Source organism: Amycolatopsis stemonae (genome assembly GCF_054781455.1).
The window spans coordinates 734,361-788,917 of the sequence record NZ_BAAGUJ010000003.1 but is presented as its reverse complement, the minus strand read 5'-3'; the positions used below and the strand labels follow the sequence as shown (position 1 = coordinate 788,917).

Sequence of the window (54,557 nt, the reverse complement as noted above, 5' to 3'; positions counted from 1 at the left end):
TCGACGCGGCCTGGCCCAGCGCGACCTGGCGGTTGGTGCTCGCGCCGGCGTCGACGACGACCAGCAGCGGCCCGTTCGAGCCCTCGCCGAAGCTGCGGCTGGCGATCTCGTACGCCTTGTGCTGCGTCGACTCCGGCGCGGCGGTGCTGTCGTTGGGCAGGCCGAGCTGCATGCCGAGCGCGGGCAGCGCGACGACGGCCATCCCGGCCAGCGCGACGAGCAGCACCGGGATGCGGTGGCGGCCGACGAACCGCGCCCAGCGCTCGCCGTGCGTCGTTTCGGCCGGCTTGCGGCGCAGCCGGACGCGGCCACCGGCGACCCGGCGGCCGGCGAAGCCGAGGATGGCGGGCAGCAGCGTCAGGGCGATGAGCACGGCGATCGCGACGGTCACCGCGGCGGCGACGCCCATCTGCCCGAGGAACGGGATGCCGACGACGGTCAGGCCGGCCAGCGCGATGATGACGGTGAGCCCGGCGAACACGACGGCCGAACCGGCGGTGCCCGCGGCGCGCCCGGCGGCTTCCTCGGGGTCGCGGCCGATGCTGAGCTCGTGCCGGTAGCGCGACACGATGAACAGCGCGTAGTCGATGCCGACGGCGAGCCCGATCATCAGCGCCAGGATCGGCGTGTTCGAGTTCAGCTCGAGGAAGCCGGAGGCGAGGAAGATGCCGCCCATCCCGGTGCCGACGCCGATCAACGCCGTGAGCAGCGGGATGCCGGCGGCGACGAGCGAACCGAACGTGATGATCAGCACGACGGCCGCGACCGCGACGCCCAGCCCCTCGGTGGCGCCGGTTTCCGGGACACCCTGGACGGCGTCGCCGCCGAACTCGACGGTGAACCCTTGCGCGCGGGCCGCGTCGGCGGCGTTCTGGAGGGCCTCGCGGTCACTGTCGGTGAGTTCGTAGGCCTTCGCGCCGTAGCTGACCTGGGCGAGTGCGACGCGCTTGTCGGGCGAGATCGACTGCGCCTGGAACGGGTCCACGACGGCGGCGACCTTCGGCGCGGTCTTCAGCTGCCCGACCGTCGCCTCGACCGCGGCCTTGCCCTTGGCGTCGGTGACCGTGGTCCCGGCCGGGGCCTCGATGACGACGCGGGCGGTCGCGCCACCCGCGTTGGCCTGCGGGAACTTCTCGGTGAGCTGGTCGATCGCCCGCTGGGACTCGGTGCCGGGGATGGTCACCGAGTTCGACAGCTGGCCGGACAGCGTCAGGGCGCCCAGCCCGAGCGCCACGAGGACGGCCGCCCAGACGGCGGCGACCAGCGCCCGCCGTCGGAAGGACAACCGGCCGAGCCGGTACAGGAAGGTCGCCACGAGTCAGCTCCGTTTCGCCCGAACGGGGTCGGTTCACTCAATCTGGTTCCTTCCCAAGCTAGCCGATCGGCAAGGGTGACTCCAAGCCGATCGGCAAGTATGTGACTTGCCGAACAGCAAGTAAGCGGTTTGCCGATCGACAGGGAGTGACGTACGCTCCGACGGCTCGCTGAGGAGGAAGAATGACCGCCGGCCCGGCCGAGGACACCCGGACCCGACTGCTGCAGACCGCGCTGCGCCTGTTCACCGAACACGGGGTCGAGGGCACGTCGCTGCAGATGATCGCCGACGCGCTCGGGGTCACGAAGGCGGCGGTCTACTACCACTTCAAGACGAAGGCGGAGATCACCGAGGCGGTGGCCGAGCCCGGCGTGCGGGACCTGGACGAACTGGTGCTGCGCGCGGCCGCGCAGAAGCGCCGCGGCACGCAGGTGGACCTGCTGCTGGAGGGGTTCGTCGACCTGGTGATCCGGCACCGCGCGCTGGTGGCGCTGTTTTCGAGCGATCCGGGCCTGGTCCGCGCGATCGAGAAGTCCGCGCACGGCGGCATGGAGGGCTTCGGCCGCGCGCTGCTGGGCATCCTGGCGGGCCCGGCCCCGGACCCGACGGCCCGGGTCAACGCGATGGTGACGTTGACGGGCATCGCCATGGCCGGCGGCTCCCCGGACCTGGCCGGCCTGGGCGACGACGAGCTCCGCACGGAACTGCTGGACGTGGGCCGCCGCCTGCTGGGCCGCCCCCGCCGCCGCACCCCAGCCGTGTCGACCCTCTAATCACGCGTGATGCCCCTTCAATCACGCGTGATGCCTCTCTGATCACGGGTGATGCTCCGCTGATCACGCGAGTTCTGGCTTTTGCGCGGGCCGGACTCGGCCCGATTGCGCATGATGCCCGGCCGAACACGCGTGATGCCTCTCCAGTCACGCGAGATGCCCCGCCGATCACGCGAGGTCCGAGTCCAAGCCGGGGCCGGGGCTGGGGCTTCCGCCTCGGTGCGCGTGTTGTCCGGTGCGGAAGCGAGCGTCGACGCCGTCACCCGGTGGTGATCGTGGCCGCGGGGTCGCCTTTCACTGATTTTTCATCGGCCGACGCGATCATGCCCCCATGCGGCGAACCGGGGCGTGGACAGGCGGGGCGACGGCGGTGGCGTGCGCGGTCATGGCGATCGACCTCTCGCGTTCCGACCTTCACGACCAGTCGTGGCTCGGCGGTGCGGGCTCGTTCGTCACCGGGGTCTCGGCGCTCACCGGCGCGCTCGTCCTCGCCGTGCCCGCGCGGCCGCGGCCGGTGCCCGTGGCGGCCGTCGGGGCCGAACGGGATCCCACCGTCGTTCCGCTGACCACGCCCTCGTCGCGGATCCGGCATCGGGCCGTCGGCGTGCTGACCGGGGTTGTCTGGCTGGGCGTCTTCCTCGCCGTCGCCTACCTCGGCGGTGCGTCGCTCGGTGCCGTGCTGCCGCTGGTTCTGCTGGCCGTCTTCGCCTTGGCCGGCTTCTGGGACGCCCACGCCGACGGCAAGGACGAGCTGATCCTCGACCCGGCGGGCATGACGATCGCCGATCGGCGGCGGATCGCCGTGCGGGACCGGTCTTTCCGGGTGCGGTGGGCGGATCTGGAAAGCGTTGCGCTCCAAGCGCGCCGTGGCCGGTGCTGCGTCGCCGTGCGATACGGCAAGCACGGCGGCTGGGACGTCGTCCTCGAGCTGCCGTCCGAGAGTCCCGAACTCCTTTACGTCGTCAGGAGAGCGCTCGAACGGTTCGCGGGCGGCAAGTTCCGGGACTGACGCGGTACAAGTACGCCGGGGGCAAGCGGTTCAGATGCCGCCTTCGACCGCCGGACGCAGTTTACTCGCCCCCGGGCCGAAACGCGCCAGCTCGTCGTCGTTGTTGTAGAGCGCGCAACTGCGCAGTGACAGGCACCCGCAGCCGACGCAGCCGGTGAGCCGGTCGCGAAGCCGTTGCAGGGCGTCGATCCGCGCGTCGAGCTCGTGCTGCCAGTCGCGGGACAGCCGGGCCCAGTCGGCCTTCGTCGGCGCGTGGTCGGCGGGTAGTGACGCCAGCGCCGAGCTGATGTCCTCCAGGGAGAGCCCGACGCGCTGCGCGGCGCGGATGAACGCGATCCGCCGCAGCACCGAGCGCGGGTACCGGCGCTGGTTGCCCGCCGAACGCTCCGAGCTGATGAGCCCTTTCTCCTCGTAGAACCGTAGTGCCGTGTGCGGCACCCCGCTGCGGTCCGCCACCTGTCCGATGCTGAGATGTTCAGCGAGCCTCGTCACCAGCTCAGGCTATCCTTGACTTCGAGTTTAGTCGAGGTTGCATGGTCGGTTCATGACCACTGCGACCGAACCGGGTTACGCCGAGCTGCCGCGTCTGATCTCGCTCATGACCGGCGACGACAAGCACCAAGCCGCCGCGGAGTCCACTGTGGACGTCTTGTGGGTGCTGTACGACCGCGTGCTCGACATCACGCCGTCGAACCACCGGGAGCCCGGCCGCGACCGGTTCCTGCTGTCCAAAGGGCACGGTCCGATGGCGTACTACGCCGTGCTCACCGCGAAAGGCTTCCTTGACGAAGCCGAGCTGCCGACGTGGTCGAACGCGCTTTCCCGGCTGGGACACCACCCCGACCGGCGCCGGATCCCGGGCGTCGAGATCTCGAGCGGCTCGCTCGGCCACGGCCTGCCGATCGCGTTGGGGACGGCGCTGGGCCTGCGTGCCCGGGGCATCGGGTCGAAGGTGGTGACGTTGATCGGCGACGCGGAGCTGGACGAGGGCTCGAACCACGAGGCGATCGTCGTCGCGGCGCGGTCGGGCCTGGAAAACCTCACGACGGTGGTGGTCGACAACCAGTCGTCGACGCGCGGCTGGCCGGGCGGGATCGCGCGGCGGTTCGACGTCGAAGGCTGGGAGACGCGCACGGTGTCCGGCCGCGACCATTCCGCGTTGTACGGCGCTTTCACCGCTGCGCATCCCGGCCGTCCGCTGGCCGTGATCGCCGTCGTCGAACCGAAGGGCTGATTTCGTCATGAGGGAAACGTTCCTGACCACGACGGAGAAAATCCTGGACGCCGACCCGGAGGTGGCGGTCGTCCTGGCGGACATCTCGGCGGCCCAGCTGGCCGGTGCCGCGCGGCGGCACCCGGACCGCGTGCTGAACGTCGGGATCCGCGAGCAGTTGCTGGTCAGCGCGGGCGCGGGGCTGGCACTGGCCGGACTGCGGCCGATCGTGCACACGTTCTCGTCGTTCCTGGTGGAGCGCGCGTTCGAGCAGATCAAGCTCGACTTCTCGCACCAGGACGTGGGCGGGGTGCTGGTGTCGTACGGCGCGTCGTACGACATGCCGACCGCGGGGCGCACGCACCAGTCACCGGGCGATGTGGCCCTGATCGATTCGCTGCCGGGCTGGACGGTGCACGTCCCGGGCCACGCCGCCGAAGCCCGGCGGTTGCTGCTGGATTCCGTGCCGGGGGACGGCCGGGTCTATCTGCGGTTGTCGGCCCAGACGAACGCTTCGCCGCACTTGGGGGTGGGGTTCACGCGGTTGCGGTTCGGTTCGTCGGGGGTCGTGGTGGCGGTGGGGCCGGTGCTGGACCGGGTGCTTCGGGCCACTTCCGGGCTGGATGTGACGGTTTTGTACGCGTCCACGGTTCGGCCTTTCGACGCTGCCGGGTTGCGGTCTGCTGCGCTGGCTGCTTCGGGGTCTGTTGTGCTTGTGGAGCCCTATTTGGCCGGGACTTCGGCTTACTGGGTTTCCGAGGCGCTGGGAGACGTGCCGCACCGGGTGAAGTCGCTGGGGGTGCGGCGGGATGTCGAGGTGCGGACTTACGGGGGGATCGCGGACCACGACCTGGCCCACGGGCTGGATGCCGGCTCGTTGAGGCTGTCGATCAGGGATTTCCTGGGGGAGCAGGCGGAGCTTCACCGCGGAAAGCCGATAGCGTGACTTCCATGGGGTCCAGCATTCGGCCGATCGCGCTCGGTCTGATCAGGCGGCGTGAGCAGATCCTCGTCTTCGAGGGGCGCGACGACGTCAAAGGCGAGACCTACTACCGGCCGCTCGGAGGCGGGGTCGAGTTCGGGGAGCGCAGTGAAGACGCCCTCGCAAGAGAGTTCCGCGAAGAGCTCGAAGCCGAGATCAGGGTCGGGGAACGGCTCGGTGTGCTCGAGAACGTCTTCACCTGGCGTGGACGGCCCGGCCACGAGATTGCCTTCGTCTACCACGCCGAGTTCGTCGATGCCGGCTTCTACGCCAGAGAGGAGATGAAGATCCTCGACGATCCCGCCACCGCGCGGTGGGTCGACGTCGAGGACTTCCGCGACGGCCGCAAGATCCTCTACCCCGACGGGCTCACGCGACTGCTCTCACCGGAGCAGTGACCGCGAAGTCGGCTGCAGTTCCAGGCCGGGCGGAACCCGGCTGAACGACACCGTGAACGGGCCGTCCGTGCGGACCGGCAGCTGCGGGAAGTTGTTCGGCGAAGGCTCCGTCTCGAACACCGCGAACGCCCCGGGCGACGCCGAGAAAGACAGGTGCACCCCCGAGCCCGGTGGGGGAGATGCCAGGCCGCGTTGCACCGGGCGCAGCAGCAGCACGTTGTCCGAGTCCACCATCGTCGCGTTGGCCTCGGCCCGGAAACGCCGCCACACCGGCCCGGTGTAGAACGCGGTAAGCGCGGCGAATCGAGCGGCCAGGGACGAGAACCCCCGCAGCCACAGGAACTCGTCCGGGGACGACGGCACGCGGAACAGGCCGAACAGGTGCGCGCCCGCCTCTTCCTGGGGCTCGACGAACTCGCGCTCGAACAACGCGATCAGCTCGTCACGACGCCCCGGGTGGAGCGTGTAGCGCCGGAGTTCGAGGACGCTCTCGAAGTCGGTGAAATCCACGACCGGAACGCTAGCGGGCACCACCGACAAAACCGGATCAGCGGAACGCCGCCAGCCCCGTCACGGCCTGGCCCAGGGACAGCGCGTGCATCTCCTCCGTGCCCTCGTACGTCAGCACCGTCTCCAGGTTCGCCATGTGCCGCATCACCGGGTACTCCAGGGAAATCCCGTTCGCGCCCAGCATCGTGCGGGCCTCGCGCGCCACGGAAATCGCCGAGCGGACGTTCGCCATCTTGCCGAAGCTCACGTGGTTGTGGTGCAGCGAACCCGCGTCCTTGAGCCGGCCGATCTGCAGGGCCACCAGGCCCGCGCGGTTGACCTCGACGACCAGGTCGGCCAGCTTGCGCTGCGTCAGCTGGAACCCGGCGAGGGGCTTGCCGAACTGCGAGCGCGACAGCGTGTACTCCAGCGCCGATTCGTAGCACGCGCGCGCGGCCCCGACGACGCCGAACAGGATCCCGTAGCGCGCCTCGTTCAGGCAGGACAGCGGCCCGCGCAGGCCCCGGACCTCGGGGAACGCGGCCGACGAAGGCAGCCGCACGCCGTCCAGGACCAGCTCCGCCGTCAGCGACGCCCGCAGGGACAGCTTGTGCTTGACCTCGTTGGCCGTGAACCCCGGCGTCGACGTCGGGACGACGAAGCCGCGGATGCCGTCCTCCGTCTGCGCCCAGACCACCGCGACGTCGGCGACCGTGCCGTTGGTGATCCACATCTTCGTGCCCGACAGCACCCAGTCGGACCCGTCGCGCACCGCGCGCGTCCGCATCGAGCCCGGGTCGCTGCCCGCGTCCGGCTCGGTCAGGCCGAAGCAGCCCAGCGCGTCGCCCGTCGCCATCCGCGGCAGCCACTCCTGCCGCTGCTCCTCGCTGCCCCACCGGTGGATCGCGTACATCGCCAGCGACCCCTGCACCGACACGAAGCTCCGCAACCCCGAGTCGACGGCCTCCAGTTCCCGGCACGCGATGCCGTACGCGACCGCGCTGGTGCCGGCGCAGCCGTAGCCCTCCAGGTGCATGCCCAGCAGCCCCATCGAGCCGAAGCCCTTGGCGAGCTCGGCGGCGGGCAGGACGCCCGTTTCGTACCAGTCCGCGACCCGGTCCAGCAGCTGGTCCTTCGCGTACGCGCGGACGGCGTCGCGGATCGCCCGCTCCTCTTCGGCGAGCCCGGCGTCGAGGTCGAGGAAGTCGTGCGGGTCAGGAGTGCGGGTCATGGGGGCTCCCTGGGGACGCGTCGGTGCGGCCCCAGCAGGAAACCACAGTCAGACGTCTGCTCCCCGCGTGGCGTTCGTCACGCGGGCGGCAGACGCGCGCGGCGTGCACCGCTGCCGGGCCTGCTGGCGCGGGATCAGCAGCTCGCTGAACTGCGGGAACGGCTCGCTCTCGATGTCTTCACGCCAGGCGTGCAGCATCTGGGACAGCAGATCGTCCTCGGCCATCTTCGCCTCCCTGGCGTCCGGTCGTGCGGTGCTCAGGCCACACGATCGGGTGACTTGATACCCAGCGAGCGGGACGGCGAAACGGCCTTCGCCAAGATTCTTCCGACCCGTCACCACCTCGTGGCAGAATCGCGTCGCCGCCGCCACCGCCTCTACTCCCGAGGAGCGCACATGCGTGCGGCCAGTCTGCTCGCCCTCACCACCGCCGCCCTGCTCGCCACGGCCGGCGTCGCCACGGCGCACGAATCCGGCTGGCGCCAGGCCGGCCACACGACCGCGGAAAACCGGATCAGCGGCGAGGGCCTCACCACGCTCCGCCTGCCCGGGCACGCCCCCGAGATCGTCTACCGCAACGGCGCCACCATCCCGCAGCCGCTCAAGGACGAGGGCTGGGGCCACGTCGGCGACCCGGACTCGCTGCGCGGCTACGTCTTCGACGTCTACCAGGACACCGTCACGCCGACCCCCGTGAAGAAGATGTACCTGGTCACGAAGCCCGACGGGTCGACGACGGAGTTCGTCCACCCGCTGCAGCCGGACGAGCCCGCGGCCAACGCGAACGCCCAGGTCGCGGTCACGCCCGACGGCCAGTGGCTGGTGTCGGGCCCGCTCGGCGAGATCGACCGCCTCTACGTCTCGGCGACGCCGTTCCTCAACCCCCGGGGCCCGAAGGCCGCCGGCGACCTGCCCGTCGCCGCCCGCATCCACCTCGACCACCACATCCGCAGCGCCCAGGGCTGCGACTTCGTCGGCCCGACGCGCCTGATCTGCGCGACGAGCGACCCGTACAACGACCTGTACCCGACGAACCTGCAGCTCCTGCAGATCGACCTGGCCCGGCCGCTCAACGGCAGCGACGTCACCGCGAAGGTGCACGAGATCGGCCAGGTTCCGCTGGTCAGCACCTGCACCGGCACGTTCACCCCGGAGGGCGTCGACTACGACGCGGGGACCCTGCGCGTCGAGGTCGTGCCGCCGGCACCGTGCAACACCGTGACGGACGTCTATTCGTTCGAGCGCCGCTGAGGGCGACGGCTACGCTGGGTGGCGTGTCTCGTGTGGTGATCCTCGACTACGGTTCCGGCAACCTCCGCTCCGCCGAACGCGCCGTGGCGCGCGCCGGGGCCGAAGTCGAGGTCACCGCCGACCCGCACGCCGCGATCGAGGCCGACGGCCTGGTCGTGCCGGGCGTCGGCGCCTACTCCGCCTGCATGGCGGGGCTGCTCGAGGTCAAGGGCCACCGGATCATCGGCAAGCGCCTGGCCGGCGGCCGTCCGGTGCTCGGCATCTGCGTCGGCATGCAGATCCTCTTCGCCCGCGGCGTCGAGCACGGCGAGGAGACCGAGGGCACGGCGGAGTGGCCGGGTGTCGTCGACCGGCTGAACGCCGAGGTCCTGCCGCACATGGGCTGGAACACCGTCCGCGCGCCCGCGGACTCGCAGCTGTTCGCCGGGCTCGACCCGGACGAGCGGTTCTACTTCGTGCACTCCTACGCCGCGCGCAAGTGGGAGCTGGAGTCGGGCATCGGCCAGGAGCCGAAGGTCACCTGGTCGAACCACGGCGAGGACTTCGTCGCCGCGGTGGAGAACGGACCGCTGTGGGCGACCCAGTTCCACCCGGAGAAGTCGGGCGACGCCGGCGCGCACCTGCTGCGCAACTGGCTCGCGACCCTCTGACCGGGTGACCGGCGTCTCCGCCTTAGAGTTACGGCGTGACTTTCACGCTGCTTCCCGCCGTTGATGTGGCCGATGGCCAGGCCGTGCGACTCGTCCAGGGCGAGGCCGGCACCGAAACCTCCTATGGCAGCCCGCTGGAAGCGGCGCTCGCCTGGCAGCGCGACGGCGCCGAGTGGATCCACCTGGTCGACCTCGACGCCGCGTTCGGCAAGGGCAGCAACCGCGAGCTGCTCGCCACGGTCGTCGGCAAGCTCGACGTCCAGGTCGAGATCTCCGGCGGCATCCGCGACGACGCGTCGCTCGAGGCCGCCCTGGCCACCGGCGCCCGCCGCGTCAACCTCGGCACCGCCGCGCTCGAGGACCCGGAGTGGACCGCGCGCGTGATCGGCGAGTACGGCGACCGCGTCGCGATCGGCCTCGACGTCCGCATCACCGACGCCGGCCACCGGCTCTCGGCCCGCGGCTGGACGTCCGACGGCGGCGACCTGTGGGAGGTCCTGGAGCGCCTGGACCGCAACGGCGCCGCCCGCTACGTCGTCACCGACGTGAGCAAGGACGGCACCCTGCGCGGCCCGAACCTCGAGCTGCTGCGCGACGTCGTGGCGCGCACCGACGCGCCGGTGATCGCCTCGGGCGGGGTGTCCAGTGTGGACGATCTCGTCGCGCTGGCCGGCCTGGCGTCCGACGGCGTGGAGGGCTCCATCGTCGGCAAGGCGCTCTACGCCGGGGCGTTCACGCTGCCCGAGGCGCTCGCCGCGGTCGCGAAGCTCTGAGGAGCATTACCTCCCGCGTAATCGACGCTGCACGGAAACCCGGTCAGGATTCCTTTCGACGACGAAAGGAATCCCATGACCGCCTACGGACTCGCCCACCTGCGCCCGCCCGCCGTGCTCCACGAAGAAGTCTTCCAGTACCTCGAACGCATCCAGGCGACGCTCGACCCCCACGGCGGCAAGTTCGTGGTGCACGGCTCGCCCGTCGAAGTCAGGGAAGGCGAGTGGCCCGGCACGCTCGTCGTCATCGAGTTCCCGAGCCTCGACGCCGCCCGCCGGTGGTACGACTCCGCCGCCTACCGGGAGATCCTGCGCCTGCGGGCCGACCACATCCCGGGTGACCTCGTGCTCGTGGAGGGGTGCGGCCCGGACCACGACTCGGCCGCCCTGGGGGCCGCGCTGCGGGCACTCGCCTGAAAAGGGGCTGACAGCGGCACCCGCGTCCCCTAGGTTGCCGCGGGTGGAGGAGATCGTCACCCAGCTCGAAATGACCGCCGCCGATCAGCTGAACCCGGCGCCGGTCGTCGACGGCGTCACGCTCGTCGCCACCGGGCCGGGGCCGCACGTCCGGGACCTGCACGTCCGGATCGGGACGCCCTACCGCTGGCCCAGCGCCACGAGGAGCGGCGAGGACTGGGACAGGTGGCTGGCGGAGCCGGGCCGCCGGTACCGGCTCGTCGAGTACCGCGGGGAGGTCGCGGGCGCCGCCGATTTCGAGCCGCAACCCGGGGACGCCGTCGAAATCACCACCTTCGGCCTGCTGCCCGAGTTCGTCGGGAAGGGCCTCGGCGGGTACGCGCTCACCCTCGTCGTCGCCGATGCCTGGACGGTCCCCGGGGCGAGCCGGGTCTGGCTGCACACCTCGACCCTCGACCACCCGAACGCGCTGCCGAACTACCTGCGGCGCGGCTTCCGCAGCTTCAGCCGTCCAGCTTGACCGCGATGCCGACCGTCCGGTCCGCCGGGCCGCGCAGCTTCGAGAAGAACATCGTGATCCGCCCGATGATGCCGTACTTGCGGGCGATCGCCTTCCGGACGCGCTCGGTGTCCGAAGCGTCCAGCAGCCGCGCCTGGCCGGTGGCGACGGCACCGTGCGTCTTCTGCCCGCGCAGATCGCACGCCTGGACCTCGACCCGGCCGCTGTTGCGGATGCGCTTGACCTTCCCGGCCTTGCGCTCCGACCAGAACACGAGCTCACCGGCGTCGCCGGCCACCCAGATCGGGGTCGGCACGGCGCGGCCGTCGCGGCGGAACGTGGTCAGGACGACGTAGCGCTCGGCGGCGAGCCGGTCCGTTTCGGATGCCATGCGCCCACGGTAGTCACGGCGTCCGGCGGCGCAGCGTCGCCGCGCCGAGCACCAGCGCCAGCAGCGCGCAGCACGCCACGACGACCAGGTTGCGCAGGATCACCGCGTCGATCGTCGACGACGCCGTCACGCGGGTCAGCGCCTCGACCGCGTACGAAAGGGGCATCACGTCCGACAACCACCGCAGCAGCCAGCCCATGTCGCCGCGCGGCACGAACAGCCCGCACAGCAGGATCTGCGGCAGCACGAACACCGGCATGAACTGGATCGCCTGGAACTCGGTGCGCGCGAACGCGCTGACGAACAGCCCGAGCGCCATCCCCAGCAGCGCGTCGAGCACGGCGATCAGCAGCAGCATCCCCACCGGCCCGGCCAGGTCGAGCCCGAGCCACCACAGGGAAACCCCGGCCGCGAGCGCGACCTGGACGACGGCGATCGCGCCGAACGCCAGCGCGTAGCCGAACAGCAGGTCGAGCCGTCCGATCGGCAGCGTCATCAGGCGTTCGAGGGTGGCCGTGGTGCGCTCCCGCAACGTCGTGATCGAGGCGATGAGGAACATGATCAGGAACGGGAAGACGCCGAGCAGCGCGGGCGCGACGTGGCTGAACACCAGCGTCGAGTTGAAGACGTACCGCAGCAGGATCATCAGCAGCGTCGGCACCAGGACCAGCATCACGACGGTGCGCGGGTCGTGCCGCAGCTGCGTGAGGATGCGCCGCGTCGTGGCGAGCGTCAGCGCGGGGTTCACGAGGCGGCCCTCACCAGGTGCAGAAAGGCGCCTTCCAGGTCGGCGGCGCCGGTGCGCACGCGCAGCGCTTCCGGGGCGTCGTCGGCGAGCAGCGTGCCCTCGCGCATCAGCAGGAGCCGGTCGCAGCGCGCGGCTTCGTCCATGACGTGGCTGGAGACGAGCAGTGTCGCGCCGCCGTCGGCCAGCCGGCGGAACAACGCCCACAGCTCGTCGCGCAGCACCGGGTCGAGGCCGACGGTCGGCTCGTCGAGCACGAGCAGTTCGGGCTCACCGAGCAGCGCGACGGCGAGGTTCGCGCGGTTGTGCTGCCCGCCGGACAGCGACCCGACGAGCTTCCCGGCGTGGTCGCCGAGGCCGACTTCGCCGATGACCCGGTCCACATCGGACGCCGGTGCGCGCAGCACCGCGGCGAAGTACCGCAGGGCCTCCCGGACGGTCAGGTCGGCGTAGATGGCCGGGTTCTGCGTGGCGTAGCCGATCCGGCGCCGCAGCGGCGGGCTGCCGGCCGGCAGCCCCAGCACGGTGACGGTGCCGCCTTCGACGATCTGCACGCCGACGACCGCGCGCATCAGCGTGGTCTTGCCGCAGCCGCTCGGGCCGAGCAGCCCGGTGACGGCGCCGCGCGGCACCTCGAAGCTCACGTCCCGGACGACGACCCGGCCACCGCGCCGCACCCGCAGGCCGGTGACCGCCAGCGCAGAATTAATCATGCGTTTAATTCTGCGCGTGCCGGGAATCGCCGTCAAGGGGGTGGCGGACGGCGATGCCGGGGTAGCGCGTGACCAGGCCGGCGGCGTCGTACTCCAGGACGCAGGAGAAGCCGAACACCGGTGCCGCGTAGGCGTAGCGGCCCGGGCTCAGGTGCTCGTAGGTCTGCTCCAGCCGGTCGACGCCGAGGTCCGCCGCGCGGACGTACGCGGCCGGTGCGGCGGCCCGGCCGCCCCGCGGCAGGGCGAGCCGGTGGACGGGGAAGGTGTTCGTCATCGCGGACGACTCGAGGTCGAGGTCGAGGCAGCCGTCCAGGCGCGGGGCCGGCCGCCCGTCGAGCCGCCAGTGCCCGCGTCCGTCCGCTTCGATCGCGAGCGTCCGCGAGCCGCCCGGCCCGCGGCCGTCGAGCCGCGCCGAGCGCAACGTCCACTGTGGACCGACGGCGAGGGTGTACCGCACCGCCCAGGCGACGCCGTCCTCCACGGCGGTGGTCGCGCCTTCGGCGAGCCAGCCGTCTTCGTGGGGGCGGAACCAGGTCGTCTCGAAACCGGAGCGGGCATCGACGTGGCGCCACGCGGCGCTTTCCGGGAACGGCATGCCCCACCGTAGTCGGCGTGAAAAACGACTGGTCCGTTCGTCGTCCGAAGGCCACTCGCCTGGCCGAAGCGTTTCGACAACCGTGTCTGAAACGCTTTGCCGGCTGGGTTTCACCGGCTCACCGGAGGGAACGTCCATGGCTGTCGCGCAGCAGGTCCCGGTCCACCCCCAAGCAGGGTTCTTCGGCGCGGGGCCCTATCCGTCCCGCCGCGTCGTGATCGCCGTCGCCGCGGTCCTCGGCGGGTTCGTGCTCACGGCGTTGTGGTCCGCGACGTTCGTCGACTCCGTCATCGGCGACACGGTCGCCAACAACCTCCTCGGCCACGACGCGAAGGCGACGCCGATCGGCGGCGTCCTCACCGGGACGCTCTTCGCGTTCGTCTCCGGCCTCGCCGGGTCCTTCACGGCCTGCAACATCGCCGCGTTCGGCGCGGTCGCGCCGCTCGTCGGCGGCCAGGCCGGGGAGAAACGGCGCTTCGCCACCACGCTCAAGCCGCTGGGCTGGATCGCCGCCGGCATGCTCACCGTCTCGGTCGGCTACGGCGTCGTCGTCGCGCTCGTCGGCACGCGCATGCCGCAGTTCTCCACCGCGCAGGCGAGCGGCCTGACCCCCCGCAGCGTCCAGTCCATGATCGCCTTCGGCGTCGTGGGCCTCGTCTTCCTGGCCATGGGCCTGATCGCGCTCGGCATCCTCCCCAACCCCGCCAGCGGGTTCGTCGCCCGCCACCCCGCGGCGCCGCTGGTCCTCATGGGCGCGCTCATCGGCGGGTTCCTCATCGGCCGGCCGTACCCGCTCTTCCGGATCATGTTCCGCAGCGCCGCCGAGCAGCACAACGTGCTCTACGGCGCCGCCGCGTTCGCCCTGCAGTCGGTCGGCAACATCGTCGTCATGGCGCTGCTGTTCCTGCTCCTGACGCACGCCACGGGCGGTCGCGTGCAGCGCTGGCTCGCCGCGAAACCCGCTCGCGTCGCGACGGTCACCGGCGCGGCCCTGCTCGTCGGCGGCACGTTCACGCTGCTCTACTGGGACGTCCGCGTGCTCGGCCGGCTCGGGTTGATCTGGTTCCCGGCGGTCAGCTGGTAGCCCGCCCGAGCCACTGGTAGTCCGGCGAGGGGTCGAGCCGGACGCCGTCCGCGACGGCGACCAGCTCGGCCTCCGGCCGCGGGCCCGACACCGTCAGCCACCGGCCCGAAGACAGCCGGACCGCGACCATCGCCTCCTGGCCGGCCACGAAGAACCCCTGGCCGCCGCGGACGATGACGGGCGCGGCGCCGTTCACGCCGGGGGAGCCCGCGCCGGCCGTGACCCGCACGACCGCGGACGGCCGGGCCGGGTCGGCGGCGGTCAGCTCGGTGGTCGCGTCGGCCGGCCCGGTGCCCCTGACCGCGGCCGAGCGCTCGGTCAGGCCCGCCGGGAGCGCGCCGAAGCGCAGCTCGCCGCGGACGCCGACCGGCGTGGCGGTGACTCCCTGGGCGATCCGCAGGGCCACCACCCGGGCGTCCGGGATCCCGCTGACCCGCGCGGTCAGGACGTGGTCGTCGTCGGCGAGCCAGGTGATCAGCGCGGTCGTCCCGGTGTCGCCGGTGATCATGGCGACCCGGCCGCCCACCAGGACCTGGTCGTGGATCGCCGCGATCCGCAGCTCGGTCTGCGACCATTCGGGGTCGGCGGTCGAGTAGACCGACAGGGTGACCTCCGCTGGGCCGGCGAACCACCGGCGGACCTGCGGCGCGATGCCGGGCCCGCCTTCGCGGTACTGCTCGGTGAAGCCGGGCGGGAGCCAGCCCGGGCCGTAGCCGAGCACCGGCCGGCCGGCGGCCGGTACCGGGTCCGTCGAGGTGATCAGCTGCGTGCCGGCGAACACCCCGGCGACCAGCACGACCACCGCGGCGGCCACCAGCGCGAGCCGCGCCGGCGCGTGCCGGCGTCGTCCGGCGTCCGCCAGCGCTTCGCGGACCGCGTGACCGTCGGGAGCGCGCGCGGCGAGGCGGTCCAGGCTCTCCCGGATCAGCGTCTCGGTCTCGTGCTCGCGGCGGGTCATGCGGGGTCTCCGGTGGTGAGGAACGCGGGGTGCGGGGCCTGGCGCAACGTCGCCAGCGCGCGCGAGATCTGGCTGCGCACGGTGGACACCCCGCAACGCAGGAGTGCGGCGATTTCGGCGTCGGAGTAGTTCTCGTAGTAGCGCAGGACGATCGCCGCGCGCTGCTTGCGGGGCAGCGTCGCGAGCAGGCCGAGCATCGCGTCCCGCTCGTCGTAGGCGGCGGCCGGGTCGGCTTCGGGCGGGCTCAGCGCGTCGAGGACGTCGTGGCTGCTCGGCACCATCCGCCGCACCGCGCGCCGCCGCCACGACAGGTATTCGTTGGTGACCATCCGCCGCACGTAGGTGGGCGGGTGGTCGATGGCTTCCCAGCGCTGCTGGGCGCGCAGCAGCACGTCCTGGACGATGTCCTGCGCGAGGTGGGGGTCGCCGGCCAGGACGGTGGCGTAGCGCAGCAGCCCGTCCAGCCGCTCGGCCACGAAGTCTTCGAAACCCACACGCGTCCCCTCTGTCTCCTTCATAGACGCGCGAGGGGACCGGCGTGATGCACGCGCGCGCGATGTTTTTCGGGTACATTCGATACGAGACGGTACCGTTTCGTATTGGAGGGCTCATGCCGGGCAGACCCCGCGACGCCGGCCGCGACGTCGTCATCTTCGACGCGACACTGGAGCTGCTGACCCGCTCCGGGTACGACCGGCTGTCGATCGAAGCCGTCGCCGCCGAGGCCGGGGTGGGGAAGGCGACGATCTACCGCCGCTACGCCGGCAAGGCCGACCTGGTCGCCGCGGCCGTCGACGCCCGCGCAGGCGCGACCCCGCCCGCGGTCGGGGCCGCCGACCTCCGCGGCGCGCTGCTGGAGACCGTCGGGTGGCTGGCCCGGGAGATCGCCGGCCAGGAGGTCGCGTTGCTCGGCGCGCTGTTCGCCGGCATGCGCGGCGATCCCGCCCTCGCCGCGGCGATGCGGCGGATCCTGCGCCGCGACCAGGCGGCGATGACCGCGCGGCCGCTCGCCGACGGGCACCTGGACCCGCGCGGGGCGGCGCTGTTCGCCGAACTCGCCCCGGCGGTCGTCGTGCACCGGCTGGTCGTCACCGGCGAACCCTGCGACGGACCCTTCCTCGAGCACCTCGTCGACGACGTGCTGCTTCCCCTGCTGCGAAAGGAAACCCGGCCATGATCGTGGTCACCGGCGCGACCGGCGCCCTCAACGGCGCCACCGTCGAACACCTGCTGAAGCGGATCCCGGCCGAGGAGATCGGCGTCAGCGCCCGGGACGTCACGAAGGCCCGGCACTTCGCCGAACGGGGCGTGCGGGTCCGGCGTGGCGCCTACGACGACCCGGCCGCCCTGCGCACCTCGTTCGAGGGCGCCGACCAGGTGCTGCTGGTCTCGTCGAACGACCCGGCCGCCGACGCGGTCGCCCTGCACCGCACCGCGATCGAGGCCGCCGTCGCCGCGGGGGCCCGGCGGATCCTCTACACCAGCCACCAGAACGCGCGCGGCGACAGCCCGTTCGGTCCCGGGCGGGACCACGCCGCCACCGAGGAGCTCCTGGCCGGCTCCGGCGTCGCCTGGACGTCGCTGCGCAACGGCTTCTACGCCCACAGCCTCGGCCGGCTGCTCGGCCCGTGGCGCGAGACCGGCACGATCACCGCGCCGCAGGACGGCCCGGTCTCCTGGACCGACCGCGCCGACGCCGCCGAAGCCGCGGCGGTGGTCCTCGCCGGTGAGCGCTCCTTCGACGGGCCCGTCACGCTCACCGCCCGCCAGGCCGTCACCTTCGGCGACCTCGCGGCGCGCTACGGCGTGGAGCGGGTCGTGGTCGACGACGACCGGTGGGTGGCCGACCAGGTCGCCGCCGGAACGCCCGAACCGCTCGCGCGGATGCTGCTGACGTTCTTCGAAGCCGCGCGGGCCGGGCACTTCGCGGAGACCGGCCCGGTCCTGGCCGAACTGCTCGGCCGGGAACCGCTCACCGCGGGATGACGTGTACGAGCGCACGCGGTAGACGAGCTCCGGCCGAGAGGGATCCGCCAGATCCCGACGTCCTCCTGGGCGGCGTAGAGCGTCCGGCCGTCGAGCACGGACCCCTTCGAGCTGCGGGCCTTCGCCCGGCTCTGCGCGCGGCGACCAGGTCGTGCCGTCCGGCAGCCGGAACGCCGAGGGCAGATGGACAGCCTACGGTGGGGGACCGACGGTTTCGCGGCCGTCGAGGTAGTACTGCGCCACCGGGGCGAGCAGCGCGACGATCTCCTCGTCGGCCGCCTCCGCCAGCGCGGGGAGCTTGATCACGTACCGCAGCAGCGCGATCCCGATCATCTGCGCTGCGATCCCGGTGACGCGGACCTTCGGCACCCCCAGCGCGCGGGCCACGTCCGCCAGGACGGCGCTCGCGATGAACTGGCGCATCATCACCGCGACCTGCTCGTTCGTCGCCGCCGCGCGGAGCATCGCGAGGAACGGCGTCCGGCCCTCCGGCACCGCCCAGACCGCCAGGAAGGCGCGCACCAGCCGTTCGCCGACGCCCGCGCGCGGGCCGGCCAGGATCGCGGGCACCAGCTCCGCCGGGTTGACGGGGAGGTTCATCGCCGCCACGAACAAGGCCTGCTTGGTGCCGAAGAAGTGGTGCAGCAGGGCCGCGTTCACGCCCGCGTCGGCGGCGATCCCGCGGACCGTCGCACCGTCGTACCCCAGCTCGGCGAACCGGTGCCGCGCCGCGTCGAGGATCTTCTCGCGCGTCTCGGTCTGCCCCGGCCGCCGCCCCGCCCGTGCCATCGTCCGAGCTTAGAAGACCGGTGACTACGCTGGTGGGCATGTCTGTCGCGGTGCGGGTGATCCCCTGTCTCGACGTCGACGCGGGCCGGGTCGTGAAGGGCGTCAACTTCGCCGGCCTGCGCGACGCCGGCGACCCGGTCGAGCTGGCCCGGCGTTACGACGCCGAAGGGGCCGACGAGCTGACGTTCCTCGACGTCACGGCGTCTTCCGGCGACCGCGAGACCACCTACGAGGTCGTCCGCCGCACCGCCGAGCAGGTCTTCATCCCGCTGACCGTCGGCGGTGGCGTCCGCAGCAACGACGACGTCAACCGGCTGCTGCGCACCGGCGCGGACAAGGTGAGCATCAACACCGCCGCGATCGCGCGGCCGGAGTTCCTCCACGAAGCGTCGCGGCGGTTCGGCTCGCAGTGCATCGTGCTGTCGGTCGACGCGCGCCGCGTGCCCGAAGACGGCGAGCGGACCGCGTCCGGCTTCGAGGTGACCACCCACGGCGGCCGCCGCGGCACCGGGATCGACGCCGTCGAATGGGCCGCGCGCGGCGAAGAGCTGGGCGTCGGCGAGATCCTGCTCAACTCCATGGACGCCGACGGCACGAAGAACGGCTTCGACCTCGAGCTCATCGAGCTGGTCCGCAAGGCCGTGCGGGTCCCGGTCATCGCGAGCGGTGGCGCGGGTGCGGTGGAGCACTTCCTGCCCGCGGTCCGCACGGGCGCGGACGCGGTGCTCGCGGCCAGCGTGTTCCACTTCGGACAGTTGAAGATCGGCGACGTCAAGGACGCGCTGCGCGAAGGCGGGGTCGAGGTCCGATGAAGTCCTGGCAGGCACCCGTCGAGGTCAAGGTCACCGCCGTCCTGCTGGTCGGGCTGCCGGTCGCGTGGGCCTTGCTCGACCTGATCCCGGTGCTGGGTGCCGGGGCGGGCCTGGAGATCTACCGGATGCCCGCGCTCGCGCTGATCCTCGGCGGCGTCGTGACGACCGGGCTGGTGCTCAAGATGGGCAGCGCCCGCATCGGCGGGCTGGTCGTCACCGTGGTCTTCGCGCTGCTGCACGCGTTCCTGCTGCTGGCCGCCGAACTGTGGTGGAACAAGCTGTTCTCCGGGCTGTCCTTCGCCGGGTACGGCTACGCGTTCGTCCTGTTGAACTCGATGCCGCTCAAGCGGCACATCGTGGGAGTCGGAGCATGACCCTGGACGCGGCCGTCTCGGCGCGCCTCAAGCGCAACGCCGACGGCCTGATCGCCGCGGTCGTCGTCGAGCACGCCACTTCGGACGTGCTGATGATGGCCTGGATGAACGACGACGCACTGGCCGCCACCCTCGCCACCCGCCGCGGTACGTACTGGTCGCGCAGCCGGCAGAAGCTGTGGGTCAAGGGCGAGACGTCCGGCCACTACCAGCACGTCCGCGAGGTGCGGATCGACTGCGACGGCGATACCGTCCTGCTGCGCGTCGACCAGACCGGCCCGGCCTGTCACACCGGCACGCACACCTGTTTCGACACCGAAGAGCGCCTGCTCCTCGCCGACGAGAAAGAGCACGCGTGACAATCGTCGCCGACGTCCTGGTCGGGCTGGTCGCCCTGATCCACGTCTACATCGTCGTCCTGGAGATGTTCCTCTGGACGACCCCGCGCGCCCGCGCGGCCTTCGGCACCACCGAGGAGTTCGCGAAGGAGAGCGCGCCGCTGGCCGCGAACCAGGGGCTGTACAACGGGTTCCTGGCCCTCGCGCTCGTCTGGGGCCTGATCGCGAGCGACCCGACGGGCTTCCAGCTCAAGCTCTACGGCATCGTCTGCGTGATCATCGCGGGCCTGTACGGCGCGGCGACGGCGAACAAGCGGATCCTGTTCGTGCAGGTGCTGCCGGGCACGCTGGCGCTCATCGCCCTGCTGCTGGCCCGCTGAACACCGCGGACTGGCTGCCGCCGCCCGAAAACCCGGCGGACGCGGACTTCGCCACGGCGGCGCTGGGCCGGCGGCGCCGGCGCGCGGTGGCGTTCGCGGTGCTGGTGATCCTGGCCGCCGTCGCGGGCCTGTTCACCGGCCAACCGGTCGTCGTGGTCCTCGGTCCCGTGTTCGCCGCGGCCGCGGTTCTCCGCGCTTTCTTCGCGCAGCGGCGGGTGCTGGCGGCGCGCCGCACGGGCTGGCGGACGGCCAAGATCACCCTCTCCCGCCGCGGGGTGAGGGGCGAATTCGCGATCGTCGAGGTGCGGTTCGCCGAGGACAGCCGGATCATCCTGTCCTCCCGCCCGGGCGGCTTCGCCATGGCCAGGCTGGCGGATCTGCCCCGCCTGCGAGCGATCGTCGCGGGGTACGGGCCGGCGATGACCGTGCTCGTCCTCGAAGACCCGCCGCTGTGCGCCAAACCAGTGCTGTTCGGGGCGAGCGCCGTGACCTACCGGTGGCGGCCGGGCCCCTGACCGGTACGCCCGGCGCGGCCGTCCGGTTGCCCCGGTGGCCTGTGCCGTTTCTCGCAGCGTCACGGTGATCCGGCCGTCCTACGCTCATCCGATGGGGCTCGGCGCGCGGCGCAGGACATGGCTGGTCGTCACGGTGCTCGGCGTGGTCGTCTTCCTCGTCGTCACCGCCGGCACGACGTACTCGCTGCTCGACCCGGGCTACGTCTTCGAAGACGGCGAACTCCCCGCCGAGGCCGTCATCCTGGCCGGGTGCCTGGTGCTCGCGCTGACCGGCGGCTACCGGGTGCGGGTCCTCGACCGCCGGGTCCTGGCCGCCGCAGGCGGCCTCGAAGCGTGGCTACCGCCGGAGGAGAGCACGGCCGGCACCGACAGCGTGGACCTCGGGGCCGAAACCCGGCGCCTGCGCGGGATCGCCCGCCGGGCGGCGGGACTGGCCGTGGTCTGGACCGTGCTGGTCGCCGGCGCGCTGACCGGCCTCGGCCTGGCCGACGCGGCCGCCGCGGACCTCCTCGCCACCGGGGTGCGCGTGCCCGGCATCGTGCTCGAGGCGCACACCCCGGCCAAGGGCGCGCCCACGATCTGGGTGCGCTACCACTCGCCGGGCCGGTCGTGGACCGAGGAGATCGACCGCGACTCGGGGCGGGACTACGTGGCCGGCGACCCGGTGACCGTCGTCTACGACCCCGGCGACCCCGCGCACGTGCGCACCACGGACGAGGCGAACACGAACCAGGTCGTCGTCGGCTTCAGCACGGTCGCGCTGCTGCTCGGCGCCGGCGGGCTGCCGTTCGCGCTCGGCGCCACCGTCGGCTGGCGCCGCCGGGCCCGGGCGGTCGCCGCGACCGGGTGGCGGGCCGCCGCGGTGACCGTGGTGCCCGACGTGCGGCGTGCGGGCCTGGCGGACGTCCACGTCCGCTACCGCGACGGCTCCGGGATCGTGCTTCGCTGCGCGCTTTCGACGCACGGCCCGGGCGAACTGGCCGGCCAGGCGGACCGCCGGGCCTGGATCGGCGGCTGGGGACGGCGGATGGTCGTGCTGTTCCCGTACGGCCCGCGCCGGCCCGGCCCGCACGCCGTGCCCGCGTACGCGGTCGTCAGTCGATCTCTCCGGTGAGGTAGCGCTGCACGGTCGGCGCCACCGCGGCCACCAGCGTGTCGATCTCCGCCTGGGCCAGCGGCTCGAACTTCGCGACGTAGCGGATCATGCCCATGCCGACCAGCTGTGACGCGCACAGCGTCATCCGCAGCGGGACCCGGTCGGAACCGATCGACGTGATCAGCGCCGTGAAGAACTGCTGGAAGAAGTCGCGCAGCGCGTGGCCGGCCTGCTCGTGGCCGGTGATGCTGCGGATGAGCGCCTGGAAGACGTCGCCGCCCGCGCCGTCCCAGCGGGTGAGGAACGCGCGGACGATCCGCGCGCCCATCTCGTCGTCCGGGCCGTCGCGGATCTCCGCCTGCAGCTCGAAGGGGTCGAACGGCAGCTGGAGGACGGCCTTCGCGAACAGCCCCTCCTTGCTGCCGAACCAGTGGTTGACCATGGCCGCGTCGACGCCGGCGCGGGTGGCGATCGAGCGCACGGTCGCACCGTCGTAGCCGTTCTCGGCGAACACGGCCCGCGCGGCTTCGACCAGCGCGGTACGGGTGTCCTGGCCGGCGGGCCGCCGGCCGCGGCGGCGCGAAGTAGGCTCGGTGCTGTCGGTGGTGCTCACGCCTCCATCATGACGTACGGCCCCGCGTAATTCAACATTCATTGAATTCGGGGTCTGGCAAATCCCTCCGTGGCGGTGCAGCACAATGAGGGCCATGGTCAGCGCAACCGCCGGTCCCGGCTCGGTCAGCCCGTCCCGCGAAGACTTCCGAGCCCTCGCCGAAAGCCGCCGCGTGATCCCGGTCGTGCGCCGGGTGCTCGCCGACGGCGAGACGCCGATCGGGGTCTACCGCAAGCTCGCCGCCGACCGGCCGGGCACGTTCCTGTTCGAATCCGCCGAGAACGGCGCCTCCTGGACGCGCTGGTCGTTCATCGGGGTCCGCAGCCCGGCCGCGCTCACCGTCCGCGACGGCCAGGCGGTCTGGACCGGCACCCCGCCGGTCGGCCTGCCCGGCGAAGGCAACCCGCTCGACGTCCTGCGCGAGACGATCGAAGCCCTGCACACCGAGCCGCTGCCCGGGCTGCCGCCGCTGACCGGCGGCATGGTCGGCTACGTCGGCTACGACGCCGTGCGCTGGCTGGAAAAGCTGCCGGAGCTGGCCGAACGCGACCTCGACATCCCCGAGCTGACCATGCTCCTGGCCACCGACCTCGCGGCGTTCGACCACCACGAGGGCACGGTCACGCTCATCGCGAACGCCGTCAACTGGGACGACTCGCCCGAGCGCGTGGACGCGGCCTACGACGACGCCGTCGCCCGGCTGTCCGTGATGACCGAGGAACTGCAGGTCCACGCGCCGCCGACGGTCGCGGCGTTCGACCGGCCCGCGCCCGAGTTCGTCCGCAAGCGGTCCAAGGAGGACTTCCACGCCGCCGTCGAGAAGGCCGTCGAGGCGATCAAGGCCGGCGAAGCGTTCCAGATCGTGCCGTCGCAACGGTTCGAGATCCCGACCGCGGCCGACGCGCTCGACATCTACCGCGTGCTGCGGACGTCCAACCCGAGCCCGTACATGTACCTGCTGCGGCTCGAAGGCTTCGACATCGTCGGGTCCAGCCCCGAATCGCTCGTCACCGTGCGGGACGGCCGCGCGACCACGCACCCGATCGCGGGCACGCGGTGGCGCGGCGCCGACCCGGAAGAGGACGCCCAGCTGGCCAAGGATCTCCTGGCCGACGACAAGGAGCGCGCCGAGCACCTGATGCTCGTCGACCTCGGCCGCAACGACCTCGGCAAGGTCTGCAAGCCGGGCACCGTGCGCGTCGTCGACTTCTTCCAGATCGAGCGCTACAGCCACGTCATGCACATCGTGTCCACCGTCACCGGCGAGCTGGCCGAAGGCAAGACGGCGTTCGACGCGGTCACCGCGTGCTTCCCGGCCGGGACGCTCTCGGGCGCGCCGAAGGTCCGCGCGATGCAGCTGATCGAGGAGCTGGAGCCGGTCCGCCGCGCGCTGTACGGCGGCGTCGTCGGCTACCTCGACTTCGCCGGCGACGCCGACACGGCGATCGCGATCCGCACCGCGCTGGTCAAGGACGGCATCGCGCACGTCCAGGCCGGCGGCGGCGTGGTCGCCGACTCGGTGCCGGACTACGAGGACACCGAGTCGCTCAACAAGGCCAGGACCGTGCTCTCGGCCGTCGCCGCCGCGCAGACGATGGTGGCGGCGGGCACCCTCGACCCGGCCGCGGACCGCGCGCATGTCTGAGGAGCAGGCCAGGCCGTCCCGCCGTCCACTGTGGATGATCGTGGTCGCGCTCCTGCTCGGCGCGCTCGCGCTGTGGGGTGCGTCACGGCTCACGTGGTACGCCGAGTTCCGCGACGGCGGCGTGCGCGGCACGGTGCTCTACCGCGAGACCGGCGAGCAGCGCGCGACGGCGCTCGTGCCGCTGGCCCTGCTCGCGCTGGCGGGCGTCGCCGGGGTCGTCGCGACCGGCGGCTGGGCGCGGCGCGTGCTCGGCGGCGTGCTGGCGCTGGCCGGCGCCGCCGCGATCTGGAGCGGGGTGGCGGGCGTCCGCTTCTCCGGCTGGGCGGACGGGCTGCCCGTGACGCAGATGCTGCTCGGCCGCGGCTTGGCCGCGCTCGGGGGAATTCTCGTCGCCGCGGGCGGGTTGGCAGCCGTCAAGGGCGCGGGCAAGGCCGCGCGGCTCGGGGCCAGGTACGCGGCGCCGGCCACCCGGAAGAAGGCCCGGGATCCGGACGCCGAGCTGTGGGAAGCGCTGTCGGAAGGGGAGGACCCGACGGACGTCCGGGGGAGGCATTCGGAGTAACGCGCGCACCCGGAACCGGGCGCTCCAGATGCGGGGGTTAGCATCGTTTCGGCGGGAAGGGGAAGGTTTTTGTGAGCGACCTTGCGAGTGAATCCGTGAGCACGTGCCCGGACGGGGGCGTCCGGTGACCGTGCTCGAAGACATCGTCGCCGGTGTGCGCGAGGACCTCGCGGCCCGCGAGTCCGTGCTGCCGTTCGACGAACTGAAGATCCGCGCGGCCGCCGCCCCGGCGCCCCGCGACGTGATGACCGCGCTGCGCGAGTCCGGCATCGGCGTGATCGCCGAGGTGAAGCGGCGCAGCCCGTCCAAGGGCGAGCTGGCCGACATCCCCGACCCCGCCGCGCTGGCCAAGGACTACGAAGACGGCGGCGCGCGCGTGATCAGCGTGCTGACCGAGCAGCGCCGGTTCGGCGGTTCGCTGGCCGACCTCGACGCGGTCCGCGCGGCCGTGGACATCCCGATCCTGCGCAAGGACTTCATCGTCAGCCCGTACCAGGTGCACGAGGCCCGCCTGCACGGCGCCGACATGGTGCTGCTGATCGTCGCCGCGCTGGAGCAGAACGCGCTCGTCGCGCTGCTCGACCGCGTCGAGTCGCTCGGGATGACCGCGCTGGTGGAGATCCACAACGCCGAAGAGGCCGACAAGGCCCTCGAGGCGGGCGCGAAGGTCATCGGCGTCAACGCGCGCAACCTGCACACCCTCGAGGTGGACCGGGACGTCTTCTCGCGGCTGGCCCCCGGCCTGCCGATGGACGTCTACAAGGTCGCCGAGTCGGGCGTGCGCGGGCCGGGCGACCTGATGTCGTACGCCGGCCACGGCGCCGACGCGGTGCTGGTCGGCGAAGGGCTCGTCGCGTCCGGCGACCCGAAGGGCTCCCTGGTCAAGCTGGTCACCGCCGGTTCCCACCCCGCCTGCCCGAGGCCGTCCCGGTGACCCGAGAGCACGACCCGGACGAGCGCGGCTACTACGGCCCGTACGGCGGGCGGTTCATGCCGGAGGCGCTGATCGGCGTCGTCGACGAGGTCGCCACCGAGTACGACAAGGCCCGCGACGACCCGGAGTTCCTGACCGAGTTCAACCGCCTGCTGAAGGACTACGCGGGCCGTCCGTCGCTGCTCACCGAGGCCAAGCGCTTCGGCGAGCACGCCGGCGGCGCGCGCGTGTTCCTCAAGCGCGAGGACCTGAACCACACCGGCTCGCACAAGATCAACAACGTGCTGGGCCAGGCGCTGCTCACCAAGCGCATGGGCAAGAAGCGCGTGATCGCCGAGACCGGCGCGGGCCAGCACGGCGTCGCGACGGCCACCGCGTGCGCGCTGCTCGACCTCGACTGCGTCGTCTACATGGGCGAGGTCGACACCGAGCGCCAGGCGCTGAACGTGGCCCGGATGCGGCTGCTCGGCGCCGAGGTGATCCCGGTCAAGACCGGTTCGCGCACGTTGAAGGACGCGATCAACGAGGCCCTGCGCGACTGGGTGACCAACGCGGACACCACGCACTACCTCTTCGGCACGGCCGCCGGCCCGGCGCCGTTCCCGACGATGGTCCGCAACTTCCACCACGTCATCGGCGAAGAGGCCCGCGCGCAGATCCTCGAGCAGGCCGGCCGCCTGCCCGACGTCGTCGCGGCCTGCGTCGGCGGCGGGTCGAACGCGATCGGCATCTTCTCCGGCTTCTACGACGACCCGTCCGTGCGGCTGGTCGGCCTGGAGCCGGGCGGCGAGGGCATCGAGGGCAACCGCCACGGCGCGACGCTCACCAAGGGCACCCCGGGCAACCTGCACGGCGCGATGACGTACCTCCTGCAGGACGAGGACGGCCAGACGGTCGAGTCGCACTCGATCTCGGCCGGGCTCGACTACCCGGGCGTCGGCCCCGAGCACGCGTGGCTCAAGGACACCGGCCGCGCCGAATACCGGCCGGTCACCGACGCCGAGGCGATGGACGCGTTCCAGCTGCTGTCGCGCACCGAAGGCATCATCCCGGCGATCGAGTCGGCGCACGCGCTGGCCGGCGCGCTGGTGCTGGGCCGCGAGCTGGGCCCGGACGGCCTGATCGTCGTCAACCTGTCGGGCCGCGGCGACAAGGACATGGACACGGCGGCGAAGTGGTTCGGGCTGGTGAACGAATGAGCGGGCTGGACGACCTCTTCGCGACGACGCACGCGGAGGGCCGCGGCGCGCTGGTCGGTTACCTCCCGGCGGGCTTCCCGACGGTCGAGGGCTCGAAGGACCTGATCGCGGCGTGCGTCGACGGCGGTGCGGACCTGATCGAGGTCGGCGTCCCGTACTCGGACCCGGTGATGGACGGCCCGACCATCCAGGCCGCGTCGGTGACCGCGCTGGACAACGGCTTCCGCCTCAAGCACGTGTTCGAGGTGGTCGAGTCGGTGTCCGCGCGCGGCGGCCGCGCGGTGGTGATGACGTACTGGAACCCGGTGCACCGCTACGGCGTCGACCGCTTCGCGCGTGACCTGGCTTCGGCGGGCGGGCTCGGCCTGATCACGCCGGACCTGATCCCGGACGAAGCCGCGTCGTGGATGACGGCCTCCGAGGAGCACGGCCTGGACCGCACGTTCTTGGTGGCGCCGTCGTCGTCGGAAGAGCGGCTCGCGCTGACGGCGGCTGCGTCGTCGGGCTTCATCTACGCGACCGCGGTGATGGGCGTGACGGGCGCGCGCGACCAGGTCGGCGCGGGCGCGGAGGCCCTGGTCCGGCGCACGCGAGCCCACACGGACCTGCCGATCGGCGTGGGCCTGGGTGTCCGCTCGGGCGACCAGGCGGCCGAGGTGGCCTCGTTCGCGGACGCGGTGATCGTGGGCTCGGCCCTGGTCACGGCGGCGGCCGAGGGCCCTGCCGGGGTGCGCCGCCTGTCGGAGGAGCTGGCCGAAGGCGTCCGCCGGGCGGTCGCGCCGGCTTGACCTGGAGTGCCCTCCAGGTGCCAGGCTGGGCGGGTGACGTCCTACACCCCGGCCCAGGTGACCGAAAAGACCGGTTTCACGATCGACACGCTGCGCTACTACGAGCGCATCGGCCTGCTGCACGAAGTGGGCCGCACAGCCGGCGGCCGGCGTTACTTCACCGAGCAGGACGTGGAGTTCCTGCAGCTGCTGCGCTGCTTGAGGTACACGGGCATGCCGGTGGCGGAGATGCTGCGCTTCGTCGAGCTGCTGCGTTCCGGTGAAGCGACCCGCGAAGAGCGCGTCGAGGTCCTGCGCGAGCACGAGCAGCGCGTGTCGGCCCAGATCGAGCGGCTGAAGGAGCACCAGGACCACATCCGGTTCAAGATCGAGCTGTACTCCGAAGCGGGACAGCTGGCCTCGGCGGGCTGAGACTGTCGGTGGTGGTCCGCCCCTTCGAGGCTGCTCTCCGCCGCTGACCTCCGTTTGTACGAAAGCTGTACGGCTTCGCGGCAGGCTCCGCCGCATGGACATCGCACACCTTCCGCGGCGCACCTTCCTCCGTGGCGCCGCCGGGCTCGCCGCCGCCGGAGCCGCCGGGCTGCTCCTGCCCAGAGCTGCCGGAGCGGCGACCGCGCCGCGGATCTACAGCTGTGCCGAATGGGGGGCGCGGCCGCCCTCCGACGCGCTCACCACCCTGTACCACCCGGCGAACCGCGTCCTCATCCACCACATCGCCTGCCCCAACAGCACCGACTACTCCCAGCAGCACGCCTTCCAGGTCGCCCGCGACGACCAGCACGACCACATGGACAACAACGGCTGGTCCGACACCGGCCAGCACTTCACCGTCAGCCGCGGCGGGTACCGGCTCGAAGGGCGGCACGGCAGTCTCGACGCCCTGCGCGGCGGGACCACCATGGTCCAGGGCGCCCACTGCCCGGGCCAGAACACCAACGCCATCGGCATCGAGAACGAAGGCACCTACACCAGTGTCGAGCCGCCCGAAGCGCAGTGGGCCTCGCTCGTCGTCTTCTGCGCCTACGTCTGCCGCCAGTACGGCATCCCCGTCGAGGAGATCAAGGGGCACCGCGACTTCTACAACACCGAGTGCCCCGGCGACCGCCTCTACGCCAAGCTTCCGCAGCTGCGAGACGAAGTCGCCGGGGCCCTCTGAACGCTCAGCCGATCGTGCCCAGCGTCCGCACGGCGTCGGTCGCCGCCGCCTGGTCCGCCGGGTCCGGCTCGGCCGCCGCGGCCGGGTGGGCCGAGGCCGCCGGGCGCGTGCAGCCCAGCTGCTGCAGTGAACCCTGGAGCCGGTCGGTCAGGAACTTCAGCAGGCCGACGCCGTCGTCCGGGGACGGGGCCGCCCGCAGCAGCCGGCGGTCGGTCGTGAGCCGGTCCAGCCCCGCCGTCCGCAGGTCGCGGCAGTACGCCCGGGTGCTCGCCGACCGCCGGTCCAGTGGCGGCTGGTCGACGCCCGCGCGGTAGAGGTTCGCCTTGGCCTCGCTGGGTTTGCCGTCGACGAGCGTCATCGGGTCGCCCGGGGGCACCAGCGCGACCGGGGCGCGCTGCCCGGCCGCCGCCTGCAGTTCGTTCAACGCCAGGGACGTCGTCGGGCGGCCGCCGTCCGTCAGGTCCGGGGCCGTGAACGGCGTGCACCCCAGCGCCGGGTCCACGAAGGCGTCGAGCAGGCGGTTGTCGCTGCCGTTGGCGAGGGTGGCCGGTTTCCGGAGCGCCCGCGAGTTCGCGGCCGTGGCCTGGGCCGTCCGGCCGTCGGGGGTCGCGAGGTAGGTCGTGGTGACGTTGTCGCTCTGGTCCTGGTCCACCAGCGAGAAGTCCCGCACCGACGGGCACGCCCGGCCGTCCTTCGCCCGCCCGAGCGGCGGGATCCGCAGCTTGCCGGCGCGCGTCGCGCTGTTCGCCGCGGCGAAGAACGCCGGGGCGCCGCAGAAGGCGACCTGCCCGAACAGGGACCGGCCGAGGCCGTTGACGCAGGTCTTCGCCGCGGCGCCGCCGAGGGTCAGGGTGTCGCCGTTGAACCCGAACCACAGCCCGACGACGGCGCCGCGCGGCAGGGCGGGGACCACCGGCGCCGCGGCGGGCGCGGTGCCCGCGTCGACGACGAGCGGGTGGTACACGGAAAGCCGCCCGGTGGCGGGGTCGAGCACGGTCGCTTCGACGAAGGCGCCCTGCGCGTCCTCCGCTTCGTGGCACGCGCCGAGCCGCGGGTCGGTCGCGGCGAGCTGGTACGGCGTGGCCAGGCCACGCGCGGACAGCGGGTTGTCGGGCACCTTCAGGGTGCAGCTCGGGTTGGGGGTCGCCACGGGCGCCGGGGCCGGGGTCCGCGGTGCGGCCACCGCGATCCCGACCGCGCCGAGCGACGCCGCGGCCGCCACGACGGTCACCTTGAGCTTCCAAGGCCGCTGCCGGTGGCGGGGACGAGTGTCTGGCATGAACTGTGCCTTCTTTCGGCCTCCTCACCTCACCCGGCGCAGGACGTTAGCACAGATAACGTCCTGATCACAGAACGGTTTCCGGGTGAAAAACCGGCATTCGCGGCGAATCGTTTCCGGTGAAAAGATCTCAGTGGAGGTAGCGCATCACGGCGCACAGTTCGGCCGGCGGCAACGCCCCCAGCCGCGCGATCTCGCCGCGGCGCACGTCCACCAGCGTCGTCGCGAGCTCCGCGCCGAACGCCGAAGTCAGGGCGGAATCCGCTTCGAACGCCGCCACCGCGTCCGCCAGCGACGTCGGCAGCCGCACCGCCGACGGCAGCGTCCCCGGGTCGACGTCCACCGGGTCCGGCAGTTCCGCGGACGCGTCGAGCCCCGCCAGGCCCGCGAACAGCAGCGCCGCCACCACCAGGTACGGGTTCGCGGTCAGGTCGAAGCACTTGACCTCGAAGTTCGCCGCCCGCTCGCGCTGCCCGGCCGGGCCCTGGACCAGCCGCAGCGGTGCCTCGCGGTTTTCCAGGCCCCACGCCGAAAACACCCCGGCCCAGTGGTGCGGTTCGAGCCGCAGGTAGCTGACCACCGAAGGCGCGCCGATCGCCAGCAACGCCGGCAGCCGCGAAAAGATCCCCGCGCCGAACGCCTCCGCGGTGGCCGTCAGGCCGAACCGGCCGTCGCCGCCGGCGCACAGGTTGCGGTCGCCGTCCCAGAGGCTCAGGTGGACGTGGCCGCCGTTGCCGACGCCGTCCGGCAAGAACTTCGGCGTGAACGACGCGCGCAGCCCGTGCCGGGAACTGACCGTCCGGATCGTCTCGCGCGTCAGCACCGCGACGTCCGCCGCGCGCACCGGGTCTTCGGCCGCCACCGACAGCTCGAACTGCCCCGCCGCGTATTCGGGGTGGACCTGTTCCACCACAACGCCTTGCGCGGTCAGCGCGGACACCAGCGCGCGCAGGTACGAAGCCTGCGCCGAAAGCCGGGCGTAGCCGTAGGCCGGGCCGGCGGTCGCCGAGCGCGGGTCGTCCGGCGCGTCGGCCGCCGTGATCACCCATTCGATCTCGAACGCCGTCCGGACGGTGAAGCCCAGCGCCGCGACCCGGGCCGTCGCGGTCGCGGCCAGCGCCCGCGCGTCCTGCGGGTGCGGCTCGCCCTCCTGGTCGTACTTCAGGACCGGCGCCCACGCCCAGCCCGGCTGCGCGGCCAGCGGCACGAGCGCGCCGAGGTCCGGGTGCAGCCGCAGGTCGCCGACCGGGCCGCGCGAATACGTCCCGTCGGTGATGTCGTCGGTGGCCAGGAAGAAGTCGAACGAGTTCGACGCACCGACGCCCCACGCCGCCGCCGACCACAGCCGGTCCACCGGGACGGCCTTGACCCGCGCGATGCCGCTGTTGTCCACGAAGGTCAGCGCGACGAGCTCGACCCCGGCCGCGCGCAGGCCGTCGGCCCGGAGTGCGCCCTGTCGTGCGAGTTCTGCCCGATCGAGCTGGCTCATTCCGCTCCCGTCGATGTTCACTTGAGGTTTCACCGCAGAAAAGAGGTGGAGATCGTGTCAGACACCGTCGAAACCCGTCCAGGGCTGCGCCGTTCCCTCTCCGTCTGGCAGGCCGTCGGCCTGTCCGTGGCGTTGATGGCCCCCAGCATGGCCGCCAACATCAACCCCCAGCAGACCGCGGCCTCCGCCGGCCGCGCCGTCCCGCTCGCCTTCCTGCTCTCGGCCGTCGGCGTGCTGCTGGTCGCCTACGGGTTCGTCAAGCTCTGCCAGTACTACCAGCACGCCGGGTCGGTGTACGCGTTCGTCGGCGCGACGCTCGGCCCGCGCGCCGGCGTGGTCTCCGGCATCGGCCTGCTCGGCACGTACACGTTCTACGCCGTCGTCACCAGCTCGGCCGCGGGCACGCTGGGCACGGCCTTCCTGACCCAGGTGGGGATCTGGCCGGACCCGCCGTCCTGGGGGCCGTTCGTGCTGACGGCCGTCGCGCTGGCCGGCGCGTGGCTGCTGGCCGTGGTGCCCGCACGCCGCGGCACCAGCACGCTGCTCGCCGTCGAAGGCGCGACGATCGCGGTGATCCTGCTGGTCACGGTCGTGATCCTGGTCCGGCTGCTGGCCGGCAACGCACCGGGCGGCCGGTTCACCCTGGACGTGTTCGTCCCGGACACCGGGATGTCCGGCGTGTTCCTCGGCGCGGTCTTCGGCTTCCTGTCCTTCGCCGGGTTCGAAGCGGCGGCGACGCTCGGCGAGGAGACCCACGACCCGAAGCGCAACATCCCGCGCGCGATCCTCGGCACGGCGATCTTCGGCGGGGTGTACTTCGTCGTGGTCACCGCGGTCGAGATGATGGCGTTCGGCGCGGACGCGACCGCGTTCCACGACTCGCCGTCCCTGCTCGGCGACCTGGGCAGCCGGTACGCGGGCGCCTGGGTCGGCGACGTCATCAGCGTGGGCGCCGCGATCAGCGCGTTCGGCTGCTGCCTGGCCTGCGTCGTCGGCGGCTCGCGGCTGCTGTTCGCCCTCGGGCGCGACGCGTTCGGCGGCCGCGGCATCGGCCGGACGTCCGGCCGCGGCACCCCGGTGGCGGCGGTGAGCGCGGTGACCGCCGCGGCGGTGCTGATCATCCTGGTGTGCGCGCTGTTCTTCGGCGCGACCGCGTCGGACACCTTCGCCTGGAGCGGTTCGATCGGGACGCTTGTCCTGCTGGTGATCTACCTGCTCACGACGGTCGGCGCGATCCTGCTGCTGTTCGTGAAGCGCCGCATGCGGGTGCCGGTGTGGCACCTCGTGTTCCCGATCGGCGCGCTCGCCGTGCTCGGGTACACCGTGTACGTCAACGTGGTGCCCTACCCGGCCGACGGCCCCGCGCGGTGGTTCCCCGTGGTGGCCGGGGCGGTGCTGGTGCTGGCCGTGATCTTGGTGCTGTCCGCGCCCGGCTTCGCTCGTAGGGTGGGGGAGAGGCTGACCACCGTGGACGGAGGCGCATGACCGACCTGCTCCCGTTCGTCGCGGACCTGCCGCTGGTGGACCACCACTGCCACGGCGTCGTCACCGAAGACGTCGCCCGCGCGGAGTTCGAGGCGATGCTGACCGAAGCGGACACGCCGTCGCCGCTCGGCACCAGCCTGTTCGACTCGCTGATCGGGCTGGCCGTGCGCGAACGCTGCGCGCCCGTGCTCGGCCTGCCGAAGCACGCGGAAGCCGCCGCCTACCTCGAACGCCGCGCCGAACTGGGCGCGGCGGAGGTGGCGCGGCGGTTCCTGCGGGCCACCGGCACGACGGACTTCCTGCTGGACGGCGGGTTCCTCCCGGACGCGCTGACCACGACGGCGGAGTTCGCGGAGCTGGCGGGCACCCGCGCGCACGACATCGTCCGGCTGGAACAGGTCGCGGAGGCGGTGATCGAGGGCACGACCGCGCAGGGGTTCGCCGCGGCCTTCGCGGACGAGCTGGGGAAACGCGCCGCGACCGCCGTCGGGCTCAAGTCGATCGCGGCCTACCGCGTCGGCCTCGACCTGGCGGGGGAGCGGCCGTCCGCGGCGGAGGTGACCGCCGCCGCCGGACGCTGGCTGCGCGCCGGAACCGTCCGGCTCGCCGACGAGGTGCTGCACCGGCACCTCGTCTGGACCGGCCTCGACCTGGGCCTGCCGGTGCAGTTCCACGTCGGCTACGGCGACTCCGACGTCGACCTGCACCGCTGCGACCCGCTGCGGCTCACCGCGCTGCTGCGGGCCACCCGGGACCTCGGCGTGCCGATCCTGCTGCTGCACAACTACCCGTTCCACCGCAACGCCGCCTACCTCGCGCAGGTCTTCGAGCACGTCTTCGCCGACGTCGGCCTGGCCACGCACAACGCGGGCTTCCGCGCGCCGGCGATCCTCGCCGAGCTGCTGGAGATCGCGCCGTTCGGCAAGGTCCTCTTCTCCACCGACGCGTTCGGCCTGGCCGAGCTGTACCACCTGGGCACCGCCCTGTTCCGGCAGGGACTTTCGGACTTCCTGCGCGCCGCGCTCGACGCCGGTGCGATGTCCGAAGTGGACGCCGTCCGGCTGTGTGCTTTGGTGGGACACGAGAACGCGAAGAGGATCTACCGCTGGGAGCACGCGTGAACGACCTCTGGGACCGCTGGACGCGGGCCATCGCCGACGAGCTGCCCGCCGCCGTCGAGCTGCGGCACGCGGTGCACGCCGACCCGCGCGGCTCCGGCGACGAGGAGGACACCGCCCGACTGGTCGCCGCCGCGCTGGGCGCCGGTGACGGCACCCGCGTCGCCAAGACCGGCCGCGCGATCCCGCTGCCGGGCGGCGACGGGCCGGTCGTCGCGCTGCGGGCCGAGCTCGACGCCCTCCCGGTGCTGGAGGGCACCGGCGTGGCGTGGGCGTCGGAGAACGGCCTGATGCACGCCTGCGGCCACGACGTCCACCTGGCCGCGCTGGTCGCGGTCTGCCGCGCGGCGGTCCGCGTCGGCGTCCCGCGGCCGATCCTGGCGCTGCTGCAGCCGCGGGAGGAGACGTCGCCGCCGGGCGCGCTCGACATCGTCGAGTCCGGCGTCCTGGCCGAGGCCGGGGTGGCCGCGGTGATCGGCGCGCACGTCCAGCCGCGGATCGCGCACGGCGTCGTCGCGGCGGTGCCGGGCCCGGTGAACGCGTCCACCGACGAGTTCGAGGTGACGATGCACGGCCAGGGCGGCCACGCCGGCTACCCGCACCTGCTGCGCGACCCGATCCTGGCGCTCTCGCAGCTGGTCGTGAGCCTGCAGCAGCTCGCGTCGCGGCGGATCGACCCGGTGTTCGGCGCGGTCTGCTCGGTCGGCCGGATCCAGGGCGGCGCGGCCGCCAACGTCGTCCCGAACAGCGCGAGCGCGTTCGGTTCGCTGCGCCTGATGCGGGCCGAGGACCGCGAGACGGCGCTGGAAGCGCTCGCCGAGATCGTGCACGGCACGGCGAAGGCGCACGGCTGCACCGCCGAGCTGGAGATCAGCCCGTGCGAGCCGGTGCTCGCCAACGACCCGGAGCTGGCCACGGGCGCGCAGCGCTGGCTGGCGCACGCCGGCTTCACCGTCGACGACGGGTTCCGCTCGTTCGGCGCCGACGACTTCGCCCACTACTGCGGCGGGAAGACGCGCGGCCTGATGCTCTTCGTCGGCCTCGGCGACACCGCCGGCGTGCCCAGCCTGCACGACGAACGGTTCCTCCCGCGCGACCAAGCCGTGGTCCAGGTGGCGCACGCGCTGGTGGCGGGGTACCTGGCCGCTGTGGATGCGGAGACGAGCTAGCGCTACGGTGGCCGCGTGATGAGCGCCTACCTCGCGACGATCCCCAGCCCCGACCGCGGGGTCTGGCACCTCGGGCCGATCCCGATCCGCGCGTACGCCCTCTGCATCATCGCCGGCATCATCGTGGCGATCTGGTGGGGTGAGCGGCGCTGGGCCGCTCGCGGCGGCACCAAGGGCACGGTGATCGACGTCGCCGTGTTCGCCGTGCCGTTCGGCCTGGTCGGCGGCCGGTTGTACCACGTGATCACCGACCCCGAGCTGTACTTCACCGAGGGCAAGAACCCCTGGAACGCGTTCGCGATCTGGGACGGCGGCCTCGGCATCTGGGGCGCCATCGCCCTCGGCGGCGTGGGCGCGCTCATCGCCTGCCGCCGCAAGGGCATCCCGCTGCCGGCGATGGCGGACGCGATCGCCCCCGGCATCGTCGTCGCGCAGGCCATCGGCCGCATCGGCAACTACTTCAACCAGGAGCTCTACGGCGCGCACACCGACCTGCCGTGGGGCCTGGAGGTCTACCAGCGCTTCAACCCGGACGACCCGAACAACCTGCTCAACGGCGTCGCGACCGGGCACATCCCGCTGCCGGAGAGCCCGGTCCACCCGACGTTCCTGTACGAGCTGATCTGGAACCTGCTGGTCGCGCTGCTCGTGGTGTGGGCCGACCGGAAGTTCAAGCTCGGGCACGGCCGGGCGTTCGCGCTGTACGTCGCGGGCTACACCGTGGGCCGCGGCTGGATCGAGATGATGCGGACCGACACCGCGAACCACATCCTCGGCCTGCGGGTGAACGTCTGGACGTCGATCCTGCTGTTCGCGGGCGCGGTGGCGTACTTCGTGCTCGCCGCCAAGCGCGGGCCGCGGGAGTCGCCGGAGTCGCTGCGGAGCAAGGACGCCGTGGCCGAGGCACCCGCCGACGCGGAGCCGGAGCCCGAGCACGCCGGCGTGCCGGCCGACAAGCCGGGCGAGGACGCCCCGGAGGAGAAACCGGCCGAAAGCTGACCCGACGGCGAAGGCCCCACGCGGATCGCGTGGGGCCTTCGCCGTGTTCAGCTCAGGAAGGAGCCGCCGAAGTAGTCGTCGTCCGCCGGGCTGTCGCGCCGGGTGCGCCGCTCGGGGGCCGAGGGCGGGGGAGCGGTGTCCTCGGCGAGCGGGTCGGCGAAGTCGTCGTCCTCCCACTCCGGCTCACGCCGGTGCCGCGCGGGCGGCTCCGGTTCCGGCCGCGCCGGGGGCTCGGACTGCGGTTCGGTGGACCACCGGCCGGAGGGCCCGCCCGGCCGGCCGGGGTCGGCGGGCGGCTCGGGGGCGCGGCCGCTCGCCAGCGGGTCGTCGGGCGAGTAGCCGGCCGGTGCGGCGGGCCCGGCCGCGTACGGCGAGCGACCGGTGTCGGCCAAGGGGTCGGCGGGGCGGCCGCCGGTACGCGCCTCGAGCACCTCGTCGGGCGTCGCGCCTTCCCGGATCTCCTCGTACATCTCGTGGGCTTCGCCGAGCCGGCCCATGGCGAGCGCGCGGACCTCGGGGTCGGCGAACGCCTTGCCGGAGGCGACGTCCTCCCACGAGAGCTCGCCGGCGTCGACCTTCCGCTTGAGCAGGCGCAGCTGCGGCGGCGCGTCCGGCCGGGCCGCGGCGGCCTGCAGCGCCGCGATCTTCTCGGGCGACGCGGTCCGCTCGACCGGCGGCAGCTGGAGCTTCTCCAGATCCTTGAGCAGCTGACGCGACTTGCTCACGCTGCGGTCCAGTGCGGACTCGGCTTCCCGGATGGCCGCGGTCTTCCACGCGTCCGGCGGGGTGGGCTGGGACATGGGTTCTCCTAGTCGATTCGTCCGCTGATGCGCCCGCTGGCCGGGTGGCCGGCGGTGACCCGCTGCCGGCGTTCCTCCCGGCGCTCCTTGGTCTCTTCCTTGCGCTCGCGGTGCTCTTCGACGCCTTCCTTCGCCTTGTCCTTGATGTCGTGGACCCCGCCGGAGATGCTCTTCGCGTCGTCCTTGACGTCGCCGACGTCGCCGGCGATGCCCTTGCCGATGTCGAAGAGGTCGCCGACGTTCTGCACGTCCTTGATCTTCGCCAGCTGCGACCCGATGTCCTTCAGCGAGTTCCAGAGGTCGCCGACCTTTTCGACGATGTCCTTGATCATGTCGATGATCGAGATCAGCGCGTCGATCAGCGGGATGATCTCGCTGAGGGCGGTGATCGCGTCGGCCACCCAGCCGGCGATTGGCACGCACGCCTCGGCGGCCATCACCAGCAGCCGGTCGATCAGGCTCTTGAGCAGGTCGAGCGCCTTCGCGGCGAGCTTCTTCGACGTCTCGGAGAGCAGGTCGAAGCCCTTGGCGATGAGCTCGGCGATCCCGGCTTCGGCGGCCAGGCCGGCCTTCCAGCCGAGGTCGATGTACGCCTTGTGCGCCAGCGACGCCGGGCCGGTCCAGTGCTCGCCGAGCACCTTCTCGTTCTCCGACATCACCACCGACAGCGCCTTCACCGTCTCGCCGATGTTGCGCCACGCCACCGCGTCCGCCGACATCTTGGAGAAGTCCCCGGTCAGCGGCTCGATGAACTGCTGGGTCAGCGTGGTGCCGGTGATCTTCTGGTACACCCACTCGACGGCCAGCACCTCGACGCCGGCGTCCTTGACCAGGTCCTGGACGTCCTCGCCGGAGGTGTCTTCCGGCTTCTGCAGGGGCTCGGTGACCGAGCTGCCGTCGTCGAAGCCGTACGACGTCTGCGCACCCGGGCCCGGCGCGGACGAGTGCTCCTTGGGTTCGTCGCCGCCGTCGTCCTTCTTCTTCTTGCCTTCGGGCTTCTCGTCTTCGTCCTTCTTCTTTTTCGGCTTGTCCTTCGTGGACGCTCCGCCATGGTGTCCGGTCTTGGCCACGTCGTTCCCCTCGTCTGCGTCAGGCCGGGTGCGGCATCGTCGGGAAGTCGTCGGGCACGCCGCCCGGCTCGCCGGGCGCGCCGCCCCGCGCCTCGAGCTTCGCGCGCAGCTCGTCGAGCATCTTCTTGGCGTTCTCGTCGTGCGTCGCGTAGGCGTTCGCCGCCGACTGGACGCCCTGGCTCAGCGAGCTCAGCCGGGAGTGCCCGAACTTCAGCGTCTCGCCGTAGAGGTTCCCGACCAGGTCGACGACCGGCTGCAGCACCGTGAACAGGCCGGTGAAGCCGGACTTGTCGCACGCCGTCGAGCGCATGTACTCGTCGATCTTGGTCACGGCCTGGTGCAGGCCGTCGACGACCTGGGCGTACTCGCGCATCGCCGCGGGGTCGACTTCGAAGTCGGCCACGGATCTCCCCCTCGCTGTCCCCTGATGATCCCTCGGTCGGGCAACACTATGACACCAGGTGGACACGGGGCGTGGGTGGTTCGGCGAAAAAGGCCGGTCAGGCCAGGTCGGGCAGGCCCAGCTCAAGGTTGGGGGCCTGCAGGCCGCCGTCGACTTCGAGGATCTTGCCGGTGAGGTAGCCGCCGGCCCGCGACGCCAGGAACACCACGGTCGCCGCGATGTCCTCGGCCTCGCCGATGCGCTTCAGCGGGGTCGCGGACTCCATCTTCTCCCGCAGCTCCGGGTTGCCGGCGACGATCTCCAGTGCCGACGTCAGGACCGAGCCGACCGAGATCGCGTTGACCCGCACCCGGGGCGCCAGGTCGGCGGCCGCCAGGCGCGTGTAGTGGGCCAGCGCCGCCTTCGCCGTTCCGTAGGCCGCGAAGCCGCGGCCGGACACCCGGCCCATCACCGACGAGATGTTGACGACCGAACCGCCGGTCTCCACCAAGGACGGTGCCGCCGCCGTCGTCAGCGCGTGCGCGGTCGCGACGTTGAAGCGGAAGGCCTCTTCCAGGAACTCGGGCGTGGTCTCCAGCAGGGGCCGGGGGTAGGTGCCGCCGACGTTGTTGACCACCAGGTCGAGCCGGCCGAACTCGGCGACCGCGACGGACGCCAGCTTCGCGGCGGCGGCCGGGTCGGAGAGGTCGGCGGGCACGACGTGCGCGCGCCGGCCGGCCGCCGCGACGTGTGCCGCGACCTCCGAGAGCTGGGCTTCGGTGCGGGAGGCGATGACCACGTCGGCGCCCGCTTCGGCGAGGGCCACGGCCGTGGCCGCGCCGATCCCGCGCCCCGCGCCGGTGACCACGGCGACCTGGTCGGTGAGCTTGAACCGGTCGAGGATCATGCGCCGAAATGTAACACGTTCTAGTGACCGGCGGCACACTTCGGGGCTGCCGCGTCGGGCCCGTCACGTTAAGCTTGACGCGAGTTTCCGGGACGTATACTTAGCACAGCGAACTACCGGGAACCCATCAGGAACTACGTCGTTCCGCGCAGCCAGATCGTTACCGTCCGACGTCGCTCGGGGCGCTCTGAACGGGTGCTGCCATGTTTCCCAGGTGTTAAAGTCGCGCTAACAAGCGGGCCATCGTCGTCCCGTGCGCTCCCCGGCCGGTAGCCCGGCCCCGCACGACAGACGAGACGACGAAGGAGGTCCCTTCATGATCTTCTCCGCCATGCCCGGCAAGCAGGGTCTTTACGACCCGGAGACCGAACAGGACTCCTGCGGTGTGGCCATGGTGGCCGACATCCGCGGGCGCCGCTCCCACGGCATCGTCACCGACGGCCTGGCCGCGCTGACCAACCTCGACCACCGCGGCGCCGCCGGCGCCGAACCGACCAGCGGCGACGGCGCCGGCATCCTGCTGCAGCTGCCTGACACGCTGCTGCGCGCCGAAGCCGGCTTCCCGCTCCCCGAACCCGACGAGCACGGGCACCACACCTACGCCGCCGGCATCGCGTTCCTCCCCGAAGACGCCGAGCAGCGCCGCAAGGCCGTCGAGCTCGCGGAACGCATCGCCGTCGAAGAAGGACTGGAGGTCCTCGGCTGGCGCGAGGTCCCCGTCGACGCCGACCGCGCCGACATCGGCCCGACCGCCCGCTCGGTCATGCCGCACTTCGCGATGCTTTTCGTCAGTGGCGACGGGAAAGCGGACCTCGAGCTCGACCGCCTCGCCTTCTGCCTGCGCAAGCGCGTCGAGCACGAGAGCGCGAACTCGGGCTGTGGCACGTACTTCCCGTCGCTGTCCTCGCGAACCATCGTCTACAAGGGCATGGTCACGCCGGAGCAGCTGCCCGCGTTCTTCGCCGACCTGCGCGACGAGCGGCTGGAAAGCGCCATCGCGCTGGTGCACTCCCGCTTCTCCACCAACACGTTCCCGTCGTGGCCGCTGGCCCACCCGTTCCGGTTCGTGGCCCACAACGGCGAGATCAACACCATCCGCGGCAACCGCAACCGCATGCGGGCCCGCGAGGCGCTGCTGGAGTCCGAGCTCCTGCCCGGCGACCTGACCCGGCTCTTCCCGATCTGCTCGCCGGACGCGTCGGACTCGGCGTCCTTCGACGAGGTCCTGGAGCTGCTGCACCTCGGCGGCCGGTCGCTGCCGCACGCGGTGCTGATGATGATCCCGGAGGCGTGGGAAAACCACGCGACGATGAAGCCGGAACGCCGCGCGTTCTACCAGTTCCACGCGAGCCTGATGGAGCCGTGGGACGGCCCGGCGTGCGTCACCTTCACCGACGGCACCCTGGTCGGGGCGGTCCTGGACCGCAACGGCCTCCGTCCCGCGCGCTGGTGGCGCACGGCCGACGACCGCGTCGTGCTCGCCAGCGAGGCCGGCGTCCTCGACGTCGCACCGAAGGACGTCGTGGCCAAGGGGCGCCTCAAGCCCGGCCGGATGTTCCTCGTGGACACCGAAGCCGGCCGGATCGTGGACGACGAAGAGGTCAAGTCCGCGCTCGCCGGGAAGCTCCCGTACGAGGGCTGGCTGCACGCCGGGCTGCTGAAGCTCGCCGAGCTGCCCGACCGCGACCACGTCGTGCAGAGCCACGACTCGGTGCTGCGCCGCCAGCTTTCCTTCGGCTACACCGAAGAAGAGCTGAAGATCCTCCTCGCGCCGATGGCCGAGAAGGGCGCCGAGCCGATCGGTTCGATGGGCTCGGACACCCCGCCCGCGGTGCTGTCGAAGCGATCCCGGCTGCTCTACGACTACTTCAAGCAGAACTTCGCGCAGGTGACCAACCCGCCGCTGGACGCGATCCGCGAAGAGCTCGTCACGTGCATGGCGCGGATCATGGGCCCGGAGCGCAACCTCCTGGCCCCGGGGCCGGCGTCCTGCCGCCACCTCAAGCTGCCGTACCCGGTCATCGACAACGACGAGCTCGCCAAGCTCATCCACATCAACGACGACGGCGACCTGCCCGGCTTCGCCTGCAGCGTCCTTTCCGGACTGTACGAAGTGGACGGCGGCGCCGAGGCGCTGGCGGGCGCGATCGAGCGCGTCCGGCGGGAGGCGTCCGAGGCGATCGCCGCCGGCGCGCGCACGCTGGTGCTGTCCGACCGCGACTCCGACCACCGGATGGCGCCGATCCCGTCGCTGCTGCTGGTCTCCGCGGTGCACCACCACCTGGTCCGCACCAAGGAACGCCTGCGCGTCGCGCTGGTCGTCGAATCCGGTGACGCGCGCGAGGTGCACCACATCGCGCTGCTGCTCGGCTACGGCGCCGCCGCGGTCAACCCGTACCTGGCCTTCGAGACCATCGAGGACATGATCGGGCAGGGCGCGGTCACCGGCATCGAGGCGGGCAAGGCGGTCCGCAACTACGTGCAGGCGCTCGTCAAGGGCGTCCTGAAGATCATGTCCAAGATGGGCATCTCGACGGTCGGCGCGTACACCGCCGCCCAGGTCTTCGAGTCCCTCGGCCTCGGCCAGGACCTGCTCGACGAGTACTTCACCGGCACGTCGTCGAAGCTCGGCGGCGTCGGCCTGGAGGTGCTCGCCGAAGAGGTCGCCGTCCGGCACCGCCGCGCGTACCCGGACAACCCGACCGAGCGGGTCCACCGCGGACTCGAGACCGGCGGCGAGTACGCCTACCGCCGCGAGGGCGAGCTGCACCTGTTCACCCCGGAGACGGTGTTCCTGCTGCAGCACGCGTCCAAGACCGGCCGGGACGAGGTGTACCGCAAGTACACCGACGAAGTGCACCGCCTCTACCGCGAGGGCGGCACGCTGCGCGGGCTGTTCTCGTTCCGCAACGGCGTGCGCGAGCCGATCCCGCTCGACGAGGTCGAGCCCGCGGAGGCGATCTTCAAGCGCTTCAACACCGGCGCGATGTCGTACGGCTCGATTTCGGCCGAGGCGCACGAAACCCTGGCCATCGCGATGAACCGCATCGGCGGCCGGTCCAACACCGGTGAGGGCGGCGAAGATCCCGAGCGGCTCTACGACCCCGAGCGCCGCAGCGCGATCAAGCAGGTCGCATCCGGCCGCTTCGGCGTCACCAGCGAGTACCTGGTCAACGCCGACGACATCCAGATCAAGATGGCGCAGGGCGCGAAGCCCGGCGAGGGCGGTCAGCTGCCGCCGAACAAGGTGTACCCGTGGATCGCGCGGACCCGGCACTCCACGCCGGGCGTCGGCCTCATTTCGCCGCCGCCGCACCACGACATCTACTCCATCGAGGACCTGGCCCAGCTGATCCACGACCTCAAGAACGCCAACGAGCACGCCCGCATCCACGTGAAGCTGGTGTCCTCTTTGGGCGTCGGCACCGTCGCGGCCGGTGTGTCCAAGGCGCACGCGGACGTCGTGCTCATCTCGGGCCACGACGGCGGCACCGGCGCGTCCCCGATGAACTCGCTCAAGCACGCGGGCACGCCGTGGGAGATCGGCCTCGCCGAGACCCAGCAGACGTTGCTGCTCAACGGGTTGCGCGACCGGATCACCGTGCAGGTGGACGGCGCCATGAAGACCGGGCGCGACGTGGTGATCGCGGCGCTGCTCGGCGCCGAGGAGTACGGCTTCGCGACGGCCCCCCTCGTCGTCGCGGGGTGCATCATGATGCGCGTCTGCCACCTCGACACCTGCCCGGTCGGCGTCGCCACGCAGAGCCCCGAGCTGCGCAAGCGCTACACCGGCCAGGTCGAGCACGTCGTCAACTTCTTCAAGTTCGTCGCGGAAGAGGTCCGGGAAACCCTGGCGTCGCTGGGCTTCCGCACGCTCGACGAGGCCATCGGCCACGCCGAGCTGCTGAACACCGACGAGGCCGTCGACCACTGGAAGGCGTCCGGGCTGGACCTGGCGCCGATCTTCGAGATGCCGTCCGAGACGCCGTACGGCGGCGCGAAGCGGCGCACCCGCGGCCAGGACCACGGCCTCGAGCACGCCCTGGACCGCACGCTCATCCAGCTCGCCGAGGCGGCGCTGGAGGACGCGCACCCGGTGCGGCTCGAACTGCCGGTGCGCAACGTCAACCGGACCGTCGGCACGCTGCTCGGCTCGGAGATCACCCGCCGCTACGGCGGCGACGGCCTGCCCGAGGACACGATCCACGTGCTGCTCACCGGGTCGGCGGGCCAGTCGCTCGGCGCGTTCCTGCCGCGCGGGCTCACCCTCGACATGGTCGGCGACGCGAACGACTACGTCGGCAAGGGCCTGTCCGGCGGGCGGATCGTCGTGCGCCCCGACCCGGAGGCCGCGTTCGCCGCGGAAGCCCAGACGATCGCGGGCAACACGATCGCCTACGGCGCGACGGCCGGCGAGATCTTCCTGCGCGGCCAGGTCGGCGAGCGGTTCTGCGTCCGCAACTCCGGCGCCACGGTCGTCGCCGAGGGCGTCGGCGACCACGCCTTCGAGTACATGACCGGCGGCCGCGCGGTGGTGCTCGGCCCGACCGGGCGGAACCTGGCGGCCGGCATGTCCGGCGGCATGGCGTTCGTGCTCGACGTCGACCGCAGGAAGGTCAACCAGGACATGGTGGACCTGCTCAAGCCGACCGCCGACGACCTGGCGTGGCTCAAGAAAACCGTGCAACAGCACTACGATCTCACCCGCTCCGCGGTGGCCGCGTCGCTGCTCGGCGACTGGCCGCGCCGTTCGGTGGCGTTCACCAAGGTGATGCCGCGTGACTACCAGCGGGTCCTGGACGCGGCGAAGGCGGCCAAGGCCGCCGGCCGCGACGTCGACGAGGCGATCATGGAGGCCGCTCGTGGCTGACCCGACCGGTTTCCTGAAGTTCGAGCGCGAAGAGCCGAAGAAGAAGTCCTACGAGGAACGGCTTTCCTCGTGGGGCGAGGTCTACGCGGACGTCGACCCGGGCGAGCGCAACGAAAAGGTGCGCAAGCAGGCGTCGCGGTGCATGGACTGCGGCATCCCGTTCTGCCACTCCGGCGGCTCCGGCTGCCCGCTGGGCAACCTGATCCCGGAGTGGAACGACCTGGTCCGCCGCGGCGACTGGGCCGCGGCGAGCGACCGGCTGCACGCCACCAACAACTTCCCGGAGTTCACCGGGAAGCTGTGCCCGGCGCCGTGCGAGGCGGGCTGCGTCCTGTCGATCTCGCCGCTGTCCGGCGGGCCGGTGGCGATCAAGCGCGTCGAGCAGACGATCGCCGACCAGTCCTGGGAAGCGGGGTACGTCCAGCCGCAGGTGTCGGAGGAGTCCACCGGGCAGCGCGTCGCGGTCGTCGGCTCCGGCCCGGCCGGGCTCGCCGCCGCCCAGCAGCTGACCCGCGCCGGCCACGAGGTCACGGTGTTCGAGCGCGACGACCGCCTCGGCGGCCTGCTGCGCTACGGCATCCCCGAGTTCAAGATGGAGAAGAAGGTCCTCGACCGCCGCCTCGCGCAGCTGCGCAAGGAGGGCACCAAGTTCGTCACGGGCTGCGAGGTCGGCGTCGACCTTTCGGTGGAGGACCTGCGCGCGCAGTACGACGCCGTCGTGCTCGCGGTCGGCGCGCTGCGCGGCCGCGACGACACGACGACGCCCGGCCGCGAGCTGGGCGGCATCCACCTGGCGATGGAGCACCTGGTGCCGGCCAACAAGTACGTCGAGGGCGACGGCCCGTCGCCGATCGACGCGCGCGGCAAGCACGTGGTCATCATCGGCGGCGGCGACACGGGCGCGGACTCCTACGGCACCGCGACCCGCCAGGGCGCGCTGTCGGTGACGCAGCTCGACCAGTACCCGACCCCGCCGTCCACCCGCGACGACGACCGCTCGCCGTGGCCGACGTGGCCGTACATCCTGCGCACCTACCCGGCGCACGAGGAGGCCGGCGAGCGCAAGTTCGCGGTGGCGGTCAAGCGGTTCGTCGGCAACGCGGAAGGCCGCGTGACGGCGGTCGAGCTGCAGCAGGTCCGCGTCCGGAAGGACCCGGCGACGGGCCGCCGCGAGGTGACCCCGGTCGGCGACGAGGTCGAGACGCTCCCGGCGGACCTGGTCCTGCTGGCGATCGGCTTCGAGGGTGTCGAGGAGATGCCGCTGCTGTCCGAGCTGGGCCTGTCGCTGACCCGCCGCGGCACGCTGTCGTGCGGCGCGGACTGGCAGACGGAGACACCGGGGGTGTTCGTCTGCGGCGACGCCCACCGCGGCGCCTCGCTGGTGGTCTGGGCCATCGCGGAAGGCCGTTCGGTCGCCAACGCGGTCGACGCCTTCCTGACCGGTGCCTCGGACCTCCCGGCGCCGGTGCACCCGACGGCGTTGCCGCTCGCGGTCGTCTGATCGACACTGTCCGCCGTTCGGCCGTACCCAGTACGGCCGAACGGTGGATGTGTGTGCGTAACCGGGCAACTACTTTCGAGTAGCCATGTCGCTTTTGCGAACATTTGCCGGTTGCGGAAGGTGGGCGTCTTGAAGCACACGACCCTCCGGGCAGCGGTGGTCACCGCGGTCCTCGCCCTCGCATTCACCCTGGTCGGCGCCCCGGCGCAGGCCGCACCGAGATCGTTCTGGACGGCCGCCGCGATGCGGGCCGCCGTGCCGATGGACAAGCTCGTCAAGGCTCCCCGCGTCACACCGAAGGAGGTCGCCCGCGGGAAGAGCGCGGTCATCCGGAGCATCCCCAACGGCGGAGGCGTGTGGACCGGCGGCGGCCAGGTCACGCACACCGCCGGCCGCGTGTTCTTCCTCTTCGACGGCCAGAAGGCCTCCTGCTCCGGGGACGCCGTCACCAGCGCGAACAGCAGCGTCGTCGTCACCGCCGGGCACTGCGTGAAGTACCAGGGCACCTGGCACACGCAGTGGACGTTCGTCCCCGGCTACGACAACGGCAACGCGCCCTACGGCCAGTGGACGGCGAAGTCCACGCTGACCACGCCGCAGTGGGAAGCCGGCGAGGACATGAACTACGACGTCGGCATGGCCGTCGTGAACCCGCTGAACGGGCAGAAGCTCACCGACGTCGTCGGCGCCCAGGGCATCGCCTTCAACCAGCCGAAGAACCAGAGCATGTACACCTTCGGCTATCCGGCGCAGGCGCCCTACGACGGGACCAAGCTGGACTACTGCAGCGGCAGCACGTTCACCGACTTCCTGCTGACGAAGGACCACGGCATGCGGTGCGACATGACCGGCGGGTCCAGCGGCGGGCCGTGGTTCCTGTCGTTCAGCGAAGCCAGCGGCACCGGTGTCCAGGCTTCGGTGAACAGCTTCGGCTACACCTTCCTGCCGGGCTACATGTTCGGGCCGTACTTCGGCACCGACGTGCAGAACCTGTACAACCGCGCGCAAGGCGGGTGACGTCCGCGCGCGCCCGGTGGGCGCGAGTCCGAAGTGGACATCCTGCCCGGACTACGGCGTGACGCCGTCGCCCAGGGCCGGCCTCGACTACACGCACCCCGGCCGCACCATCGAGCTGACCCTCTCCCGGCAGGCGCCGCGGCGTGCTGCTGATGAACCCCGGCGGCCGGGCAGTCCTGCGGACGGGTCCTGCCGTCCCGGCTGAACGACGTCCGCATGGCGGGAGCCGGGTTCTCCCGCCGTGCGGACTTCCGTGACCCGGATCAGGAGTCCCCAGCTCAGCACCGCACATCTGGGGTCATGCCAGCTCAGAGGCGAACCGGGCGAAGCCGAGGACGGCGCGAACCCTATCCTGGTGTTCGTGAACTGGACTGTGGACGTCCCCGTCGACACCCTGCCCGAACTGCCGCCGCTGCCGCCCGAGCTGCGCGCGCGGCTCGACAAGGCGCTGGCCCTGCCGGCCGCGCAACAGCCGGAGTGGCCCGACCCGGACGCCACCCGCCGGGTCCGCGGCGTGCTCGAGAGCGTGCCGCCGATCACCGTCCCCAACGAGATCGACCGCCTCAAGGAGCGGCTGGCCATGGTCGCCCGCGGCGAGGCCTTCCTCCTCCAGGGCGGTGACTGCGCGGAGACGTTCGAGTCCAACACCGAGCCGCACATCCGCGCCAACCTGCGCACGCTGCTGCAGATGGCGGTCGTGCTGACCTACGGCGCGAGCCTCCCGGTCGTGAAGGTCGGCCGCATCGCCGGCCAGTACGCGAAGCCGCGTTCGGCCGCGACGGACGCGCTGGGCCTGCCGGTCTACCGCGGCGACATCATCAACTCGCTGGTCGCGAAGCCCGAGCTGCGCGTGCCGGACCCCGGGCGGATGATCCGCGCCTACGCGAACGCGGGCGCGGCGATGAACCTGGTCCGCGCCCTGACCGGCGCCGGCATGGCCGACCTGCACCAGGTGCACGACTGGAACAAGGACTTCGTCTCGGCGTCGCCGGCGGCGCAGCGCTTCGAGGCACTGGCCAACGAGATCGACCGCGGCCTGCGGTTCATGTCGGCGTGCGGCGTCACCGACACGTCCCTGCAGTCGACGGAGATCTTCGCCAGCCACGAAGCGCTGCTGCTCGACTACGAGCGGTCGATGCTGCGCCTGGACAAGGCCGACGCGGCGAACCCGAAGCTGTACAACCTGTCGTCGCACTTCCTCTGGATCGGCGAGCGGACCCGCCAGCTGGACGGTGCGCACATCGCGTTCGCCGAGCTGCTGGCCAACCCGATCGGGCTCAAGATCGGCCCGACGACCACGCCCGAGCAGGCGCTGGAGTACGTCGAGCGGCTCGACCCGCGCTTCGAGCCGGGCCGGCTGACGCTCATCTCCCGGATGGGCAACGGCAAGGTCCGCGAGGTGCTGCCGGCGATCGTGGAGAAGGTCGAAGCGTCCGGGCACAAGATCATCTGGCAGTGCGACCCGATGCACGGCAACACGCACGAGTCGTCGACCGGCTACAAGACCCGCCACTTCGACCGCATCGTCGACGAGGTCCAGGGCTTCTTCGAGGTGCACAACCAGCTGGGCAGCTACCCGGGCGGCATCCACGTGGAGCTGACGGGCGAGGACGTCACGGAGTGCCTGGGCGGCGCCCAGGAGATCTCGGACATCGACCTCTCGGGCCGCTACGAGACGGCCTGCGACCCGCGGCTGAACACGCAGCAGTCCCTGGAGCTGGCGTTCCTGGTCGCGGAGATGCTCCGCGGCTGATATTCGTGCCGGACGTCCCGAGGCCACCTCGGGGCGTCCGGGTCAGGAAGCGTCGACCAGCTGGGCCGCGGACTTCAGCACCGCGTCCCGCAGCGAGCCGACGTCCGGCACCGCTTCGCCGTTGACCTGCAGTCCGATGTGGACCGAGTCGCGGTACGTCGCCACCGCGATGCCGACCGCGTGGCGCGGGGCCAGCGGGACGAACGGGTAGACCTCCGCCAGGCGGGCGCCGCCCAGGGACAGCCGCGCCGGGGGCAGCGGGACCGTCGTGACCACCAGGTCGAACAGCATCGGCGCGGCCTGGCCCGCCCTGCGCGTGCCCAGGCGGTGCAGCAGCGGCGGGACGCGGTCGGCCAGCAGCGGCAGCGCGCCGGCGCCGCGGCTCGGGCCCGCCGCCTTGTTGCGCGTCATCGCGCGCCGGACCACCCGCAGGCGCTCGACCGGGTCGTCCTCGCCGACCGGCAGGTCGCAGAGGTACCCCGAGAGCTTGTTGCCGCCGAGCGGGTCGCCCGTCCGGCCGCGCACGCTCACCGGGATCAGCGCGCGCAGCGTGCGGCCGTCGGCGCGGTGGCCGCGGTTCACCAGCCAGCCGCGCAGTGCGCCGGAAAGCACCGCCAGCACGACGTCGTTGGTCGTGCCGCCGTGGGCCTGGCGGACCCGGCGCAGCTCCTTCAGCGGCAGCCGGACGAATCCGAGCCGTCGCTCGGCCGACGCCGGCGCCGAGATCGGCGAGAGCGGCGGCCGCGCGGCCCGCACGAGCGACGACGCGATCCCGGCCGTCTCGTTCGCCTGGCCCCAGACCGTGCCCAGCGCGTCCTTCACCGTGTCCAAAGTGGACCGTGGGGCCGGGATCCGCGGCGTGGCCGAAGTGGCGCGCAGCGGCAGTTCGACGCCGTCGAGCAGGCCGGCCGTGACCGCGTACGCGCCCGCGCCGTCCGTGAGCGCGTGGTGCAGCTTGAGCAGCAGGGCGAACTTCCCGTCCGGCAGCCCGGTGGCCAGGGTGAGCTGCCACAGCGGCCGGGACGTGTCGAGCGGCTCGGCGATCCACCGCGACGCGTACGCGGCGAGCGGGTCCGGTTCGTACAACGTGCTGAGCGCGACGTGGTGAATGTGGTCGGCCGCAACGAAATCCGGGTCGTCGGCCCAGCTCGCCGCACCCGGCGGGAACAGCTCCGCGCGCGCCCGCTGGCGCAGCTTCGGCAGCTCGGCGGCCCGCTGCGCCAGGAGCGCGGTCAACGCTTCGGGGTCCACCGGGCCGCGAGCGGTGAACGTGACCACCGCTCCCATGTGCATCGGGGAGGTTTCGCTTTCCAGGCAAAGGAAAGCGACGTCGAGTGCGCTGAGCGGCGAGCCAGCCATATGCGACCTTTCCGGGTTCGCGGGTGCACGGCCACGTGCGTCGGAAGGGAGGAGACCCACTGCACCAGCCGGAGATGTCCGGCGGGTGGTCGAAGTGTTTCAACGACGCTAACTACCCACCCCATTCATCCATTCGAGATACCCCGGGCGCCGGTGCCCGGGGTCACAGATCGACAAACGCGCTAGTCCCCGCGGGTGGGCTCGGGCTCTTCCGCCCGCACCACGGAGGTCCCCCATTCGGGGGTGAGGGCCACCTGCTTGCCGACGCGGCGCACCGGCAGGCCGTTCACCTGCCGCTTGCCCAGCCCCGGCCAGATCTCCGCGGCGTCCTTCGCCGCGGCCCGGATCGCGCCGCCGTCGAGCGTCGTGCGCGTCTCGGGGATCTCGCGGTCGGTCCACTGGACGACCAGCTTCAGCGGGCCGGCCGACGGGAGCGGCCACAGGAACACGTCGTGCTCGACGGCGAAGCGCGTGCCGCCGACCGGTTGCGCCCGCAGTACCGGTTCGTCCGGTTCGGACGCCGACGGCACCGAAACCGTCTCGGAGCTCGCGCGGCTTCCGTCGGCGTAGAGCACGCCGAAGAGCAGCCCGTTGTAGTCGGGCTTGCGCCGGTGGTCGATCAGCCCCTCGGCGGGGTCGTCGACCAGGCTGTCGCGCGAGAACACGGTGATCCGCAGGGTCATGGCCTCCGGCCACACGTCGATGGACCGCAGGGCCACCACCGTGCGCTCGGACCGGCCCAGCGGCTGCGCCCACGGCAGCACGGCCGGGACGATGTGCTCGCGCGGGGCGTCCGTCCAGTGCCGCCCGTTGAACGCGTAGAGCTCCTGTTCCGGAACGGGGAACAGGGGACGCTCACGGGGACCGCCGTTGAAGAAGGTCATCGGGCGGTCCGAGACGGGCTGTCCGGCACCATGCGCCCACGGTAGGACAACATCACGGGAATTGCCGCCCCCGAACGGGCGTACGGCCCTTGCCTCCCGTGATTCGGGACACAAGAGCCGTACGCTGAGTGACCGCTCAGTCGGTCAGCTTCAGTTCGCCGTTGCGCCGGGCGGACTCGTCCAGCTCCTTCTCGGCCGGCTTGCCCATGGCGTCCATCAGCTGCCGGGCCAGGCCGAGACCGGTGCCGCCGAGCGACAGGGCCTTGGCGAACATGTCGGACATGCCGTCGGCGCCGTTGAGCACGACCATGTGGTCGACGTTGCCGAACGCGCTCGCGCCCGCCTCGACGATCTCCGGCCAGCGCTCGGCCAGCTGCTGCGCGACGACCGCCTCCTGGTTCTCCGCCAGCGCCGCCGCGCGTGCCTTGATCGCGTCCGCCTCGGCCAGGCCCTTCGCCCGGGCCGACTCGGCCTCGGCGAGCCCCTTCGCCTTGGCGGCCTCCGCCTCGGCGAGGCCGCGGGCCTGGGCCGCGGCGGCCTCGGCCTCACCGGTCGCCCGGGTCGCGCCCGCCGACGCCTCGGCGCGGGCCTTCGTGGCCTGGGCTTCGGCTTCCGCGGCCGTCTTCACGCGCGTCGCGTCCGCCGCGGCCCGCAGCTCGGTCTCCTTCGCCTCGGCCTGCGCCTTGGCGATCTGCGCGTCACGGGCGGCGTCGGCCGTGGTCCGGGTGTCGTACGCCTTCGCGTCGGCCGGCTTGCGGACCTGTGACTGCAGCCGCTGCTCGGCCAGCGCCGCCTCCAGCTCGGCCGCCCGCGTCTCCTGGACGACGACCTCCTGGCGCGCGGTCGCCTCGGCCAGCGGGCCGGACTGCGACGCCTTCGCCCGGGCCTGGTCCACTTCGGCCTGGTAACCGGCCTGCTGGATCTGGCTTTCGCGGACCGCGGCGGCCTTCTTCGCGGCCGAGACCTGCTCGACCTCGGCGGCCTCCTGGTCGCGCTGCGCCTCGGCGATGCGGGCCGACGCGGCGATCGCGGCGGCGTGCGGCTTCCCCAGGTTGAGGATGTAACCGGACTCGTCGTCGATCTCCTGGATCTGCAGTGAGTCCACGATCAGGCCGAGCTTGATCATCTCCGTGGCCGAGGACTGCCGGACCTCGCCGGTCAGCGCGTCCCGGTTGTGGATCATCTCCTCGATGGTCAGCCCGCCCACGATCGAGCGCAGGTGGCCGGAGAACAGCTCGTGGATCGTGTCGTTCATGCCCTTCTGCTGGTCCAGGAACCGGCGGGCGGCGTTGGCGATCGAGGCGAAGTCGTCGCCGACCTTGTAGATGACGACCGCGCGCACGGTGACCGGCAGGCCCTGCTTGGTCACGCACGAGACCTGCAGGTTGACGCCCCGGGTGTCCAGCGACAGCCGGCGGGCCGTCTGGAACCCGGGCAGCACGTTCACGCCACGGCCGGTGATGATCTTGAAGCCCAGGCTGTCCGCGGTGTCCGCCCGGTCGACGCGCACGCCGAACCCGGAGATGATCAGCGCTTCGTTCGGCTCCGCGACCTTGTAGAGCAACCGCAGGATCCCGAAGACGACGACCAGCGCGACGACGAGACCACCGGCGGAAACCAGCACGATTTCCACGAGACTCATGGCACCGACCCCCTCGCTCTTCTGTTGTGGGTGTGTTGGTGCCTCTTCGACGCCGTCAAAGGCCCAGCGGTTGCCACCGTTCCACGTAAACCGTCCGCGGGGGTTCGAAGTCGACCACGAGCACCTGGGTGCCCGAGGCGAACGTGGCTTCGGGGTCGGCCGGGTAGGCGTAGAACGCCTCCGTGCCGCCCCGGACGTTCAGCAGGACCTCGCCGACGAGGCCGGGACCGATCGTGCCGGTCACGCGGCCACGGCTGCCGATCATCCCCCGAAGCCCTTCAGCTTGACCTTGCTGCCCTTCTGCACGATGGAACCCGGCTGCGGGTCCTGCTGGAAGACGAAGTCGAACCCGCCGCCACCACCCGGTCCGTGGCCGTTGCCGTTGCCCTTGCCGTCGCGGTCGGCCTTCAGCCCGGCCTGCTCGAGGATCTTCTGGGCGTCGTCGAACGAGCGGAACCGGACGTCCGGTACCTGGACGGCGTTCGACACGAACACGCCGATCCGCTTCGCCGTCGCCTGCGAGTTCGCCGGCGGGTCGGTCCGGGTGACGTTCCCGCCCGGGACGCCCTGGTTGAACTCCTCGCCGGCCTGGAACGGCTCGAACCCGGCCTGCTGCAGCAGCTGGAACGCCTCGTCCTTGCTCCGCCCGGTGACGTCCGGGACCGGCGGCAGCGGGATCGGGCCCTTCGACACGATGATCGTGACCTGGCCGCCGATGGGGAGCTGGCTGCCGGCGGCCGGCGTGGTGCGGATGACCGCGCCCTGCGGCACTTCGGCGTCGTAGTCGTCCTGGCCGCGGACCGGGTTCAGCTGGGCGGCCTTGATCGCCTGCTCGGCGTCGGGGAGCGCGGTGCCCGGCCGGATGTCCGGCACGGCGGGGCGGCCCTTGGACAGCACGACCGACACGGTCGAGTTCGGCTGCAGCGGCGTGCCCTCGGCGGGCTCGGCCCGCAGCACCGTGTTCGACGGCACGGAGTTGTCGTACTCCTGGCTGAACTGCGGCGTCAGCTTCACCGCGCGCAGGGCGTCGCCCGCCGCGGCCTGGTTGAGCCCGACGAGCCTCGGCACGGTCGCGGTCTTGTCCCCGCCGTCGTCGGTGAGGATGAACGCGAACGCCCCGATCAGCCCGCCGAACAGCAGCACGGCGGCCACGATGATGGCGATCCGCTTCCGGTTGTCCCGCGGCTTCCCGGGTTCCGCTTCACCGCCGAGCCGCGGTGGTGACGGCGGCTGCTGCGCGAAGCCCGGGGGAGGGGTGCCGGGGTGGCTCAGCGCCCGCGTCGCGTTCGGGCGGTGCACCGGCATGGTCTTCTCGGTGTCCGGCACCTGCGGGATCCGCGGCAGCGTGCGCTCGGTGTCGGCGACGTCGCCCTGGCCGTGCGCCGCCGGGATCGGCACGGTCACCGGCAGCAGGCCCAGCTGGGCGCGCACGGCCGTCAGCTCGGTCAGGAACTCCCCGGCGTCGGCGGGGCGCAGCTGGGGGTCGCGCCGGGTCGCGCGCGTGATCAGCTCGTCCAGCACGGGCGGCAGGTCGGGCCGCAGCAGGCTCGGGCGCGGGACGTCGTCGTTCACGTGCCGGTAGGCCACCGAAATCGCCGTGTCGCCGGTGTAGGGCACCTGCCCGGTGAGCATTTCGTAGAGCAGGATGCCGGCCGAGTAGACGTCGCCCTGCGAGGAGGCCGCGCCGGTGGCGACCTGCTCGGGGGAGAGGTAGGCGACCGTGCCGAGGATGACGCTCGAGCTGGTCGTGCCCGCGCTCGCGACGGCCCGCACCAGGCCGAAGTCGGCGACCTTGACCGCGCCGCCGGTCTGCCCGGAGCGGCCGATCAGCACGTTCTCCGGCTTGACGTCCCGGTGCACCAGCCCGGCCTGGTGCGCGGCGGCCAGCGCCGACAGCACCGGCTCGGCCACGCTCAGCGCGAGCGCGACGTCCAGCGGGCCCTTCTCGTCCAGCAGGTCGCGCAGCGTGCCGCCGTCGACCAGCTCCATCACCAGGAACGCGAGCCCGGACTCCGCGCCCTGCGGCTGGTCGAACCCCTGGTCGTGCACGGCCACCACGTGCGGGTGGTGCAGCTGGGCCGCCGACTGGGCTTCGCGCACGAACCGGTCCACGAACGACCGGTCGTCGGCGAACCGCGGGTCCATGATCTTGATCGCGAC

Annotated in this window: 58 protein-coding genes (2 of these 58 cut by a window edge); 34 read left to right on the top strand and 24 right to left on the bottom strand. The window is 72.1% G+C overall.

The window, feature by feature from the left end; all coding sequences use genetic code 11:
• Positions 1 to 1,315 carry the 5' portion of an MMPL family transporter gene (locus tag ACYVLJ_RS15530; RefSeq protein ID WP_460439093.1) on the bottom strand. 872 nt of this gene lie to the left of the window's left edge, so 1,315 of the gene's 2,187 nt are visible here — the first part of the coding sequence; the start codon lies at positions 1,313 to 1,315; its stop codon lies off the left edge, out of view.
• 182 nt (positions 1,316 to 1,497) lie between these two features.
• Between ACYVLJ_RS15530 and ACYVLJ_RS15525 the strand changes: the two genes are divergently transcribed.
• Both ACYVLJ_RS15525 and ACYVLJ_RS15520 read left to right on the top strand, forming a co-directional pair.
• On the top strand, positions 1,498 to 2,088 hold the full coding sequence (locus ACYVLJ_RS15525) for a TetR/AcrR family transcriptional regulator (protein WP_460439092.1): 591 nt from the start codon (positions 1,498 to 1,500) through the stop codon (positions 2,086 to 2,088).
• 331 nt (positions 2,089 to 2,419) lie between these two features.
• Positions 2,420 to 3,097, top strand: coding sequence for a hypothetical protein (locus tag ACYVLJ_RS15520; RefSeq protein ID WP_460439091.1), 678 nt, complete (start codon positions 2,420 to 2,422; stop codon positions 3,095 to 3,097).
• Positions 3,098 to 3,127: 30 nt separating this feature from the next.
• On the opposite strand, the gene soxR is transcribed toward ACYVLJ_RS15520, so the two are convergent.
• Complete coding sequence (gene soxR, locus ACYVLJ_RS15515; RefSeq protein ID WP_284740995.1) at positions 3,128 to 3,589, bottom strand: redox-sensitive transcriptional activator SoxR; 462 nt, start codon at positions 3,587 to 3,589, stop codon at positions 3,128 to 3,130.
• Between the two features lie 52 nt (positions 3,590 to 3,641).
• Here soxR and ACYVLJ_RS15510 point away from each other — a divergent pair, with 52 nt between their 5' ends.
• The 3 genes from ACYVLJ_RS15510 to ACYVLJ_RS15500 are packed head-to-tail and all read left to right on the top strand — an operon-like array spanning position 3,642 to position 5,690.
• Positions 3,642 to 4,331, top strand: coding sequence for a thiamine pyrophosphate-dependent enzyme (locus ACYVLJ_RS15510; RefSeq protein WP_451974083.1), 690 nt, complete (start codon positions 3,642 to 3,644; stop codon positions 4,329 to 4,331).
• Between the two features lie 7 nt (positions 4,332 to 4,338).
• Positions 4,339 to 5,256, top strand: a complete 918-nt coding sequence (locus tag ACYVLJ_RS15505; protein ID WP_460439090.1) for a transketolase family protein — start codon at positions 4,339 to 4,341, stop codon at positions 5,254 to 5,256.
• Positions 5,257 to 5,261: 5 nt separating this feature from the next.
• Positions 5,262 to 5,690: an NUDIX hydrolase gene (locus ACYVLJ_RS15500; protein ID WP_460439089.1), complete on the top strand. Its 429-nt coding sequence runs from the start codon at positions 5,262 to 5,264 to the stop codon at positions 5,688 to 5,690.
• Here the strand turns inward: ACYVLJ_RS15500 and ACYVLJ_RS15495 are convergent.
• The 3 genes from ACYVLJ_RS15495 to ACYVLJ_RS15485 are packed head-to-tail and all read right to left on the bottom strand — an operon-like array spanning position 5,676 to position 7,635.
• Positions 5,676 to 6,200 (bottom strand): NIPSNAP family protein, encoded by a 525-nt coding sequence (locus tag ACYVLJ_RS15495; protein ID WP_460439088.1) that lies wholly within the window; start codon positions 6,198 to 6,200, stop codon positions 5,676 to 5,678. The genes ACYVLJ_RS15500 and ACYVLJ_RS15495 overlap by 15 nt on opposite strands.
• A 37-nt stretch (positions 6,201 to 6,237) precedes the next feature.
• Complete coding sequence (locus tag ACYVLJ_RS15490; RefSeq protein ID WP_451974077.1) at positions 6,238 to 7,410, bottom strand: acyl-CoA dehydrogenase family protein; 1,173 nt, start codon at positions 7,408 to 7,410, stop codon at positions 6,238 to 6,240.
• Positions 7,411 to 7,458: 48 nt separating this feature from the next.
• Positions 7,459 to 7,635, bottom strand: a complete 177-nt coding sequence (locus ACYVLJ_RS15485; RefSeq protein WP_451974075.1) for a hypothetical protein — start codon at positions 7,633 to 7,635, stop codon at positions 7,459 to 7,461.
• Between the two features lie 171 nt (positions 7,636 to 7,806).
• Here ACYVLJ_RS15485 and ACYVLJ_RS15480 point away from each other — a divergent pair, with 171 nt between their 5' ends.
• The 5 genes from ACYVLJ_RS15480 (at position 7,807) to ACYVLJ_RS15460 (ending at position 11,021) form a co-directional block, all read left to right on the top strand.
• Positions 7,807 to 8,661 carry a hypothetical protein gene (locus tag ACYVLJ_RS15480; protein WP_460439087.1) on the top strand — a complete coding sequence of 285 codons (855 nt, stop codon included), beginning with the start codon at positions 7,807 to 7,809 and terminating at the stop codon, positions 8,659 to 8,661.
• 32 nt (positions 8,662 to 8,693) lie between these two features.
• Complete coding sequence (gene hisH / locus ACYVLJ_RS15475; RefSeq protein ID WP_451974311.1) at positions 8,694 to 9,311, top strand: imidazole glycerol phosphate synthase subunit HisH; 618 nt, start codon at positions 8,694 to 8,696, stop codon at positions 9,309 to 9,311.
• Between the two features lie 35 nt (positions 9,312 to 9,346).
• Positions 9,347 to 10,084 (top strand): bifunctional 1-(5-phosphoribosyl)-5-((5-phosphoribosylamino)methylideneamino)imidazole-4-carboxamide isomerase/phosphoribosylanthranilate isomerase PriA, encoded by a 738-nt coding sequence (gene priA, locus ACYVLJ_RS15470; protein ID WP_451974071.1) that lies wholly within the window; start codon positions 9,347 to 9,349, stop codon positions 10,082 to 10,084.
• Between the two features lie 75 nt (positions 10,085 to 10,159).
• Complete coding sequence (locus tag ACYVLJ_RS15465; RefSeq protein WP_460439086.1) at positions 10,160 to 10,501, top strand: DUF1330 domain-containing protein; 342 nt, start codon at positions 10,160 to 10,162, stop codon at positions 10,499 to 10,501.
• Positions 10,502 to 10,544: 43 nt separating this feature from the next.
• Complete coding sequence (locus ACYVLJ_RS15460; protein ID WP_451974068.1) at positions 10,545 to 11,021, top strand: GNAT family N-acetyltransferase; 477 nt, start codon at positions 10,545 to 10,547, stop codon at positions 11,019 to 11,021.
• Here ACYVLJ_RS15460 and ACYVLJ_RS15455 read toward each other — a convergent pair.
• From ACYVLJ_RS15455 to ACYVLJ_RS15440, 4 genes are read right to left on the bottom strand one after another with little or no spacing between them, the layout of a single operon-like run.
• A complete protein-coding gene (locus tag ACYVLJ_RS15455) occupies positions 11,005 to 11,391 on the bottom strand; it encodes a PPOX class F420-dependent oxidoreductase (protein ID WP_451974066.1) in 387 nt (128 codons plus the stop codon). The two genes, ACYVLJ_RS15460 and ACYVLJ_RS15455, sit on opposite strands and share 17 nt — an antisense overlap.
• Positions 11,392 to 11,404: 13 nt before the next feature.
• On the bottom strand, positions 11,405 to 12,139 hold the full coding sequence (locus tag ACYVLJ_RS15450; protein ID WP_451974064.1) for an ABC transporter permease: 735 nt from the start codon (positions 12,137 to 12,139) through the stop codon (positions 11,405 to 11,407).
• On the bottom strand, positions 12,136 to 12,849 hold the full coding sequence (locus ACYVLJ_RS15445) for an ABC transporter ATP-binding protein (protein WP_460439085.1): 714 nt from the start codon (positions 12,847 to 12,849) through the stop codon (positions 12,136 to 12,138). The genes ACYVLJ_RS15450 and ACYVLJ_RS15445 overlap by 4 nt, the downstream gene beginning before the upstream one ends.
• A gap of 4 nt (positions 12,850 to 12,853) precedes the next feature.
• Complete coding sequence (locus ACYVLJ_RS15440; RefSeq protein ID WP_460439084.1) at positions 12,854 to 13,444, bottom strand: putative glycolipid-binding domain-containing protein; 591 nt, start codon at positions 13,442 to 13,444, stop codon at positions 12,854 to 12,856.
• Positions 13,445 to 13,580: 136 nt separating this feature from the next.
• Between ACYVLJ_RS15440 and ACYVLJ_RS15435 the strand changes: the two genes are divergently transcribed.
• A complete protein-coding gene (locus ACYVLJ_RS15435; RefSeq protein WP_460439083.1) occupies positions 13,581 to 14,528 on the top strand; it encodes a hypothetical protein in 948 nt (315 codons plus the stop codon).
• Here ACYVLJ_RS15435 and ACYVLJ_RS15430 read toward each other — a convergent pair.
• Positions 14,518 to 15,486 carry a hypothetical protein gene (locus ACYVLJ_RS15430; RefSeq protein WP_460439082.1) on the bottom strand — a complete coding sequence of 323 codons (969 nt, stop codon included), beginning with the start codon at positions 15,484 to 15,486 and terminating at the stop codon, positions 14,518 to 14,520. The genes ACYVLJ_RS15435 and ACYVLJ_RS15430 overlap by 11 nt on opposite strands.
• Positions 15,483 to 15,980 (bottom strand): RNA polymerase sigma factor, encoded by a 498-nt coding sequence (locus ACYVLJ_RS15425; protein WP_451974054.1) that lies wholly within the window; start codon positions 15,978 to 15,980, stop codon positions 15,483 to 15,485. The genes ACYVLJ_RS15430 and ACYVLJ_RS15425 overlap by 4 nt, the downstream gene beginning before the upstream one ends.
• A 116-nt stretch (positions 15,981 to 16,096) precedes the next feature.
• Between ACYVLJ_RS15425 and ACYVLJ_RS15420 the strand changes: the two genes are divergently transcribed.
• Together ACYVLJ_RS15420 and ACYVLJ_RS15415 are read left to right on the top strand one after the other, a co-directional pair.
• On the top strand, positions 16,097 to 16,663 hold the full coding sequence (locus tag ACYVLJ_RS15420; RefSeq protein WP_460439081.1) for a TetR/AcrR family transcriptional regulator: 567 nt from the start codon (positions 16,097 to 16,099) through the stop codon (positions 16,661 to 16,663).
• The gene (locus ACYVLJ_RS15415) at positions 16,660 to 17,472 is read left to right on the top strand and encodes a Rossmann-fold NAD(P)-binding domain-containing protein (RefSeq protein WP_460439080.1); all 813 of its coding nucleotides are present in this window, start codon (positions 16,660 to 16,662) and stop codon (positions 17,470 to 17,472) included. Before ACYVLJ_RS15420 ends, ACYVLJ_RS15415 begins: the two co-directional genes overlap by 4 nt.
• Before the next feature lie 192 nt (positions 17,473 to 17,664).
• Here ACYVLJ_RS15415 and ACYVLJ_RS15410 read toward each other — a convergent pair whose 3' ends face one another.
• Positions 17,665 to 18,261 carry a TetR/AcrR family transcriptional regulator gene (locus ACYVLJ_RS15410; RefSeq protein WP_451974048.1) on the bottom strand — a complete coding sequence of 199 codons (597 nt, stop codon included), beginning with the start codon at positions 18,259 to 18,261 and terminating at the stop codon, positions 17,665 to 17,667.
• A gap of 38 nt (positions 18,262 to 18,299) precedes the next feature.
• Here ACYVLJ_RS15410 and hisF point away from each other — a divergent pair, with 38 nt between their 5' ends.
• From hisF to ACYVLJ_RS15380, 6 genes are all read left to right on the top strand, one after another.
• Positions 18,300 to 19,073: an imidazole glycerol phosphate synthase subunit HisF gene (gene hisF / locus ACYVLJ_RS15405; RefSeq protein WP_460439079.1), complete on the top strand. Its 774-nt coding sequence runs from the start codon at positions 18,300 to 18,302 to the stop codon at positions 19,071 to 19,073.
• Positions 19,070 to 19,447: a hypothetical protein gene (locus ACYVLJ_RS15400; protein WP_451974044.1), complete on the top strand. Its 378-nt coding sequence runs from the start codon at positions 19,070 to 19,072 to the stop codon at positions 19,445 to 19,447. Before hisF ends, ACYVLJ_RS15400 begins: the two co-directional genes overlap by 4 nt.
• A complete protein-coding gene (gene hisI / locus ACYVLJ_RS15395) occupies positions 19,444 to 19,806 on the top strand; it encodes a phosphoribosyl-AMP cyclohydrolase (protein ID WP_086841627.1) in 363 nt (120 codons plus the stop codon). Before ACYVLJ_RS15400 ends, hisI begins: the two co-directional genes overlap by 4 nt.
• A complete protein-coding gene (locus ACYVLJ_RS15390; RefSeq protein WP_364628204.1) occupies positions 19,803 to 20,165 on the top strand; it encodes a DUF1304 domain-containing protein in 363 nt (120 codons plus the stop codon). Before hisI ends, ACYVLJ_RS15390 begins: the two co-directional genes overlap by 4 nt.
• A gap of 86 nt (positions 20,166 to 20,251) precedes the next feature.
• Positions 20,252 to 20,680, top strand: coding sequence for a hypothetical protein (locus ACYVLJ_RS15385; protein ID WP_460439078.1), 429 nt, complete (start codon positions 20,252 to 20,254; stop codon positions 20,678 to 20,680).
• 91 nt (positions 20,681 to 20,771) lie between these two features.
• Positions 20,772 to 21,794, top strand: coding sequence for a hypothetical protein (locus ACYVLJ_RS15380; RefSeq protein ID WP_460439077.1), 1,023 nt, complete (start codon positions 20,772 to 20,774; stop codon positions 21,792 to 21,794).
• Here ACYVLJ_RS15380 and ACYVLJ_RS15375 read toward each other — a convergent pair.
• Positions 21,775 to 22,389, bottom strand: a complete 615-nt coding sequence (locus ACYVLJ_RS15375) for a TetR/AcrR family transcriptional regulator (RefSeq protein ID WP_451974038.1) — start codon at positions 22,387 to 22,389, stop codon at positions 21,775 to 21,777. The two genes, ACYVLJ_RS15380 and ACYVLJ_RS15375, sit on opposite strands and share 20 nt — an antisense overlap.
• 94 nt (positions 22,390 to 22,483) lie before the next feature.
• Between ACYVLJ_RS15375 and ACYVLJ_RS15370 the strand changes: the two genes are divergently transcribed.
• The 7 genes from ACYVLJ_RS15370 to ACYVLJ_RS15340 all read left to right on the top strand — a co-directional run bounded on the left by ACYVLJ_RS15370 (position 22,484) and on the right by ACYVLJ_RS15340 (position 28,673).
• On the top strand, positions 22,484 to 24,034 hold the full coding sequence (locus tag ACYVLJ_RS15370) for an anthranilate synthase component I (RefSeq protein WP_451974036.1): 1,551 nt from the start codon (positions 22,484 to 22,486) through the stop codon (positions 24,032 to 24,034).
• A gap of 34 nt (positions 24,035 to 24,068) precedes the next feature.
• Positions 24,069 to 24,596 (top strand): Trp biosynthesis-associated membrane protein, encoded by a 528-nt coding sequence (locus ACYVLJ_RS15365; RefSeq protein WP_460439138.1) that lies wholly within the window; start codon positions 24,069 to 24,071, stop codon positions 24,594 to 24,596.
• A 124-nt stretch (positions 24,597 to 24,720) separates the two neighbouring features.
• The gene (gene trpC, locus ACYVLJ_RS15360) at positions 24,721 to 25,530 is read left to right on the top strand and encodes an indole-3-glycerol phosphate synthase TrpC (protein ID WP_451974034.1); all 810 of its coding nucleotides are present in this window, start codon (positions 24,721 to 24,723) and stop codon (positions 25,528 to 25,530) included.
• Complete coding sequence (gene trpB, locus ACYVLJ_RS15355; protein WP_460439137.1) at positions 25,509 to 26,729, top strand: tryptophan synthase subunit beta; 1,221 nt, start codon at positions 25,509 to 25,511, stop codon at positions 26,727 to 26,729. Before trpC ends, trpB begins: the two co-directional genes overlap by 22 nt.
• Positions 26,726 to 27,517, top strand: a complete 792-nt coding sequence (gene trpA / locus ACYVLJ_RS15350; protein ID WP_460439076.1) for a tryptophan synthase subunit alpha — start codon at positions 26,726 to 26,728, stop codon at positions 27,515 to 27,517. Before trpB ends, trpA begins: the two co-directional genes overlap by 4 nt.
• Positions 27,518 to 27,550: 33 nt before the next feature.
• The gene (locus tag ACYVLJ_RS15345; protein ID WP_460439075.1) at positions 27,551 to 27,928 is read left to right on the top strand and encodes a MerR family transcriptional regulator; all 378 of its coding nucleotides are present in this window, start codon (positions 27,551 to 27,553) and stop codon (positions 27,926 to 27,928) included.
• Between the two features lie 94 nt (positions 27,929 to 28,022).
• Entirely contained in the window at positions 28,023 to 28,673 is a 651-nt protein-coding gene (locus ACYVLJ_RS15340; protein WP_460439074.1) for a peptidoglycan recognition protein family protein, read from the top strand.
• A gap of 4 nt (positions 28,674 to 28,677) precedes the next feature.
• Here ACYVLJ_RS15340 and ACYVLJ_RS15335 read toward each other — a convergent pair whose 3' ends face one another.
• Positions 28,678 to 29,952 (bottom strand): hypothetical protein, encoded by a 1,275-nt coding sequence (locus tag ACYVLJ_RS15335; RefSeq protein ID WP_460439073.1) that lies wholly within the window; start codon positions 29,950 to 29,952, stop codon positions 28,678 to 28,680.
• A gap of 130 nt (positions 29,953 to 30,082) precedes the next feature.
• Positions 30,083 to 31,441: a type I glutamate--ammonia ligase gene (locus ACYVLJ_RS15330; RefSeq protein WP_460439072.1), complete on the bottom strand. Its 1,359-nt coding sequence runs from the start codon at positions 31,439 to 31,441 to the stop codon at positions 30,083 to 30,085.
• A 54-nt stretch (positions 31,442 to 31,495) separates the two neighbouring features.
• Here ACYVLJ_RS15330 and ACYVLJ_RS15325 point away from each other — a divergent pair, with 54 nt between their 5' ends.
• The 4 genes from ACYVLJ_RS15325 to lgt are packed head-to-tail and all read left to right on the top strand — an operon-like array spanning position 31,496 to position 36,212.
• On the top strand, positions 31,496 to 32,926 hold the full coding sequence (locus ACYVLJ_RS15325; RefSeq protein ID WP_460439071.1) for an APC family permease: 1,431 nt from the start codon (positions 31,496 to 31,498) through the stop codon (positions 32,924 to 32,926).
• Entirely contained in the window at positions 32,923 to 34,047 is a 1,125-nt protein-coding gene (locus tag ACYVLJ_RS15320; RefSeq protein ID WP_460439070.1) for an amidohydrolase family protein, read from the top strand. Before ACYVLJ_RS15325 ends, ACYVLJ_RS15320 begins: the two co-directional genes overlap by 4 nt.
• Positions 34,044 to 35,213 (top strand): M20 metallopeptidase family protein, encoded by a 1,170-nt coding sequence (locus tag ACYVLJ_RS15315; protein ID WP_460439069.1) that lies wholly within the window; start codon positions 34,044 to 34,046, stop codon positions 35,211 to 35,213. Before ACYVLJ_RS15320 ends, ACYVLJ_RS15315 begins: the two co-directional genes overlap by 4 nt.
• A gap of 18 nt (positions 35,214 to 35,231) precedes the next feature.
• Positions 35,232 to 36,212, top strand: coding sequence for a prolipoprotein diacylglyceryl transferase (gene lgt / locus ACYVLJ_RS15310; RefSeq protein WP_460439068.1), 981 nt, complete (start codon positions 35,232 to 35,234; stop codon positions 36,210 to 36,212).
• Between the two features lie 47 nt (positions 36,213 to 36,259).
• Here the strand turns inward: lgt and ACYVLJ_RS15305 are convergent, their stop codons facing one another.
• The 4 genes from ACYVLJ_RS15305 to ACYVLJ_RS15290 form a co-directional block, all read right to left on the bottom strand.
• Entirely contained in the window at positions 36,260 to 37,012 is a 753-nt protein-coding gene (locus tag ACYVLJ_RS15305) for a hypothetical protein (protein WP_460439067.1), read from the bottom strand.
• 8 nt (positions 37,013 to 37,020) lie between these two features.
• Entirely contained in the window at positions 37,021 to 38,082 is a 1,062-nt protein-coding gene (locus tag ACYVLJ_RS15300; RefSeq protein ID WP_451974013.1) for a hypothetical protein, read from the bottom strand.
• A gap of 19 nt (positions 38,083 to 38,101) precedes the next feature.
• Complete coding sequence (locus ACYVLJ_RS15295; protein WP_451974011.1) at positions 38,102 to 38,485, bottom strand: type VII secretion target; 384 nt, start codon at positions 38,483 to 38,485, stop codon at positions 38,102 to 38,104.
• Between the two features lie 97 nt (positions 38,486 to 38,582).
• On the bottom strand, positions 38,583 to 39,371 hold the full coding sequence (locus tag ACYVLJ_RS15290; RefSeq protein ID WP_460439066.1) for an SDR family oxidoreductase: 789 nt from the start codon (positions 39,369 to 39,371) through the stop codon (positions 38,583 to 38,585).
• 316 nt (positions 39,372 to 39,687) lie between these two features.
• Here ACYVLJ_RS15290 and gltB point away from each other — a divergent pair, with 316 nt between their 5' ends.
• The 4 genes from gltB (at position 39,688) to ACYVLJ_RS15270 (ending at position 48,512) form a co-directional block, all read left to right on the top strand.
• Positions 39,688 to 44,241, top strand: coding sequence for a glutamate synthase family protein (gltB, locus tag ACYVLJ_RS15285; protein WP_460439065.1), 4,554 nt, complete (start codon positions 39,688 to 39,690; stop codon positions 44,239 to 44,241).
• Positions 44,234 to 45,742, top strand: a complete 1,509-nt coding sequence (locus tag ACYVLJ_RS15280) for a glutamate synthase subunit beta (protein WP_460439064.1) — start codon at positions 44,234 to 44,236, stop codon at positions 45,740 to 45,742. Before gltB ends, ACYVLJ_RS15280 begins: the two co-directional genes overlap by 8 nt.
• 129 nt (positions 45,743 to 45,871) lie before the next feature.
• Positions 45,872 to 46,759 carry a trypsin-like serine peptidase gene (locus ACYVLJ_RS15275; protein WP_460439063.1) on the top strand — a complete coding sequence of 296 codons (888 nt, stop codon included), beginning with the start codon at positions 45,872 to 45,874 and terminating at the stop codon, positions 46,757 to 46,759.
• A gap of 361 nt (positions 46,760 to 47,120) precedes the next feature.
• Positions 47,121 to 48,512, top strand: a complete 1,392-nt coding sequence (locus ACYVLJ_RS15270) for a class II 3-deoxy-7-phosphoheptulonate synthase (RefSeq protein ID WP_451974001.1) — start codon at positions 47,121 to 47,123, stop codon at positions 48,510 to 48,512.
• 42 nt (positions 48,513 to 48,554) lie between these two features.
• On the opposite strand, the gene ACYVLJ_RS15265 is transcribed toward ACYVLJ_RS15270, so the two are convergent.
• The 5 genes from ACYVLJ_RS15265 to pknB form a co-directional block, all read right to left on the bottom strand.
• Positions 48,555 to 49,871, bottom strand: a complete 1,317-nt coding sequence (locus ACYVLJ_RS15265; RefSeq protein ID WP_460439062.1) for a WS/DGAT/MGAT family O-acyltransferase — start codon at positions 49,869 to 49,871, stop codon at positions 48,555 to 48,557.
• A gap of 182 nt (positions 49,872 to 50,053) precedes the next feature.
• Positions 50,054 to 50,755 (bottom strand): hypothetical protein, encoded by a 702-nt coding sequence (locus ACYVLJ_RS15260; RefSeq protein ID WP_451973997.1) that lies wholly within the window; start codon positions 50,753 to 50,755, stop codon positions 50,054 to 50,056.
• 136 nt (positions 50,756 to 50,891) lie between these two features.
• Entirely contained in the window at positions 50,892 to 52,397 is a 1,506-nt protein-coding gene (locus ACYVLJ_RS15255; protein WP_451973995.1) for an SPFH domain-containing protein, read from the bottom strand.
• 55 nt (positions 52,398 to 52,452) lie between these two features.
• Positions 52,453 to 52,662: a hypothetical protein gene (locus ACYVLJ_RS15250; RefSeq protein WP_451973993.1), complete on the bottom strand. Its 210-nt coding sequence runs from the start codon at positions 52,660 to 52,662 to the stop codon at positions 52,453 to 52,455.
• A protein-coding gene (gene pknB / locus ACYVLJ_RS15245) for a Stk1 family PASTA domain-containing Ser/Thr kinase (RefSeq protein WP_460439061.1) crosses the window boundary here: on the bottom strand, positions 52,659 to 54,557 show its 3' portion. Its footprint extends 126 nt past the window's final position; only the last 1,899 of its 2,025 coding nucleotides appear in the window; its start codon lies beyond the right edge, outside the window — the gene reads right to left on this strand; the stop codon is at positions 52,659 to 52,661. Before pknB ends, ACYVLJ_RS15250 begins: the two co-directional genes overlap by 4 nt.

Bases quoted from the DNA above. Each gene is read 5' to 3' on its own strand.
- ACYVLJ_RS15525 (WP_460439092.1), top strand. From the start codon at position 1,498: ATGACCGCCGGCCCGGCCGAGGACACCCGGACCCGACTGCTGCAGACC.
- ACYVLJ_RS15520 (WP_460439091.1), top strand. From the start codon at position 2,420: ATGCGGCGAACCGGGGCGTGGACAGGCGGGGCGACGGCGGTGGCGTGC.
- ACYVLJ_RS15510 (WP_451974083.1), top strand. From the start codon at position 3,642: ATGACCACTGCGACCGAACCGGGTTACGCCGAGCTGCCGCGTCTGATC.
- ACYVLJ_RS15505 (WP_460439090.1), top strand. From the start codon at position 4,339: ATGAGGGAAACGTTCCTGACCACGACGGAGAAAATCCTGGACGCCGAC.
- ACYVLJ_RS15500 (WP_460439089.1), top strand. From the start codon at position 5,262: ATGGGGTCCAGCATTCGGCCGATCGCGCTCGGTCTGATCAGGCGGCGT.
- ACYVLJ_RS15490 (WP_451974077.1), bottom strand. From the start codon at position 7,410: ATGACCCGCACTCCTGACCCGCACGACTTCCTCGACCTCGACGCCGGG.
- ACYVLJ_RS15485 (WP_451974075.1), bottom strand. From the start codon at position 7,635: ATGGCCGAGGACGATCTGCTGTCCCAGATGCTGCACGCCTGGCGTGAA.
- ACYVLJ_RS15480 (WP_460439087.1), top strand. From the start codon at position 7,807: ATGCGTGCGGCCAGTCTGCTCGCCCTCACCACCGCCGCCCTGCTCGCC.
- ACYVLJ_RS15465 (WP_460439086.1), top strand. From the start codon at position 10,160: ATGACCGCCTACGGACTCGCCCACCTGCGCCCGCCCGCCGTGCTCCAC.
- ACYVLJ_RS15455 (WP_451974066.1), bottom strand. From the start codon at position 11,391: ATGGCATCCGAAACGGACCGGCTCGCCGCCGAGCGCTACGTCGTCCTG.
- ACYVLJ_RS15445 (WP_460439085.1), bottom strand. From the start codon at position 12,849: ATGATTAATTCTGCGCTGGCGGTCACCGGCCTGCGGGTGCGGCGCGGT.
- ACYVLJ_RS15440 (WP_460439084.1), bottom strand. From the start codon at position 13,444: ATGCCGTTCCCGGAAAGCGCCGCGTGGCGCCACGTCGATGCCCGCTCC.
- ACYVLJ_RS15435 (WP_460439083.1), top strand. From the start codon at position 13,581: ATGGCTGTCGCGCAGCAGGTCCCGGTCCACCCCCAAGCAGGGTTCTTC.
- ACYVLJ_RS15430 (WP_460439082.1), bottom strand. From the start codon at position 15,486: ATGACCCGCCGCGAGCACGAGACCGAGACGCTGATCCGGGAGAGCCTG.
- ACYVLJ_RS15420 (WP_460439081.1), top strand. From the start codon at position 16,097: ATGCCGGGCAGACCCCGCGACGCCGGCCGCGACGTCGTCATCTTCGAC.
- ACYVLJ_RS15415 (WP_460439080.1), top strand. From the start codon at position 16,660: ATGATCGTGGTCACCGGCGCGACCGGCGCCCTCAACGGCGCCACCGTC.
- ACYVLJ_RS15410 (WP_451974048.1), bottom strand. From the start codon at position 18,261: ATGGCACGGGCGGGGCGGCGGCCGGGGCAGACCGAGACGCGCGAGAAG.
- hisF (WP_460439079.1), top strand. From the start codon at position 18,300: ATGTCTGTCGCGGTGCGGGTGATCCCCTGTCTCGACGTCGACGCGGGC.
- ACYVLJ_RS15400 (WP_451974044.1), top strand. From the start codon at position 19,070: ATGAAGTCCTGGCAGGCACCCGTCGAGGTCAAGGTCACCGCCGTCCTG.
- hisI (WP_086841627.1), top strand. From the start codon at position 19,444: ATGACCCTGGACGCGGCCGTCTCGGCGCGCCTCAAGCGCAACGCCGAC.
- ACYVLJ_RS15380 (WP_460439077.1), top strand. From the start codon at position 20,772: ATGGGGCTCGGCGCGCGGCGCAGGACATGGCTGGTCGTCACGGTGCTC.
- ACYVLJ_RS15370 (WP_451974036.1), top strand. From the start codon at position 22,484: ATGGTCAGCGCAACCGCCGGTCCCGGCTCGGTCAGCCCGTCCCGCGAA.
- ACYVLJ_RS15365 (WP_460439138.1), top strand. From the start codon at position 24,069: ATGATCGTGGTCGCGCTCCTGCTCGGCGCGCTCGCGCTGTGGGGTGCG.
- trpA (WP_460439076.1), top strand. From the start codon at position 26,726: ATGAGCGGGCTGGACGACCTCTTCGCGACGACGCACGCGGAGGGCCGC.
- ACYVLJ_RS15340 (WP_460439074.1), top strand. From the start codon at position 28,023: ATGGACATCGCACACCTTCCGCGGCGCACCTTCCTCCGTGGCGCCGCC.
- ACYVLJ_RS15335 (WP_460439073.1), bottom strand. From the start codon at position 29,952: ATGCCAGACACTCGTCCCCGCCACCGGCAGCGGCCTTGGAAGCTCAAG.
- ACYVLJ_RS15330 (WP_460439072.1), bottom strand. From the start codon at position 31,441: ATGAGCCAGCTCGATCGGGCAGAACTCGCACGACAGGGCGCACTCCGG.
- ACYVLJ_RS15320 (WP_460439070.1), top strand. From the start codon at position 32,923: ATGACCGACCTGCTCCCGTTCGTCGCGGACCTGCCGCTGGTGGACCAC.
- lgt (WP_460439068.1), top strand. From the start codon at position 35,232: ATGAGCGCCTACCTCGCGACGATCCCCAGCCCCGACCGCGGGGTCTGG.
- ACYVLJ_RS15305 (WP_460439067.1), bottom strand. From the start codon at position 37,012: ATGTCCCAGCCCACCCCGCCGGACGCGTGGAAGACCGCGGCCATCCGG.
- ACYVLJ_RS15290 (WP_460439066.1), bottom strand. From the start codon at position 39,371: ATGATCCTCGACCGGTTCAAGCTCACCGACCAGGTCGCCGTGGTCACC.
- gltB (WP_460439065.1), top strand. From the start codon at position 39,688: ATGATCTTCTCCGCCATGCCCGGCAAGCAGGGTCTTTACGACCCGGAG.
- ACYVLJ_RS15265 (WP_460439062.1), bottom strand. From the start codon at position 49,871: ATGGCTGGCTCGCCGCTCAGCGCACTCGACGTCGCTTTCCTTTGCCTG.
- ACYVLJ_RS15260 (WP_451973997.1), bottom strand. From the start codon at position 50,755: ATGACCTTCTTCAACGGCGGTCCCCGTGAGCGTCCCCTGTTCCCCGTT.
- ACYVLJ_RS15255 (WP_451973995.1), bottom strand. From the start codon at position 52,397: ATGAGTCTCGTGGAAATCGTGCTGGTTTCCGCCGGTGGTCTCGTCGTC.
- ACYVLJ_RS15250 (WP_451973993.1), bottom strand. From the start codon at position 52,662: ATGATCGGCAGCCGTGGCCGCGTGACCGGCACGATCGGTCCCGGCCTC.